The sequence below is a fragment of the Marinobacterium arenosum genome, from assembly GCF_019795155.1.
GTDB lineage: Bacteria > Pseudomonadota > Gammaproteobacteria > Pseudomonadales > Balneatricaceae > Marinobacterium_C > Marinobacterium_C arenosum.
Genome location: NZ_JAILYN010000015.1, coordinates 1 through 57533 on the forward strand (window position 1 = coordinate 1; position 57533 = coordinate 57533).

Genomic DNA, 57533 nt, shown 5'->3' on the forward strand with positions numbered 1-57533 from the left:
GCTGGGCGCCGCCATGCGCAAGCTGGTACACATCTGTTTCGGTGTGGTGAAAAACCAGCAAGAATTCCAACCACAACTGCCGTAAAAGGCCGTTGTGGCCGGAATCGAGAGATGGTATCTACGAAGTGCGGAACCCGGTAGGAGGAGCTTCAGCCGCGACCCTCGGTAGTTGTTTCGAAGTTCGCGGCCTGTCGCCCGCAGAGCGGGCTGCTACGAAGTGCAGAACCCGGTAGGAGGGGCTTCAGCCGCGACCCTCGGTAGTTGTTTCGAAGTTCGTGGCCTGTCGCCCTCGGAGCGGGCTGCTACGAAGCCCCTTGTAGGGCGCCACCTGGGGCGCCAAACCTATAAACTACTGCCTTCGCACCGGACTCTCCGGCTTGAAGAACGACTTACCGCTTAAAGCTTGTCGCTTACAGCTCCGTTGTGCCGAAACTCATTCCGGCAGCGGCTCGCGAATCCCTTTTTCCAGGCACTGCTGCTGCGCCTGCTTGCGGAACCGCGCCCGGGTGCGACTGCCCTTGGGCTTGGTCATGTAATAGAGCAGTTTGCTGGCCTCATCCATCTCCAGACCGGCCGCCTCGGCCCAGGCCTGCATCCGCTCGATACGGGTGTTGTCCTGCTGGTCCGGCAAGCCCTTCTGCACCGGCTGATCCAGCTGCTCGCCATTGCGTACCCGTCGGCAGCAGATCTCGTAGTTGTAGCTGAAGGCCTTGAACATCCGCTCTTCCGGTTCGCTACGCAATTCGAACCAGCCGGTCTCACGACCGGCCTGGTAGACGGCGGCGTGGCTCCACTGGTGGCGGGTCGGTTCCAGCGCGAAGCGACAGGCTTCCTCATAGGCCCGGTGCGGTGAAGGCAGGCCAAAGTTACCCTGCTGCTCGCGCAGGATCGCCAGAAATTCGGATACGGTCGGCATCCAGGCCAACTGCTCCTTGCAGTGGTCGATCGCCGCCACCAGCTCGGCCTCGCCGTAACCACGCAGGCTCAGCGCCCACTCCCGCTTGGCGATGCGGATCTCGGCGTCACTTTCGAAACAGCTCTTGAACTTATGGCCGTAGATCGCCATGAAGCGCGCGAAGATCATATTGACCAGCGCTTTGGTCTCCATCGAAATACTGTCGGCGCGCGGCGCTTCAGCGCCCGGATCACCAGTCGGTGTCGCGGATGTCCATGATGGCTGCGGTAACCCGTTTGCGGTTTTCGCGAGAATCTCGGCGGGGGTTTTCATTGCTTGCACCTGCTTCGTTATCCTGGTTTCGTTGACGGGCTTCACGGGTCTGCTTGCGGATCCACTCGCGCTTCACCCAGGCCAGGAACTTCTGGTCCCAGTTGCTCTCCTTACGGTCTTTATTCGACCAGTAAAGCCGGAATTCGTCCAGCAACTCCTCGGCATATTCATTTGGAATACTGTGCCGCGGCAATAGTTCGAAAAAGGTGTTCGACGGCCGCCACTCCATATGCATCTCCTGCAACAGCTGGTTGCGTTCCTCATGCATCTGGAAGTTTTGATGCAGCTCGTCGACCGAGTTGATGGTGCCGCCCCGCTGCCAGCCGATACTGCCGCCAAAGGTGGGCGCCGGGCCACGCTGCTGCATCAGGTTGGCATGGTTGATATGGCGTCGCTGCACCCGACGCACCGGCGGCGGGGTATCGCGAACCGGCAGCTGGCGGAGCGGCTCCTGCCAGTTTTCCTGCGCGATCGGCTGGCGGGATACCGGCGGCATCTCCTGCACGGCGTCCGGCCAGGGCTCCTCCGCTACCGGCAGCTCTGCCGCCGGCGTCGGCAAGCTCTTCAGCACCACCTGGCCATCCTCCTGAAAACCGACCTCGACCTGGTCAAGGGCCACCAGCTCAGCGGTTACCGTCGCCAGTTGCTCTTCATCCCAGAACGGCATCAGGCCCAGCCACTGCTGCCGGCCCAATGACACTTGCAGGCCACCGTCCTCATCCGGTTGGCCCAGCATCGCCAGCAGGGAGTGGTAACGCTGTAACAGCAAGGCGCCCTCCAGGCCGAATTCGGCAATCTGGGAGGGGTATACCAATAGCGGTTGTTCAGGGCTGGATATCGCCATAGATCTGCTCTGGTTGTTAAGACAAAAAAGCCGCAACCGGGGGCTGCGGCTCTGTTTGGTTCATGCTGTGCTCAGCCGTCCTGAGCGAACTCTTCCACCGCCCGCAATACGTCGCAGCGGCTGATCTGGCCGACCAGCCTGCCGTGATGCACCACCGGCAAGCGGCGCCGGCCGCGCTCGATAAAGATCTTCGACACCGCAATGATATCGGCGTCATGCTCCACGGTTTCCACAGTGCGCGTCATGTAGTCGCCGACGACGCCGCCCATCTCCTCTTCATGGTAGGTCAGCGCCAGGATCGCCCGCAGGCAATCCAGTTCCGACAGAATACCGGCCAGCCGGCCCTGTTCATCAACCACCGGCGCACCGGAGATACGGTGTTCCTGCAGTAACCGGATCGCCGTGAACAGCTGGGTATCCGGCGTAAAGGTGACCAGGCTTTCGGTCATGTAATCCCTGGCTTTGACTGATCGCAACATGGCTATTCTCCTTGGCATCGAACGGAGCTGCCGGTGGGTCGAAGACCGCGTCCAGATCCGTTACGTCAAAACCAAGCGTAGTCCAGCCGGGATTGAAAACGCATTGATGTCAGTTAAACACCACCGTTTTATTGCCCTGCACCAGGATCTTGTCCTCCAGGTGCCAGCGCAGGCCGCGCGACAGTACGGTCTTCTCCACGTCACGCCCCAGCCGGACCATCTCTTCCGGCAGGTCGCGATGGCTGATGCGAATCACATCCTGATCGATGATCGGCCCGGCATCCAGTTCCTGGGTCACATAGTGACAGGTGGCGCCGATCAGCTTGACGCCGCGTTCATGCGCCTGGTGATAGGGCTTGGCACCGGCGAACGACGGCAGGAAGCTGTGGTGGATATTGATCACCCGGCGCTCGTACTCGGCGCAGATATCGGCCGGCAGGATCTGCATATAGCGCGCCAGCACCACCACATCGGCCTGGTGCTCGCGGATCAGCTCGCTGACCCGGTCGAAGTGCGGTTGCTTGTCGGCCGGGTCGACCGGTACATGGTAATACGGGATCTTGTGCCACTCGACCATGCTGCGCAGGTCGTCATGGTTGGAGATCACGCAGGGGATCTCGCAATCCAGTTCGCCTTCGTGGTAGCGGTACAGCAGATCCGCCAGGCAGTGCGCTTCGCGGCTGGCCATCAGCACCACCCGTTTCGGCTTGTTGGAATCGCTGATCTGCCAGCTCATGTTGAACGACTGGGCGATCGGCGAAAACGCCTCCTCCAGCTGCTCCAGGGTAAACGGCAGCGAGCCGGCACTGATCTCCACCCGCATGAAGAACCAGCCGGTGGTCGGGTCGGAGTGCTGGTTGGCATCGGCAATCGAACCGCCGTGGCTGGAGATGAAGTTACTGACCATTGCCACGATCCCCACCCGATCCGGGCAGGACAGTACTAGACGATACCGACGGTCCATGAAAGCGCTAACTCCCCAAGCAATTTCGCAAAGGGCGACATTTTATCAGCTTATTGGGGGGGAACAATGCAAATCAGCCGATGCCGTCGAACAGCGCATCGGTATGGGCCGCGCAGATAAAGTCATTCAGGTGCAGGCCGTTGATCTTATGGGTATACCAGACCACCTTGACCTGCCCCCAACCGGTGGTCAGTTCCGGATGGTGGCCCATCCGCTCGGCCAGCGCTCCGACCTCGTTGGTAAACGCCAGCGCGCTGACAAAATCGCGAAAATGGTAGAGCCGCTCCAGCCGCGCCACGCCGCCGGCCCGGTGGATCGCCCAGTCCGGAATCTGCGCCAATAACTCCTTGGCTTGCTTGTCGTCGACCTCCGGCGCACCGGCCCGGCAGGCCTCGCAATGAGACTTGATCAGCTCTGGCATAGCTTTATCTCCGTTGTCTGTCATCAGCATAGATCAGATTCGGGTACACTTTTGGCAAACGGACAATGCCAGACACCATGACCATCCAGACCATCGAACTGCCCGGCGGCAAGCTGACCTACTATCCCGAGTTTTTGGCAACCGAACAGGCCGACCGGTTACTCGATCAACTCGCCGCCGGGGTTGCCTGGCGCCAGGACCGCATCCGACTGTTCGGCAAGGAGCACCCGATCCCCCGGCTGCAGGCGTTCCAGGGCGAGCCCGGTCTGAGCTACCGCTACTCCAACCTGTGCTTGCAGAGCAGCCCCTGGCACCCCGCCCTGCCCCCCTTGCTCGACCGGCTGGCACAGCTGTGCGGCCAGCGTTTCAATTGCGTACTGCTGAACCTGTACCGCGACGGCCAGGACAGCATGGGCTGGCACAGCGACGACGAATCGGAACTGGGCGCCAATCCGCGGATCGCCTCGCTGAGCCTGGGCGCCAGTCGGCGCTTCCTGCTGCGCCACCGCAAGCACACCGAGCTCGACAAACAGGAACTGCTGCTCGAACACGGCTCGCTGCTGCTGATGGAGGGTGCGCTGCAACATAACTGGCAGCATTCGCTACCGCGCAGCCGCCGGGTCGGCCAGTGCCGGGTTAACCTCACCTTCCGCCATATCCTGCCGTCCACGACTGAATGAGCAACAATCGCTGTTAAACGGAAAATATGTGCTTAACTTAGAGGGCCTATCAATCAGGCTATCAGGAGCCAGCCCCACAGCTCTCTGATCGGAGCCAAGCGAATATAGTCGTTATGCAACAGGGACGATTGCCAGATGCAGCCGGATAAAGTCGACGCGTTTCGCCCGCACAGCCCGGCCGAGATGGATTGCATTTTGCGCCTGCAGCGCGAGATCCTGGAACATATCGCCGCCAACAAACCCGCCGATTTCTCTCTGGAACGGATCTGCCGCTTCCTTGAGCGGGCAGTGCCGGGGGCGATCAGCTCGATCATGTTGCAGGATCCACTGCACCAGTCGCTCGAAGTGGTCTGCGCGCCCAGCGTGCCGGAATCCCAGTGGCCAACCTACGCCCGGCTGATTCCCGACAATCACTGCGCCCGTTGCGACAGCTGCGACAACCAACCAATCCCGTTTCGCTGCCCGCTCGCCCGGCACCGCAACCACGCCAGCGACGCTTCTCTGGCGACAGACCCGCCACCGTCCAACTGGGCCTTTCCGATCTTCGCCGACGGCGACAATATGATCGGCTGCGTCTCGCTGACCGGCGACACCCCGCAATCGCCGGAGCCCTTTCACACCCGGCTGCTGGACGCCGCCGCCCACCTGGCCAGCATCGCGATTCGTCGCGAACAGATCCACCAGGCGCTGCGGGCCACCACCGTACGACTACAGCAGATCACCAACGCCCTGCCCGGCGTGGTATTCCAGTACCGCCAGGACAGCGATGGCCACTGCGGTTTCAGCTATCTGAGCCGACAGTCAGAAACCCTGCTCGGCCTGGATCGTACCAAATTGATCAACAGCTTTTCCGGCTTCTGGCAGCGCCTCCATCCGGATGACCGAGAACCGTTCAACCACAGCCTGCAGCGATCGCAACAACAGCAGTGCAGCTGGCAACTGGAATTCCGGCTGTTCGATGACCAAGGGGTTGAGCACTGGATTCAGGGCCGGGCACTACCGGAAGATGCCGCCCCCGATGGCAGCCAGGTCTGGAACGGCATTTTGCTCGACCTGACCGACAGCAAGGCCAACGAGCAGCGGCTGCACCTGGCGGCAACCGCTTTTGCCACTACCAGCGAGGGGATCCTGATCACCGATCCCGACAACCGGATCAGCGACGTCAACCTGGCCTGCTGCCGGCTATTCGGCTACCAGCGCGAAGAACTGATCGGCCAGACACCGGCATTGCTGAATGCCGGCCATCACGACGCTGCTTTTTTCGAGGCGCTATGGCAACACCTCGAGCAACACGACCACTGGCAGGGTGAAATATGGAACTGCCACAAGAACGGTGAAAAACACCCCTACAACCTCCATATCCGGGTGGTACGGGATGAGCACGGCCGGGTCAGCCACCGGGTGGCGGTCTATGCCGATATCGGCCACCTGCGGGCCTCCGAGGAACAGGTCCGCTACCTGACCGATCACGATCGACTGACCCAGTTGCCCAACCGCTCGCTGTTCAATCAGAACGTCGAGCTCTGGCTAAAGAATCAGTCCACACTGGCGGTGCTGATGCTGGACCTCGATCGCTTCAAGCATATCAACGACGCCCTCGGCCATACCGCAGGCGATCGCCTGCTGACCCAGGTTGGCAACCGACTGCAGCAACAACTGAGCCCGGTCGACCTGCTAGCGCGCATCGGCGGTGACGAGTTCGCAATCCTGCTGCCGATGGCGAAATCGGCGGCGGAGGCCGAACAGGTCGCCAGTCGGATCAACCTCGCCCTGAACCAGCCGTTCGACATCAGCGGCCAGCGCTACTTCACCACCGCATCGATCGGCATCGCCATCGCCCCGCAACACGGCAGTCACATGGAGACTCTGGTCAGGAACGCCGGCACGGCCCTGCATCACGCCAAGAAGCACGGCCGCGATACCAGCCAGCTGTACCGCAGCGAACTGACCGAACGGGTCAATAACTGGTTACGGATGGAACCGGAGTTGCGCCGGGCACTGGATCAGCAGCAGTTCGAGCTCTACTACCAACCACAGGTCGAGGCCGCCAGCGGCCGCATGATAGGCGCAGAGGCCCTGCTGCGCTGGTGCCATCCGACGCTTGGCGTGGTTTCACCCAACCAGTTCCTGCCGATCGCCGAAGAGATCGGCCTGATTCCGCGTATCGGCAACTGGGTTCTCAATAGCGCCTGCGCCCAGCTGGCCCGCTGGATCGAAGAGGGTTTGTCGCAATTCCGGCTGTCGATCAACCTGGCCGGCCCTCAGATCAGCCAGCCCGGTCTGGTGGAGCGAATGGCGCAGTTACTGCAGCAGTACCAGCTGCCACCACAGATGCTGGAGCTGGAGATCCTGGAGACCTTCGTGATGGAGAATGAAGCCCAGACCCTGGCGGTATTGGACGGGCTCTCTGAACTGGGTATCGAGTTGGCACTGGATGATTTCGGTACCGGCTACTCATCGCTGGCCTATCTGAAGAAGCTGCCGATCAGCAAGGTCAAGATCGACCAGTCGCTGGTGCACGATATCCCCAACGATCGCACCAGCACCGCGATCGCCAGTGCCACCGTAAAACTGGGCAAGAGTCTGCAGCTGAAAACCTGCGCCGAGGGGGTGGAGAACGCCGCCCAGCAGCAGTTCTTCCAACAACAACGCTGCGACCAACTACAGGGCTACCTGTTCAGCCAGCCGCTGACGGCCGATCAGCTACGGCAACAGTTGGTCGAATGTGGCCGGATTGCCGGTGAAGCCAGTCCGGCCCCGCCGACTCCCCGTTTCGATTCGTTTAGAGCAGACGCCCCCAGCTGGCCAGCCAGTCGGCTGCCGCCTCGTCGGCATCCGGCGTTTCGCAGGCGTCGATAAACAGTGTTTCGCCCACCGGCCTGGCCTGCAGATCGCGTAGCAGATCCGCCATAAGCCGTCCGGCTTCGGCAAAATCCGGGTAGCCGCTGTCACCCAACGCGATCACCCCGAAGCGGGCTTCCGGTATCAGCGGGAATCGATCCTGCAACTGGGTATACAGCGGCAGCAGGTTATCGGGCAGCTCTCCCTGGCCGGTAGTCGAGGTAATGACAAGGATCACGTCCAGCTCATCGTCCACCAGCTGTTCCAGCTGCGGATTGCTCAGCACACCGACCTGGTGCCCCATCTGCTGCAGCTGCAGCGCGCCGTCTTCCGCAATCTGCTGCGCGTTACCATATACCGAGCCAACCACCACCTTGATATTCGCCATCCAGTTCTCCGCCTCAATGCCATGGATAAACCGATATGGTAGAGAAATCGCGCGTGGATAAAAACCGACGCCGATCAGGGACAAGCTACAGCCGTGCTGCCGTTGCGGGTCTACAGCAGTTACCGGCAAAGTAGCGCCGGTACGCTAAAGTGATAGGAGGCGAAATAGCAGGAGGCAGCCATGGCCAGTCAAACGTTCAAATCACTTCTCAGCAGCTGGCAGGAGCACAACAGACAGTGCGATGAACTTACCGACACTCAGGTTCGATTGAGCAAGCATGACCTGGTCAAACTGGAGGCGCTGGCCGAAACCTTTCACCTCGATACCCAGACGGTGATCGCCAGCCTGCTGCACCAGGCAATCTTCGAGATCGAAGAGAAGATGCCCTACGTACAAGGCAGCAAGGTAATCCGTATCGAGGAGGGCGAAGAGATCTTCGAGGATATCGGCCCAACTCCGCGTTATTTGGCCGCGCAAAAAGATATCAGCCGAAAACACAACGGAAACGGCGAACCAGAATAGTAATTCTGTAATACAAAATCACTAACACAAAAACATGCGCCAAGATAAATCATCCAGAATTTTATCGTGCCACTTTAATGAGCAACTAATCATTTGACTACTCAATAAAAAACACCCGCCGTAGCGGGTGTTTTTCATTATGGTGCAGCAGCCTTTTATTCAGCTGTTTAATGCATCAGATCAGTGCATATGCAGGCCGCCGTTGACCGACATATCGGCGCCGGTGATATAACCGGATTCCTCTTCCGACAGGAAGGAGACCATACGACCGATCTCCTCCGGGGTGCCGAAACGGCCGACCGGGATAGTGCTGCAGATCTGCTGCTGGATCTCTTCGGCGATCTTGGCGACCATTGCGGTCTTGATATAGCCCGGCGATACGGTGTTGACAGTCACGCCCTTGCGCGCCACTTCCTGCGCAAGCGCCTTGGTAAAGCCGTGGATACCGGCTTTGGCGGCGGAGTAGTTACACTGACCGAACTGGCCTTTCTGGGCATTGACCGAGGAGATGTTGATCACCCGGCCCCAGCCTTTCTCGATCATCGGATTGATCACCAGGCGGGTCATGTGGAACATCGAATCCAGGTTGGCGGTCAGCACCTCGTCCCACTGTTCCCAGCTCATCTTCTTGAACTGGCCGTCACGGGTGATGCCCGCGTTATTGACCAGCACGTCGACGGTGCTGCCGGTCATCTCTTCCACCGTGCGGATGCAGGCGGCGCAGGACTCGCCATCGGTCACGTCGCCATAGGCAACCAGAATGTCATAGCCGTCCTTGCGCTGCTCCTCCTGCCAGGCCTTGGCCTTTTCATGATTACCACCGGCGTTGTAGCCCGCCACAACCCGAAAACCGCCATCGGCCAGCGAACGACAGATCGCGGTACCCAGACCACCCGTACCGCCGGTAACCAGTGCTACTTTCTGACTCATGCTTCACATCCCCTTTATATTATTTATAGAGCCGCAAACCTTTGTCTGTCGGCGATAAAATCCCTTTTCTGAATTCAATCATAACGTCAAACCCAGTACGAAATAACATGACTTTCGTTGTATAGGGATACCATATAACAGTGATGTGAAAAAGAGGTTACACGAAATAAAAAACTAAGCGACTTCAACCGTTTTTAAGCGAGCGATATGACGTCGCATCCAGTAGAATGCAATGCCGGCGATCAAGATGTTGGCAATTACCAGCCCGGCGAACATCCCCGTCAGGCCGAACAGCTGGCTGCCCAGCCAACCACAGGGCACGTAGAGCAGGAACAACCGGGTAGCGCTGATCCGCATCGCCCGCAGCGGCTGATGCAGGGCGTTGAAGGCGGATGCGGTCAGGAAGGTTACCGCCTGGCAACCGAAACCAACCGGCACCAGCAACAACCAGAGCGCCAGCAATTCCTGCACCCGCGGGTCGTCGCTGAACAGCGCCGTCAGAGGCTCGCCGGCAACCAGCAGCAACAGGTACACCACCAGCTGCCAACCCAGCGCAAAGCGCACCGCCCCCAGATAGGCCCGTTGCACCCGCTCCACCTGGCCGGCACCGAAGTTCTGACTGATAAAAGGCGGCAGGGTCATCGACAACGCCAGGCAGGCCAGCAGCGAGATCGACTCCAACCGGTTGCCGACCCCGAACGCCGCCACCGCCTCGGTGCCATGTACCGCCACCAGCGCGGTCAACACCGCATTGGCCACCGGCGTCATCATGTTGGACAGTGCCGCCGGCAGGCCAATCTTCATCACCTCGCGCCAGTGCCGCCAGATCCGCGCCGGCCGCAACGGTTGCAGCACCAGCATCTGCCGGCGGTGGTACAGCACGTGCAGGATCATCAGGGTGGTCAGCGCCCAGGCGATCAGGCTGGCGATCGCCGCACCCTCGATCCCCAGCGCCGGCACCGGCCCATAACCGAAGATCAGCAGCGGATCGAGCAGCAGATTAATGCCGGACGACAGCGCCATCAATTTGGCCGGGGTCTTGGTATCGCCGCTGGCCCGCATCGCACTGTTGCCAACCATGTTGACCACCAGGAACACCGATCCCAGGAACCAGATCGACATATAGCTATCGATCAATGGCAGCAGCCGGGCGTCGGCCCCCATCAGACTGAAGACCGGCTCGATCAGCAATTTCGCCAGCAACGAGATCAGCACCACCGTCACCGCGGTCATCAACAGGTTGTCGGTCGCCAGCGCCCCCGCCTCCGCCTGCCGCCCGGCACCGATCAGCTTGGCCAGGATAGCCGAGGTGCCGATACCGAAACCGATCGCCAGGCTGACGATGGAGAACGACACCGGAAAGGTGAAACCCAGCGCTGCCAGCGGATCGATCCCCAACTGGCCGACAAAATAGACATCGGCCAGGTTGAACAGCATCAAGCTGACGATGCCGAACATCATCGGCACCGTCATACGGGTCAGGGTTGGACGGATCTCGTCCTTAAGCAGATCGGGTTTGCTGGCCATGGGGAAAGTCTGTATTGAGGTGCTGCCATGCTAACGCGTTCCCATACGACTACAAGGGATGTTTGCGGGACGCTCTGTTGCAGTGGACAAGGCGGTATCAAAAAGAAAAAAGCCCGGACAGGGTCCGGGCAAACTCTACTCAAGCTTTGGGCACCTGAACAGACGAACTCTCTGATAAGCGCATACTTGCTTGTTAACGACCGGAAGCACGCATGTTCTGTACGGTGAACTTGCTGGCCGGGCTCAGGCTGGGATCCACCAGCCCCTTGAACTGCCCGGTGGTGCAGTGCTGGGCCTGGGTATCGATCATGCTGAAGGAGTCATCGATCGATACGCCGGTGCCCTTGTTGGCCGGCAGGTGGTGGTCCGGGTGCGCCTGACCGATGGTCCAGGCTTTCCACAGATCGCCCTTGCGGTCGTAGGTATTGGTACGCGGGATGGTGAAGGTCTGCGCATCCATGTAGTGCACCCGCTTGCTGATCGGGTGGTTCGGGTCGACCGGCACCGCTTCCACTTCGTACACCTTACGCAGCTGCCAGCTGACCTGCGGGAAGCAGCCGCCCTTGCCGCCGAACGCAACCACCTGATAACCGTCCTCATCCTGGTGGGTTTCGCTGTCCAGCGCCATCTCGTTGTGGTTGTACATCGGCAGCAGCATGCTCTTGGCGCCCTTGAAGGTCCACTTCATGTCACTGATACGACCGTTATAGCCCTCGAAATCCTCGATCATGATATCGGAGCCGAGGAAGGCATCGGTCACCTGCCCTGTCGACAGGCGGCGTACACGGCGCTGGAAGCCGAGGTACAGGTAGGCGTTATCCCGCTTCAGATCGTCCTCGTAACGGTGAATCAACAGCTGAGTGTTCTTCACGTCAAACGGTTCGACCACCTGAACGTAGGTGCCACGGAACAGGTTGGACGGGTTGGGCGTGATCGCCGGTACCGGCGCCTGTTGGGTACGGTGGGTGAAGTTCAGGAAGTGGAAATTGAACTTCAGCGTGCGCTCGACCTTGCTGTTGTTCATGTTGCGGAACTTCCAATAGAACGGCGAGATGGCGGCGGAATCGCCCCAGTTGTAGCCGTACTTGAAGTTCCAGGCCAGCTTCTCGCCCGCCCGCGGATCATCCAGCGAGGGCTCCTCGACAAACGGACGACCGGCGTCAGCCCCTTCAATCTCACCCACCTTGGCGCCCAGTTTGACCTTGCCCAGACGTTCCTTGGTCGCATCGATATAGCTGGCGTGAAGGTCGAAGGAGGTGGTATCGCCCACGTTGATCTCATAGTCACCGGCCTTGACGAACTCAAGCATCGCCGGGTCCAGCACATCCTTGGCCTTCTGCCAGTTATCCTTGTTGATCACCATGCCCGGCTGGATACCCTCAACCTGCGGTTTACCGCTCTTGTAGGGATAGAAGGAGTTCTCCAGATCCTGCAGGGTGGCCGCCACGGCCGGGGTTGCCATACCAGCGGCAACAATCAGGCTTAATGCACTCATTTTCAGCATTTTTGATCACCTTTCTTATTTTCTTGTAGTTAGAAGCTGTAACGGACAGTCAGTTGAATCTCATCTTCCTGATTGGCAACGCCGATCGGACCGTTGCTAAAGCGAGCCAGCGGCTCGTAATCGTTGGGAGTGGCACCTGCACCGTTGTTGACACTCCAGTCGAAGGTTTCGTCGCCACCGGTCTTGAAGTTGGCCCCCAGGGTCAGCTTCCAGTTGTCGGTCGGCAGCCACTCCACGGACGGCGCGATGGCGGTGGCGCCGGCGCGGAAATCATGCGCGACGATAAGCTGCGGGCTCAGACGGTCGCTCATCCACCAGCCTTTAACCAGCAGGGTACCGATCCAGTTGTCCTCGAAATCCGGCATATCGGTTTCATAATCGAGGATGTGCTGACCGAACAGCTGGGCCGAGATCAGGAATGCACGCGTCTCGTTCAGTGCCGGGATCAACTGGTTCTTGTCGAAACCGATCACGTAACGCAGCATGTCGGTTTCCTTATGCCCATCGGTATCGCGCGGCAGCTCTTCGCCGTGGGTATAGGTGGTCTCCAGCCGCCAGACCGCATCCATCGCCTGCGAGTAGTAATCGATGGAGCCGCCGACCAGGTTCACCCTCGGGAACTTGATGTCGAACACGCCATCGGTCGCCGGGATCGGCAGCCCCGGCGCCAGAGGACGGAAATGCAGCGACGGCAGCTGCTGGCGGTAGTGCAGCGCGTTCAGGGAGAAGGTCAGGTCGCCGTAGACCCCTTCCCACTTGACCCCCAGTTGGGTGTTGTCCAGCGCCCAATCCGGATCTTCCACATCGTGGATGATCGGCACCGCCGAGCCATAGGGGTTGGCACCGCCCGGGAAGGCCGCGCCCGGCAGCAGGTTCAGGTTCATCGAAGAGCTGAAGAAACAGCCGGCATCCAGGATGCGATAAGCCTGGCCACAGGTACCCAGGTTGCTGGGCCGGAACTTGTCGAAGTTCCAGACCACCGCCAGGTTGGAGTCGTCGAAGGTGCCGGTCGGCCCCATACGCCACTCCGCCTGGGCGATCCACTGCGGAATACGGATATCTTCCAGTTCGTCGTAGATGCTGTGGCGCGAGTAATCGACCGGGTTGATCACGTCCAGTACGCGGAACAGGTCGGTACGGCCCCAGACCACCTGCTGCTTACCGATGCGGAATGACAGTTGGTCGCCGTTGTCCAGGTTACGGGTGGCATCGATATAGAACTCGCGCAGGAAATCCAGTTCATCGTTGAAATCCGGGAAGCGCGCATCATCCTCGTCATGATCCATGTAACCATCGAGGTTGTTGCACAGGGTTGGATCGTTATCACAGGGGAACGGCACGCCGGCAGACAGGAAGGGGCCACCGGTTGCGCTACCCTGCGGATGCCAGTTGGAGCCCAGGTAGGGCTCGGTGGCATCTTTGCCGAACTCGTCGTCATTAAGGTCGTAGACACCGTCATAGGTGGCGCGCAGCACACCGTTCAGCGTTACATCGGTCCAGGCACCGGAGGATTCCAGCGGCTTCAGAAACTCCGCCTGGGCGGTGTTGCGGAATTTTGAAATGCCCCGCCCCTCGCGGTAATAGGTGGCATTCTCGACGAAACCGGCCCACTGGGTCTCGGCGGCGCTCACCGTCGCAGCCTGTGACATGCCGATTGCCACGACCACCCCCGCGGCCAGCTTGTTAAAAGACATTGTTATTTTTTTTGTCATCGTTGGTTGTCCCCTCAGGCTTTAACTTCTCAACACACATTCGTCCACGGACGCGTCATGGTGAATGACACCATCCTCGTCCTCGTAGGCCTCACAGATGAATTTCGGCTTGAACACCAGCACCCAGCTCGGCACCAGCAGCATCGCGGCGGCACCGTTCAGCAGCACCATCACGATCAGCAGCAGGGCGGCATCGGACTGGAAGCGCAGGTCGGACAGGGCCACCCACATCACGATGCCGGCAATCAGGGTGATAGCGGTAAAGCTGATCGCCAGACCGGTGGTGCTGATGGCGCGCTTCACCGCTGCTTTGAGATCCCGCAGCAGCACCATCTCGGCGCGGATACGGTCCATCATGTAGATCGAGTAGTCGATGCCGACACCGACGCCGACGGCGATGATCGGCACCGTATTGATATTGATCCCCATCTGGCTGATACCCATGTAGGCATAGGTCAGCGTGGTGGCGAACAGCATCGCCATGAACATCATCGCGCCGGCCATCAGCGACTGGTAGAAGAACATCACCATCGCGAAGATCAGCAGGAACACCAGCGGCAAGACCCAGAGGTTGGTCTCATAGGCTGCCTCGTTCATCGACGCGGTGACACCGATGGTGCCGCCGGCCAGGCGGATGGTCAGACCCTCGACCTCGTTGCCGTGTTCGGCGATCCACTGCTTGGCGGTGTGGATAGCGCGACGGATCGTCTCGCCCTGATGGTCCTTGTAGTAGAAAACCAGGTTGGCGACACGCTCATCGGTATCGACAAACTCCTTCAGCGCGCCAGGGATCGGGCTGGACATCATGTAGGTGAACATCAGGCCGCCGACGTACATCTCATCGTTCGGGATCTGCGCCCAGCGCGGATCATCGTTGTGCAGCAGGCGGTTGACCTGCTTGACCAGGTCGGGAATCCCCTTGGCGCCGCCAACATCCGGGTCGAGCAGCATATGACGCTGCAGGTCGGCCAGCGCACGCAGCACCTCCGGCCGCTTGATACCGCCCTTGTCGACCGTTTCAGCAACGATGTACATCTCTTCGGAGCCCGGGAAGCTGTCGTTTACCGCCTTGGAGCTGATGTTGTAATCATGATCCTGGTAGAGGATCGGACTGCCCGGCTCCGATTCGCCGATCACCACCTTGGAACTGAAGTACCAGCCGCCGACCAGCAGCAGCGCACCGATCAACAGCGCGTTCTTTGCCGCCCGCTCGCCGCTGACGATATTGGCGCAGGCATAACCGACGTTACGGAAGACGTTGTGTTTGATAGCGTGCTTTTTCGGCTTCGGCAGAATCGACAGCAGCAGCGGCACCGCCAGCAGCACGGTAATGATGATGCTCAGCGCCCAGAGCGAGGCGTAGTGGGCCAGTTTGGTGTTCAGCGGAATGGAACCGATGGCGATCAGCAACAGGCCGATGGCGTCGGACACCACACCCAGACTGCCGGGCCGGAACAGGCTTTCGAAAGTGGTCTGGGCCGCCCGGTGATGGTCGGCATGGTCGTTCAGCTCCAGGTAGTAGCGCTCGACGATCTGGATACCGTGCGACATCGCGCGGGCCGAGATCAGGAACGGGATCACCAGGCCGAGCGGGTCGAGGTTATAGCCGAACAGTGAGATGATTCCGATCCCCCAGATCGACGACACGATCACCGCCGCCAGCGGAATCAATACCCCGTAGGCCTTGCGGAAATAGAAGATCAGCAGCGCCAGCATGATCAGCGCGGTGAACAGGAAGATCTCGATGATCTGATCCAGGTACTGGTAGGCCCAGCCCACCAGCATCGGCTGGCCGGTAACGTGGATCCGGATACCATCCACGCTTTCGGTGGCGCGCATCTGCTGGATCTCGTCGAAGGTCTTCTGGTAATCGAGCTGGCCCTCGTTGAGCTGCGCCTTGACCAGCGCCATCTTGAAGTCCGGGCTCACCAGCGGGCCGTACACCCGCGGATCAGCGACCACGTCGCTGCGCATCTGTTCCAGCGCGGCGGCATCCATCTCGCCACCCTGCGGGTCGTAATAGGATTCGGAGTTGACGTTGCCTTCCGGGGTCATCCACACCTTACGCGAGTTGCGATGGGTCAGGCTGGCCACCAGGTTGTGGTTGATGCCGGGCAGGCTATCCACCGCCATGGTGATACGGTGAATCTTCTCCAGCGCCTGGTTGGTGAAGATGGTGCCCTGCTCCACCTCGACCCCGACGATGATCACGTTGGCGCCACCGAAGGACTCCTTGATCTCGTTATGCAACTCGATATAGGGATGGCTCTGCGGCAACAGGTCGGCGAAGTCGGAATACATCTTCACGCCCGGTATTTGATAGGCGAAGAACAGGGTTACCGCCAGAATCAGGCTCAGGATGATTTTCGGATGCCGGAACACGGATTCATCCAGACTGTGTAAAAAGTGCGTCGCCTTGTGGGCGTCTGGGGATCTCTTATCCATAATGCGTTGGGCCTGTTTCTTGTTATTTGATGACTACGGTAAAGAGCGCGCCCCAGCCGCCGGCGACCAGCAGCTGATTGTCATTGAGCGCTTCACCGTCGCGCAGGTAGACCGGAATATTGGGCGTGGCGATACGGCGCCAGCTGTCGCCGTTCAATTCCAGCACAGTGCCGTGATCACCCAGTGCAAACAGACGATCACCGGACTTGTGGAAGCCGTAGAGGGGGGATTCGGTAGGGGTTACCTGGGCCTGCCAGCTCAGACCGCCATCCTCGGTATGCAGAATGGTGCCGCTAAGACCTGCCGCCCAGCCCTGAGCGGCATTAGTGAAATGGACACCCTGCGGATAGAAATCATCAGGCATGTACTCGGACGGCTGCCAGTTGCGGCCGCCGTCCCTGCTTTTAGCCACCAGCCCGAATTCGCCGGAAACCACCACCTGATCGCCGTCCAGGAACTGGATTGCGGTCAGCATGGCATCTTCGTTGAGGCTGTTTTGATTCCAGCTGACGCCTTTATCGGCGCTGCCCAGAATGGTGGAGAAACTGCCTACCACCCACAGACCGTTGTCCGGGGCGCAGGTCAGTGCCAGCACATCTTCTTCGGTCGGCAGTTCTACGGCTTGCCAGTGAAGTCCTTTTGCATCGCTGGTCCAAACCTGACGTTCCATGCTCAATGCCGCAAAGCTTTGATCCGGGCAGACCACCAGGTCGATCAACGCCGGCTGTCCCGGCAACACCATGCGCTGCCAGTCAGCCGCGTTTCGGTCTTTGGTCAGCACCAAACCATCGCCACCGACAGCCACCAGCGTGCTGTCATTGGCGGCCAACGCCTGGAACTGATCGGTACGGCGTATAGATTTGGCCTGCTCCTGTTCGACCCCCTCGAGATTCAGCGGTGCCTCACAGCCACTGAGCAATACCGGCAGGGCGGCTGCAGCAAGAACTCCTGATACACGTTTTACAAATGAAGACTGAGGAGAAACCGCCGCGGGGGTAGTTTCAGCCTCGATGCGCTTTCTTGTAGTTATTGACGTCATCGCTCTACTTCACCAACTGTCATGAAAATCGGTGCACATGCACCTGGCATGGCGGTTAGAGCAACGGCTGTGCCAGAGCTGAAAACCGGCGCTGAAAACAGCCTGACGAATATCTATTAGCGTTTGTTTTTAAAGGGTTTTATTTTTATCCGCGGGTGCTTGATCAAGCCGGTCGACAGCGATTCTCGATATTCGCTGGCAGTCGGCATTTGATGAAAAGATCACTAATTCATCACCTACTCAATGCAGGGTTAAGCAAATCATCAACTGGCCACGGGGTCTCGTTAAGTCGGCCTCACCAAAGAACCCGATCGGGTAAAACAGAGCCCTTTCCGCCACCTAATCCATACTTAGAAAAGCCTCGCTCCGACGGTTTCAGGAATGGTTTTATCAGGGGACAGCTATGCAGCAGGTAGACAGTGGTCTTTTGCTGGGTGAACTCGGCATCGACTATTTCAAGGGCGCCTCAACGCTGGGCGCCCTATCCGACCAGGCGATCGAAGCACTGCTGGCCAAAGGCCGGGTCTACGCGTTGAGCGAGGGCGAGACGCTGTTCGAAGCCGGCAGCCGGGGGGATGCCTTCTTCGTCCTCCTGAAAGGCTCGGTATCCTACTACCACCAGCTGGACGATCGCTGCGAACATATCCGCGACTTTCAATTTGGCGAGCAGATCGGCTTCGTCAGCATGGTGGCCCTACAGCCTAGACCGGGTAAGGCAATTGCCACCTGTGACAGCTACGCGCTGGAGGTGAGCAACGAGCTGTTTTACGCCCTGCATTGCGATATGCCGTTGGACTTCGGCCTTCTATTAATGAACCTGTCGCGCGAGATGGCGCGCAGTATCGTCACTCTCAACACGACCTTGGCGGATATGAAAAAAGAGCGCGGCAGTGACAGTGGATAATACGCTGGCTAACCCCAGGGCGGATGGGGGGTGAATTTCTTCATCAGGAAATCCACCAGCACCCTGACCTTGGCCGGCAGGTGCTTGCGGTGAGGATAGACGGCATGGATCAGCTGTTTTTCGATACCGTAGTCGGTCAGCAGCGGCACCAGCCGACCGGATTCGATATCCTTGCCGACCATGAAGCCGGACAGCCGGGCAATGCCGCCACCGATCAACGCGTATTCGTGCAGGGCATCCACATTGTCGGTCACAAAGCGCCCCTTCACCTCGATCAGCTCCACCTCCTGCTCGCTGCTGAACTGCCACTGGTTGAAGGCTTCGCTGGTCGATAACCGCAGGCAGTCATGGTCCAACAGCTGCGCCGGCGTCGCTGGCGTGCCCCTGGCCGCCAGGTAATCCGGGCTGGCACAGACCACCCGCCGGCTCTCACCCAGCTTCCTGCCGACCAGGCTGGTATCCTTCAGCGGCCCCAAGCGGATCGCCATATCCACCCCCTCGCCGATCAGGTCCACCGATTGGCCGGTCAACTGGAACTCCACCGACAGTTGTGGGTACAGCGCCTGAAACTCCGGTATCAACGGCAACAACTGGTGCTTGGCAAAGCCCGGTGTACTGTTGATGCGCAGTGTACCGGTCGGCAGCTGGCCGAAGCCGGTCAGCGAGTCTTCGGCGTCCTCGATGTCGGCCAGTATTTCCAGACAGCGGTCGAAATACACCTGCCCCCCTTCGGTCATGCTCAGGGTCCGGGTGGTGCGGTTCAGCAGCCGCACGCCCAGCCGGGCTTCCAGCCGGGATACCAACTTGCTGACCGCCGAGGGCGACAGGTCGAGCTGGCGCCCGGCAGCGGAAAAGCTGCCACGCTTCACCGACTCCACGAACACCTGCATCTCGGTCCACTTATCCAAGCTTTGCCTCTCCACCTATGAACTGAGTTCATAGATCCTGTGACTGTTTTGATATTTATCGAAAAATAGCACAGGGAGTAGGCTAACAACCAATCGCTTTGTCACGGCATTTTTGCCACTGCACGGATGCCGAACCGAATAACCCGAAGAGGTGTTGTTATGCTGGAACTTTACACCCACCCGATGTCCCCCTGTGCCCAGAAAGTCCGCATCGTACTGGCGGAGAAAGGGCTGGAATGGACCAAACATCATGTCGAGCTGTCCCAGAAGGAGAACCTTCGTCCGGAATACCTGAAGCTGAATCCGCTCGGCGTGGTGCCCACCCTGGTACACAATGGCAAGCCGGTGATCGAGTCCAGCATCATCTGCGAATACCTCGACGACGCCTATCCCGGACCGAGCCTGAAACCTCAGGACCCGTACGCTGTCGCCAAGATGCGCTTCTGGATGAAGCATGTGGACAACAAGCTGCACCCCTCCTGTGGCTCGTTGCAGTGGCCGCTGGTAATGCGTCCGGGACTGATGGAGAAAACCGAACAGGAACGTCAGGCGCTGCTGGATCAGATTCCGGAAAAACCGCGCCGCGAACGCCAGAAGCGGCTGGTCAAATTTGGTCTTGAAGCACCGGATGTGGTCGACGCGGTTCACGTCTATCGCAAGACCATCCTCGATATGGAAGAGGCGTTGAAAGAGCACGACTGGATCGTGAGTGACAGCTTCAGCCTGGCCGATGTCTGCCTGGCCCCCTACTTCCAGACCGTGCTGCAGTTCGGCTGGACCAAGATGTTTGAAGATTGCCCGCGGGTGGCCGACTGGTTCGAGCGCTGCCGGCAGCGCGACTCCTACCGCGGTTCGGTAACCGGCGACTTCCCGCCGGAGGTACAGGCCGATCTGCTGGCCAAGGGCGAGCCGGCCTGGCAGACGATCAAGGCCCACCTCGAGCAGCTCGGCTGAGCGCGGAGGTGACCCGGTGAAGCCATCAACCATGCCCCGCACCACCGACAGCCAGGGCGCTTTTGTCCGGGCGGAGTCGATGTTCCGCAACTGGATCACCCCGGACGGACGTCCCGGCCCCACCGGCCGGGGCGGCTTTCCGGCGCAAGCGGGACGCTATCACCTGATCGTCGCACTGAACTGCCCCTGGGCACACCGTACGCTGATCTTCCACCGGCTGAAGGGGCTGGAACCGTTGATCTCCGTCGGCATCGTGCACCCGCAGCGGACCGAACAGGGCTGGGCCTTCAACCCCATTCCGGGCAGTACCACCGATGAGCTGCTGGGGGCGGGGTTTATCCGCGAGTACTACCACCGCGCCCAGGCGGACTATTGTGGCCGCTATACCGTGCCGCTGCTGTGGGACAAGCAGCAGCAAACCATCGTCAGCAACGAATCGGCCGATATCATCCGCATGTTTAACGATGCATTCGACTGGCTGACCGATTCCGGCGTGGATTACTACCCTCAGCCCTTGCGGGCCGCGATCGACCAGCTCAACACCTTCGTCTACGAGCACCTTAATAACGGTGTTTACCGGGCCGGCTTCGCCAAATCCCAGTGGGCCTATGAAGCCGCCTACCAGGACGTTTTCAACGCGCTGGATGCGTTGGAAGCACGCTTGGCAAGGCAGCGTTACCTGCTCGGCGACCGGTTGACCGAGGCGGACTGGCGCCTGTTCCCGACGCTGATCCGCTTCGACGCCGTCTATCACGGGCTGTTCAAGTGCAACCGGAAGCGCCTGCAGGATTATCCCGCCCTCTGGGGCTATACCCGCGAGCTTTATCAGCAGCCGGGCATCGCCGAAACCGTGAATTTCGACCACATAAAGCAGGGCTACTGGCGCAAGAGCGAGCGCAACCCGCTCGGCATCGTCCCGCTGGGCCCGGAACTGGATCTGTCTCGGCCCCATGGCCGGGAGAGCCTCTGAGCCCCTTGTCAAATCCATGAATTCAACAGGAACCCCTATGCGCCCTTTTGACTACGACCTCTTCGTTATCGGTGCCGGCTCCGGCGGTGTGCGCGCCAGCCGCATGGCTGCGGCCATGGGCGTCCGCGTGGCCGTCGCGGAAGACCGCCATATCGGCGGCACCTGCGTCAACGTCGGCTGCGTGCCGAAAAAGCTGTTCGTCTACGCCTCGCAGTTTGCCGAGGAATTTGAACAGGCGGCGGGCTACGGCTGGCAGCTGGCGAACGCCGAATTTGACTGGGCCACCCTACGTGACAACAAGAATGCCGAGATCGAGCGACTCAACGGGATCTACCGCAACCTGCTGGCCAACTCCGGCTGTGAGCTGATCGAGGGCCACGCCACCATCAAGGGCCCGCATACCGTCAGCGTGGCGGGTCGCGACTACAGCACCGAGCGGATCCTGATCGCCACCGGTGGCTGGCCGTTCGTGCCGGACATCCCGGGGCATGAGCATGCCATCAGCTCCAACGAGGTGTTCTACCTCGAGCAGTTCCCCAAGCGCGCCATCGTCGTCGGCGGCGGCTATATCGCCGTGGAGTTCGCCGGCATCTTCGCCGGCCTGGGCGCAACAACCAAGCTGGTCTACCGCGGCGAGCTGTTCCTGCGCGGCTTCGACGCGGAGGTACGCCGCTTCGCCGCCGAAGAGATCGGCAAGAAAGGCGTTTCGCTGGCTTTCAACAGCGATATCAGTGCCATCGAAAAGCTGCCTGACGGCACACTCAAGGTGACCTTCAATGACGGCAGCAGCGAACTGACCGATTGCGTACTCTACGCCACCGGGCGTGTGCCCAAGGTGGCCGGGCTGGGCCTGGAAAACACCCGCATCCGCCAGCAGGCCAACGGCGCCATCCTCGTCGATCAGCAGTTCCAGACTGACGAACCTTCGATCTACGCCATCGGCGACGTGATCGACCGGATGCAGCTGACCCCGGTCGCCCTGGCCGAAGGGATGCAGCTGGTCAAGCGGCTCTATGGCGAAGCCGGCCCGGCGGTCGACTACCAGCTAATTCCGACCGCGGTGTTCAGCCAGCCGAATATCGCCACCGTCGGGCTGACCGAGGTGCAGGCCCGCGCCCAATACGGCGAGGTCGAGGTTTACAAATCCAACTTCCGGGCGATGAAGCAGACCCTGGCCGGCGGCCAGGAGCGGACCTTCATGAAATTGCTGGTCGACAAGGCCAGCGACCGGGTGGTCGGCGTCCATATGGTCGGCCCGGATGCCGGCGAGATCATCCAGGGGATCGCCATCGCCCTGAAAGCCGGCGCCACCAAGCAGGTGTTCGACGCCACCATCGGTATCCATCCAACGGCGGCGGAAGAGTTCGTCACCATGCGCGAACCCAGCAACTGAGCCGTCCAACCAGACAGAGCGACTAAACAGCTAACGCGAACAGGCAGAGGCACCATGAGAGAGAGTAAGCACTTTATCAACGGCGAGTACCTCGATTCACCGGACAGCCCCCCGCTGGCCAACTACAGCCCAGTCACCGGCCAGCAGATCGGCATCATCCATAACGGTGGTGAACAGGAGGTCGACCTGGCCGTCAGCGCCGCCCGCAACGCGCTGGAGGGCGAATGGGGTCAGCTGAGCGTCAACCAGCGGATCGAGTTGCTGTACAAGGTGGCCGACCGGATCAACGAGCGCTTCGACGAGTTTCTTGAAGCCGAATGCGCCGACACCGGCAAACCCTATTCACTGGCCTCCCATATCGATATTCCGCGCGGTGCGGCCAACTTCAAGGTATTTGCCGATACCGTCAAGAACGTGCCCAACGAAGCGTTCGAAATGGCGACGCCCGACGGGGGCAGCGCGCTGAACTACAGTCAGCGGGTTCCCAAGGGGGTGATCGCGGTGATCTGCCCATGGAACCTGCCGCTGTTGCTGATGACCTGGAAGGTCGCGCCGGCGCTGGCCTGCGGCAACACCGTGGTGGTCAAGCCGTCCAACGAGACCACCCTCAGCACCTGCCTGCTGGGCGAGGTGATGAACGAAGTCGGTATTCCCAAAGGGGTGTTCAACGTGGTGGTCGGCAAGGGTAGCCGCACTGGCGACGCCCTGGTGCGTCACCCGGGAGTCGACGCGATCACCTTTACCGGCTCCACGGCAACCGGCGAAGGGCTGATGGAAACCGCGGCCAAAGGGGTGCGCGATATCTCGCTGGAGCTCGGTGGCAAGAATGCCGGCGTGGTATTCGCCGATGCCGATCTGGACAAGGCGGTAGAGGGCACCCTGCGCTCCGCGTTCGCCAACTGCGGCCAGGTCTGCCTGGGCACCGAGCGCGTTTATGTGGAGCGACCGATCTTTGACGAGTTCGTGCAACGGATGACGGCCGGCGCAGAAAGTTTCACTTTCGGCAAACCGGAAGACAGCGCCACCACCATGGGCCCGCTGATCAGTAAAACCCACCGCGACAAGGTGCTGGGCTATTTCGCCAAGGCGCGCGAGGAAGGTGCCAATGTCGTTACCGGTGGCGGCGTGCCCGAACTGCCGGACGCGCTGAAAGACGGTTTCTGGGTGCAGCCGACCATCTGGACCGGCCTGCCCGAAGATGCGGTGGTGGTGCGTGAGGAGATCTTCGGCCCCTGCTGCCACATCGCCCCGTTCGACAGCGAGCAGGAGGTGGTCCGGCTGGCCAACGATACCCCCTACGGCCTGGCGGCCGCGCTCTGGACCGAGAACGCCTCGCGCGCCCACCGAGTGGCGGGCAAGCTGGATGCCGGCATCGTCTGGGTCAACAGCTGGTTCCTGCGCGACCTGCGCACCGCCTTCGGCGGCATGAAGCAGTCGGGTATCGGCCGTGAAGGCGGTGTGCATTCACTGGAGTTCTATACCGAACTGAAGAATATCTGTTTGAAGCTTTAATTAAATGATTCGCGAACACCGCATAACAAAAGGCTTCGGCCACGGAACCCAATCCCCGTCTGGAAGGCTCATCCGATATGGGCGCAGCCTGCGGTGTTCGCTTTTTTCTTTGGCAATCGAATCGCCAACAAGGAGAGAGGGCCATGAGCAACCGCGTTGACGTAAAACTGTTCTTCAATTTCCGTAGCCCCTACTGCTACCTGGCCAGCAAAACGCTTTGGCCGATCTTCGACGATTTCAACACCAACCTGATCTGGCGACCGGTGGGCGGCTGGGACCTGCGTTCGTCACCCGACCGAGCGAAAAGCAAACTGCCGCTGGCACGGCAGGATATCGCCCGCTTCGCACGCCGCCTGGGAATACCGCTGACACCGCCACCGGTCACCGCCGAGCCGACCCTGGCCGGCGCCGGCTCACTGCTGGCTGAGCAGAAAGGCCTGCTACGCCCCTATATCGTCGAGGTAATGCGCAAGGAGTGGGCCGAAGGACAGGACATCGGCAATCCAGAGGTGCTGCTCGAGGTCGGCGAACAGATCGGCCTGGACCGCAACGAACTCGCCGCCGCGCTGAACGACGGTAACAATCTTGATCAACTGGCGCAGAACGCGGCGGAAGCCGCCGAGCTGGGCGTGATCGGCGTGCCCACCTTCGTGATCGACAACCAGATTTTCTGGGGCCAGGACCGGATCGACTTTGTGCTGGAAGAGCTGCGCGAAATGCGGGCGGCCAAGCTTTAAGCGCCGCTGCGGCCAGCCGGACTCCAACCACCTGAAAACCGTTGGCATACAGGTGCCACGCGGGGAGCAACCATGTCCAGAATGAAACTGTCCAGAATAAAACTCTACGACAAACCCGAATGCCCGTTCTGCTGGAAAGTCAGGCTGGCACTGCATGAACTGGCGATCGAGGCGCAGCTGCTCGATTCCCAATCGCCCGATCACCGCCCGGTGTGGCAGGCGCTGGCACCGAGGAAGACCGTACCGGTGCTGGTCAACGACGATACCGTCATCTACGAATCCAACGTGATTCTGGAATACCTGGCCGACATCAGCGGCAGCCTGCTGCCGAAAAACCCGGCCGAGCGGATACAGCCGCGACTGATCAACGCCTACAGCGACGGCGTCATCGGCGCCGCCCTGCGCGAGGTGATCTTCGAAAAGCGGGGCAAACCAGAAGCGGAATGGGACCGCGCGCGCATCGCCGCCGGCATCACGGCATTCGAGCAGGCACTGGAGTTTCTGTCCGAACAGCTCGGCGAGCGGGAGTTTTTCGGCAATTGTTACTCGCTGCCGGAGTGCGCACTAACCGCCCGTTTTGGGCTGGCCGAAGCCTACGGGGTTCACATTCCCAGCCAGTTCGCCAACTTACGGGCCTGGTTCGAGCGGATGAAAGCCCGCCCCAGCTACCGGGCGACCGCGCCGCAGTCGCTTATCTCTTAACACCTGCCCGGTCCGGGGCCGAGGAGTTGCCGCCCTTCCATCTCCCCTGCCCCGATATATTCAACTCCTTCCCCCATGGCACAGCCGCTGAAATGACCAGGGCTGTATCTCCGCCAGGCCGGGCATCAGGTTCTAAATCAACCACTCGGCTATGCTGATAAAGACAGCAGGGATTGCGTCTTCCACTCAACAACCATACGAACAACACCCCATGCGCTGTACAAGTTGCGGGGTCGAGAATCCCGGCGATGCGAAGTTCTGTAATCAGTGCGGGACACCGCTGCCTCTGACGTGCGCGAAATGCGGCAACCCGATCCGCCCGGCGGCGAGGTATTGCGATAGCTGTGGCATGCCGGTCGGTGAGGGTCGACCTAGCACAGGCACCAGCGAAGCCTCCCAGATCGCCCCGATCCAGTACACCCCGCCCCATCTGGCAGAGCGGATTCTGGCGGAACAGGCCTCGTTGCAGGCTAAAGGCGCACTGACCGGTGAGCGCAAGATCATTACCGCGCTGTTCGCCGATATTGCCGGCTCCACCGCGCTGGTCGAAGGGCTGGATCCGGAAGATGCCCGCGGTTTGATTGACCCGGTGCTCAGCCTGATGATGGACGCGGTGCTCAGCCTGATGATGGACGCGGTGCATCACTACGAGGGCTACGTGGCCAAGTCGTTGGGCGATGGCATCCTGGCGCTGTTCGGCAGCCCGATCGCCCACGAAGACCACCCGCAGCGGGCCCTCTATGCGGCACTTCGCATGCAGCAGGCGGTAGGCGATTATTCCGACCAGGTGCTTCGCCAGCACGGCTGCAATCTACAGATTCGCGTCGGTATCCATACCGGCGAAGTAGTAGTGCGCGCCATCCATACCGAAGACCTGCATATCGACTATGACCCGGTCGGACCGCCGATCCACCTGGCGTCGAGAATGGAGGGGATTGCCGGGCCCGGTACGGTGTTGGTCAGCGAAGCAACCTGGCGGTTGGTGCAGGGCTATTTCGAGTTCAAGCCGCTGGGCAGAAAAGCGGTCAAGGGGCTTTCGGACCCCATCGCCGTCTATCAGCTGCAGGGGCTGGGCTCGCTGCGAACCCGATTGCAGATATCGGCCAGGCACGGCCTGGCACGCTTCATCGGGCGCGAGCGGGAGCTGCAGCAGCTCGACCGGGCACTGGAGCGGGCGATGCACTACCACGGTCAGGTGATCGGAGTCGTAGGAGAACCGGGCGTGGGCAAGTCGCGGCTGTTCCATGAATTCAAGCACAGGGCGCGGTCATCGAGCCTGGTACTGGAAACCTTTTCGATCTCCCACGGCAAGGCCTTCGCCTACCTGCCGCTGATCGAGCTGCTGAAGCAGTATTTTCAGTTCAGTCCTCCGGACAGCGAAACGGCCAGACGTGAAAAGATCCAAGCCCGGGCGCAGGCCCTGGACGGCGCGCTTGCCGACACCCTGCCCTATCTGTTCCACCTGCTCGGCATCGGCGAACCGGATGCCGAACTCAGCGCACTGGAACCGCAATACAAGCGGCAACGGATCTTCGAGGCGATCCGACAGTGGCTTGAGCGCGAGTGCGCCAGTCGGCCGGTGGTGTTGATCATGGAGGACCTGCAGTGGCTGGACGGCGAAAGCCAGGCGTTTCTCGACTACCTGGTGCCGAACATCGGCGGTATCCGGCTGTTATTGCTGGTCAACTACCGGCCGGAGTATCGGCACAACTGGGATCACTATCAGCACTACAGCCATCTGCGGCTGGAACCCTTCGGCCAGCGTGAAGCCGAAGCGATGCTTGATACGCTGCTGGGCCAGGATACGACGCTCAAGCCGCTTAAACCGATCATCCATCAGCAGACCGGTGGCAATCCGTTCTTTCTCGAGGAGCTGGTACAGACGCTGGTCGAGGAGGAGGCACTCAGCGGATCGCCCGGCCACTATCGCCTGCAACGGCCGCTGACCGAGCTGCCCCCCCCCACCACGGTACAGGGGGTGCTATCCGCCCGTATCGACCGGTTGGACGCCGCTGACAAGGACCTATTGCAAACGGTGGCGGTGATCGGCAAGGCATTTCCCTGGAGCCTGGTGAAGCAGGTAGTCGATCTACCCGAGGACGACTTGCATCGGCGGATGTCACGGCTGCAGGATGGCGAGTTCCTCTACCAGCGCGCGGCATTTCCCGAAATCGAATTCAACTTCAAGCATGGCCTGACCCAGGAAGTGGCCTATGGCTCGCTGCTCCGGGAACGCCGGGCCGAGCTGCATGAGCGGGCCGCCCGGGCAATCGAAGCCCTGTATCCGCAGCAACTGAACGATCACTGCAAGGAGCTGGCCCATCATTACTGCAGCAGCGGCAATCATCCCAAGGCGCTGGAATACCTGGGGCGCGCCGGCCAACAGGCGATGTACCAGTCGGCCACCGCCGAAGCGATCGACCACTTCAGCGCCGCCCTGAAGGTGCTTGACCAGCTGCCGGCCGGGCAGCAGCGGGACCGGGACGAGCTCGGTATTCAGCTCGACCTGGGGCCGGCCTGGATTGCGGTGAATGGGTATGCGGAGCCCGGCGTGGAAAAGATCTACAACCGGGCGCTGGCGTTGTGCCGGCAGGTTGGCGATAACCGCCAGCTGTTTCCGATCCTGCTGGGGCTGAGAAATTTCTATCATGTCCGTGGCGAGCTGCTCAAGGCGCGGGAACTGGCGGAGCAGTTGCTGACCTTGGCCAACACCGAACAGGACACCTCGCTAAAGCTGGAGGCGCTCCGAGCGTTGGGTTCCAGCAGCTTCAACCGCGGCGAGCTAAGATCGGCGCTGAGCCATTTTGAGCAGGCCCGGAAACTCTATGATCGAAACAAACACCAGAAACATGTTTTCCGCTATGGGCTTGATCCCGGGGTATTCACCCTGGGCTACCAGGGCTGGGTGCTCTGGATGCTCGGTTACCCCGAACAGGCGCTGCAGCGCAGCCAGCAGATGCTGCGGCTGGCTCGTGAGCTGGAGTATCCGTTCGTGCTGGCCTATGCCCTGGTGCTGATGGCTGAACTCGACCTGCACCTTCACCAGGGGCGGGACGCCGAGCAGCACGCCGCCGCGGCCATCGCCCTCGCCAATGAATATGGCTACCACTTCTGGGGGGCCTGGGCGACCGTCCTGCAGGGGGCAGGCCAGGCACAGCAGGCGCGATACAACGAGGGGATCGCGAAGATACGCCAAGGCCTCGACGCCTTCCAGGCAACCGGCGCAGAACTCTGGCAATCACACTTTCGCACGCTGCTGGCCGAAGCCTTGGCAACGGACGGCCGAATCACCGAAGGAATGGAGGCTCTGAGTGAAGCACGCCACGCCATCGCCAGCAGTGGCGAGTTAACCTATGCGGCCGAAGTTGAGCGCATCGAGGGCGAGCTGGTCTTGGCCCAGCCGGACGGGAAAGTGGCCAACCGGGAACGCAGCGCCCAAGCCTGTTTTGAAAAAGCCATCGCCACTGCCCGCCAACAGCAGGCCCGCTCGCTGGAGCTGCGGGCGGTGCTGAGCCTGTGCCGGCTCTGGCGCACGCAGGGCCATAAAAAAGAAGCGTGCGAGCTGCTGGCCAGCAGATACGATGCATTCACGGAAGGCACCGATACCGCTGACCTGCTGACCGCGCAAGAACTGCTGACAGAACTACGATAACAACTACCTAACCCGCAAATTGCACGCAAAAATTTCTGAACAGCCGGATCAATACACCAACTCAGCCCCCCAGATACGCCAAAGTTGCGGATACCATGGCGCCGATACCGGCTCGCAAGGTGTCATCATGACCTGGATCGTAGTAAGGCGAGTGCGGCATCTCCAGCTGTCCCATTTTCGCCGCCACACTTTGGCCGGGCGTTTGACGCCAGCGATCCGGCGCCACGGCACCGAGGAACCAGTAGACATAGGGAATGTCATCACCGCCGAAACCGCCGGCAGCAGCGTCGCCGAAGTACGGGAAGTCCTCGCTGCCGTTCAGGCGCGGCATGTCGAACAGTCCATCGTCACCAAAGTAGTCGGCATGTGCCCGCCTTACCCGTTCAACACTCGCAGGATCGTTGACCAGCGCAATGGTTTCGGTCAGTACCCGGAACTCTGGTGGCTTCGGAGAGCGTCCGGCCTCGCATTCTGCACGAATGATACGTCGGATCGCCTCCAGAACCCTGGCGTGCAGCTCATTGTCGAAACTGCGTACATTGATCTCGAGCTCGGCGCTCTGTGGAATGATATTGCCCTGGGTGCCGGCATGCAGTTTACCGACCGTGACCACGACCGCTTGATCCGGCGGTACTTCGCGCGACACGATGCTCTGCAAACGGGTAACCACATGCGCGGCGATCACGACCGGATCCACGGTATTGGACGGCATCGAGCCGTGGCCGCCATTTCCATGGATAGTCACACCGAGGGTGGTAGCCGCGGACATTGCCTGGCCGGCAATATGCCCCACGGTGCCGGCCAACGCCGGCATGTTATGCTGGCCGAAGATGATATCCGGACGCGCGAAGCGCCTGTATAAACCATCGTCGAGCATGGCCTGGGCGCCGCCGAAGATCTCTTCGGCGGGCTGGCAAACCACCATCAGGGTACCCTGCCAGTGCTCCGTCAATGCGGCCAGTACCGCTGCGGCCCCAACCAAACAGCTGCTATGCAGGTCGTGCCCACAGGCGTGCATCACCGGTACGCGCTCACCGGCCGGCCCCTCAGCGGTTTCGCAACTGGCGTAAGCGAGTCCGGTCTGCTCTTTGATCGGCAGCGCGTCCATATCGCCGCGCAACATCAACGTCGGGCCCTCGCCGTGGCGCAACATCGCCACCACACCTGTGCGGCCAACGCCGCGCGTGACCTCGAAGCCATACGACTCGAGCACCTCGGCCAGCTTGCGACTGGTGTTGAACTCCTGGAACGGCAACTCCGGATGCTGATGGATATCACGATAGAGTGCATGAATAGCGCTGGATACGTTGTCGACCCCGTGGTCTATCCGGTCTCTGAGCCGGGTTACTACTCTGTCATTCACGATAAGTCTCCTGATCTCTGTGTTTGCGGACCGGTTCAGATGGCGGCCTCACGGGCCGCTGGCTTTTTTGCGACAGCCATTTGGAACAGGGTGATGACCGCAATGTTACCGAGCAGCCCCCAGACCCCGGCATGCCAGCCGAACGGTGAATCGACCGCAAACTGGAACAGCAGGAACAGCCCGCTTCCCACTGCGGCGCCGGCCATGACGCTCTGGCGCTTAAGCTGTGGGAAGAACAGTGCACCCAGCGCCATCGGCATCAGCTGTACGATCAGCCCGTAGGCCCCCAACAACAGCAGTACCAGCGATGACGGGTTGAGCAGTGCGATCACGTAGGCCAGCAGCGAGACCGCGACCACGCTCCAGCGCGTCAGCTTGACGGCGGCAGCATCACTGGCCTCACGCATAACAGTGGCGCAGAAGACATCACGCACCAGCACCACGCCGGCGGTATGGGCCAGGTTGGCACCGGTCGACATGGCCGCCGCCAGCGCACCGGACAGCATCAGCCCGATAATCCAGGGCGAAAAGTCCGCCACCTCCATGACCAGCTTCAACAGCACCGTGTCAGGACGCTCAAGCGGTGTGTCAGCAAAGGCCAGTATGCCGGCGAAGCCGATAAACAGCAGTGGCACCAACAGATAGGCGTAAAGCGGATAGAGCACGCTGACACGGCGCAGCGAACGGCCGCTGTCGGCGGAGTAGAACTTCATGAACAGGTGCGGCCACATGGCGCTGCCGAAGGCACTGATCAGGATGGCGGTACTGAAGGCGCCCCATCCCATCCCGGTAGCACCGGGCATCGTCAGGTATTCAGGCATCTCTAGCTGGATTTTCGAGAACATCTCGCCAACGCCGCCATAGAGACTGTCCGGAATGGCCAGCCCCAGGAACCAGGCGATAGCGATCATCATGATCCCCTGCATCAGGTTGGTCCAGCCGATACCGCTCAGGCCGCTGCAGAAGACGTACGCAGTCACCACGAGGAACGCCAGCAGGGCGCCAAGCCAGAAAGGCACCAGTCCGTCGGTTGCGGCCTGGAACAGCAAGCCGGCACCGGCGATCTGGATGGTCAGGTAGGGTACCAGCGCCACCACGCCGATAAGACCGGCAAATACGCCCAGCGGCTTGCTGTCGTAATGATCGGCCAGCAAATCTCCCTGGGTGAGATAACCCCGCTTGCGACCGAGATCGGCCACCCGCGGGCCTACACTCCAGATCACGATCGGGACGAGCGACAGGTAGGCAAGAATGTAGAAGGCGGGCGAGCCGTGCTTATAGGCCCAGCCCGGCGCACCGAGGAAGGCGAAGGCGGAAAAGATTTCGGCACCGAGGATAAAGAACAGAATTACCACGCCAACATGGCGGCCGCCGGCAACGTATCCCTCCAGGCTTGAGGAATTCTGAGAGCGGGCACGCAGACCCAGCCAAAGAACAGCGACCAGATACACCAGTGTGATGCTGGTTACGATGATGGAATCAGACATTGCGGTCACCTCCGTGTCGAACGGTATAGGCGATCCAGGTTCCGACGAACAACAGGCCCATCCAGAGGATGTACCAGAACATCAGGAACGGCATGCCCAGCACAGTGGGCTCGATACGGTTTGCGATCAGTGCGCCCGGCCAGATCATTGCCAGGGTGCATACTGTGAAATGCAAACCGACCAGGAAGTGGTAGGTCTTGCTCATGGGTCGGCTCCATACTCGCGCTCAGCGAGCCTTGTCGTTCCCGCCAGCCAAGATAATGGCGAGAAACGGTTAGACTGCCGGCAGCGAACTGTTGTTTTTATAAGTCCGGGGAAACCGGTTCATCGCATCGCTTTCCATCCTCCCGTTAGACATCCAGGCGGGCTTATCGGCGATACAGTTTCACTATGAAACAACTTAAGCCATCATAGAAATATATAATTTATATCCTCCCGATACCTTTTTGGCATGGAGCTTAATTCAGATGGACTTTCGGCAATTGCAATATTTCGTCGCCGTGGTGGAAGAAGGCTCGGTCTCCGGCGCCAGCCGGCGGGTATTGGTCGCCCAGCCCGCCCTAACCCGCCAGATCAAGTTACTGGAAGAATCGGTGGGCACTCAGCTGTTCATTCGCCATGCACAGGGCATGCATCTGACCATGGCCGGTCAGACGCTGTACGAAGAAGCGCAGGAGCTGCTGGAGCGACGCCAGCAGATAATGGCGAGACTCGCTTCACTCGGCAGCGGCGTCATCGGAAAACTGAGCCTCGGGATCACCGTTACGCACCTCTGGGTGCCACTGGTGGCCGACCTGCTCGGCGCCTATCGCCAGCGCTATCCCCAGGTCGCATTCGAGGTATTCCCACTGCTCTCCGGCCCGCAGCTGGAACGCCTGCATCAAGGCAAACTCGATGCCGGGATTCTCTACCTTGGCGACGAGGCGCCGCCCGGACTCGCGACACGGCTCTTGCACCGCGATCATCTGATACTGGCCGTCCCGGCATCATCACCCTGGGCCGAATCCCCTCCAAACCGCCTGGCCGAACTTAATGACGAGGATTTCGTCTGGGGCTTTCGAAGCGCCTCGCCCGGCTACTACGACCGTATGCAAGCCCATTTTCACCAGCACGATTTTAAACCGCGGGTAGTCCAGTACGGGGCCGACAACATTGCCATTCTGAGTATGGTGGCAGCGGGCCTCGGCATCGCCATCGTGCCGGCTGCAGCGAGCAGCGCGCATTTCATCCCCGGTTTGAGATTCTGTCGACTGGAGGAGCTGGACGCCTGCGCAATGCCGCTTTGGTTTGCCTGGCGGACCGAAAACGACTCGCCGCCCCTCAATAACATGATCGCGCTGGTTGAGGATTTAGTTTGAGTGCTCTGTCGACACAGACGAATAGACAGGATTTCCAGAAATGGGCCGTTTGCCGTATGGCAGTATTTACCTGGCAACGCCCCTCAACCGACGCTACCAATCGCGGAAAACACCTTCAGACGCTCTTCCCGCTCAGGCAAGCGTCGAGCCATTTGACAAAATCGGCCTGCATCGCCTCACTGATGCTGTGCTCGACGGGATACAGCCGGAGTTGATGCGACACCTTCAGCTGGGTAAGCCAGCGATCTGCACGTTGAGCCCACTGGACGGGTAGCTTGCTGTCGTACTCACCGTGGCCGATAAACGCTTGCAGACTGGCCAGACGTGATGGAGGCGCCAGATGCGGCTCAAGCTCCGGCAGGATGCGTCCGCACAGCACCGCAAAGCCCAAAACAGACTCCGGGGTACTCAGTGCAACGCTGGCGCTCATAATGCCGCCCTGGCTGAATCCGGCAATCAGGGTGTTCTGTGGGGCGATGCCATAGCGGGACTGCAATTGTGCCACAAAGCGAATCAACAGTTGGCGGCTGCGCTCTGCTTCAGCGGCTACGATGCTGGGGCCGTGCTCGGTAAAAGCCACACGAAACCACGCGAACTGTTGCGGCGCCAACGGCAGAGGCGCTTGCGCCAGCACCACCATCAGTTCGGGATCGATCGAGCCAGCCAGCCCCGCCAGGCTCATTTCCGAGCCTCCCACGCCGTGCAGTAGTACCACACATCCCTTGGGCTTGGCGGGCTGCGGAGTCCGTAGACGAAAAGCGAGCTCGAAAGCTGTATCCTGGTGCAACGAACCGATCATGCTATTAAAACTGTCCATAAGGTTTCCTATTTAGTCTGTAGCCATATCAATCTCAGCAGGCACCCCCCAGGCGTAGGAATCCATAGAGAGCACTCCATAGGTGATCCCCCCCTCGATAATCTGAGCCCCCTCATCTGCCGACCGGGCGCCGAGTGCAACCAGCAATGGCAAGAGATGCTCCTCGGTCGGATGGGCCCGCTCGGCGTGAGGCGCCAGGGTACGATAATCCACCAGTCGACCGATCTCCTCTGCCAATACGGCATGGTGAACCCACTGGGCGAACTCCCGGGCATAGGGCGCTTGCGCCCCACCCTGGCGGAACTCGTAGAGATTATGGGTCAGGCTACCGGAACACAGGATCATCACCCCCTGCTTGCGCAGGGGTGCCAGCACCTGCCCCAGATGCAGAGCGCCGGCCGTATCGAGGGTATGGGGCATCGAAAGCTGAAAGACCGGCACTCTGGCTGCCGGCAGCAGGTGGCGTAACGGTACCCAGGCGCCATGATCGAGGCCGCGGAAATCGTCCAGACTTACGGAATACCCTGCCTTAGCCAGTAGTTTGGCTGCCGCTGTGGCGTATTGCGGTGCGCCGGGGGCCGGGTATTGCAATTGATAGAGCGCCTCGGGGAAGCCGCCGAAATCGTGAATCGTTTCCGGTTTCGCGCAGGCCATCACTCGGAACTCATCCGTCTGCCAATGCGGAGAGACCACGAGAACCGCATTCATGGTTGGCAATTGCCGGCCTATTGCGGCAAGTTTGCCGCCGAGCAAACCCGGTTCGAGGGCAAAGGTCGGAGCCCCGTGCGAAATAAAGAAGAGCGGTGCCATCGTCATATCGTTTCCTCAGGCGTCTCTTGGTATGCCGGATTGTCCGGCTGATATTGCTGTGCCAGCAGTGCCGCCACCAGCTCTGTATAGGGTGCGTTCAGTCCCTGCGCTCGGCAACGTCGCAACACGGCACCGGCAATGCTGTCCAGTTCCAGCGGACGCCCCTTTTGCCTGTCCACCAGCATCGAGGTTTTAATCGCATTAAAGGAGCGGATCAGCTCAAACATATCATCCACATCGGCCCTGGAAAGCGTGATTCCATCGGCGTTGGCAGCCATAGCCGTTTCCTCCATCAGGCCGTACACGATCCGGCTGAACGCCGGGTGATGGGTGAGGCTGTGAGTATCCAGTCCGGTCAGGGCCGACAGCGGGTTGACGCCATTGTTGATCACCAGCTTGCGCCACAGTTCAAAACGGATATCGCTGGCGATCTGGGTGGGAATCCCTGCCGCATTGAATCCGGCATTCAGTCGATGCAGCAGCTCTGTCCGGGCGTTGGCTGCGCGATTCGCGTGCGGCCACTCCCCCATAATAATCTGCGCCGGCCCTTGCGCCTCGATCCGGCCAGGTTGCAGGATATGGCCGCTTATGCGAACCGCCAGCCCCCCGATGACCCGTTCTTCGCCCAGCCATTCAGAGAGCAAGGGTTCGTTATCAACCCCATTTTGCAGAGAAATCACAGGTACTTTGCCGGCTGTTAACCAGGGCCGCAGCGTGTCCAGTACGGATTGGGTCGCAGTAGCTTTAAGGGTCAGCAGAATGGCGTCGAACTCATCCGGCAGGAACTGTTGCATCAGTGCGCTCAGATCCACAGCCGTTACGCGGGCATCGAAGGAAAAGGTTTCATGCTCGACCCGTAGACCCTGCGTCTGCATCGCCTGCAGGTGGCGGCCGCGGGCGGCCAGAACAACCCGGTGCTGCGCCTGGATAAGCCGCGCAGCATAATAAGCACCGATTCCGCCGGCACCCACGATCAATAGATTCACCACGACCTCACTTCAATGAACCAACTAAAGTCTGTTCAAAATTTGCCCCTTGAGCCATACAAGGCGCATCGTCCAACGGGCATGTGTCTAACTGCTATATGACTGGGGAGGCTAAAGCCTGCGAACCCGGATAAAACCGCGCGATAGCCAACAGCATAGGACGATGCCGCCAGCCGACATCGCAGCTTCGATGAAAGCCGCAACAGGAGCTGCGTTATAAAGCAGCCCCGTAGCCTGGCAACTCTTCGGCAAAGAGAGACGGCATCAAACCGCTGGCTGCGTTTTTCTAACCCCGAACACCAACGCGCAAAAACAGCAGCAGAGCAGCAACGCCACCATATTCTCCTCCAATGACGGCGAAATGAGCAGGAAAAAGCCCTCCTCCTTGGTCAACGCCGAAAAGCTCGACACACAGAACGGGCACAGGAAAAGCCGAGCCACCTGCCAGAATTGTCGACGGACACGGGCCAACGACAGCGGACCGGTCGCCAATACCAAGGCAATTCCGACGATGGCACTAAGCCCGAGGGAGTTCGCCCAGAGTTTCGCATTCCTATCGAAATGAAAAGCCACCATCGCCAAGTACCAGATGAAATAGCACCAGAGCGTCAGGCTACCTAAGGGCATAGAGCTCAAATAAGGTTTCATAATTGGTGTTTCTGTCTCTTCGCTACTTTTCTAACTCGATTTTTCTAATTCGATTTTTTGAATAACGAATCGACTGAATACATTTGTGCAACATGAAAAAAGCCCCCGAAACGGAGGCAATAACACCAAGCACTTGCGAAGAACTTGAAGGAACCAAGCAGCAACAAAGCAATGACGCAGTCGTTCAGCGACCCAGCTTTTTCGCCGAGGTTCCGCCGATGCCCCAGTTCTGTTTGGGGACTTCGTGGATCAGCACCCGGATATTCTGTTCCGGGGCATCGATTGAGCGGCTGATGGCGGCGGTCACTTCGGCCACCAGCATCTCCTTCTGCTCGTCGGTGCGTCCTTCCATGATATTGATGTGAGCGATAGGCATCAGCCTCTCCTCCTCTACTTGATCTACTTAAATAGCCAGGGACGCAGCAGCCGGGTGACCCGGGGCATCACCAGGTAGGTCATCAGCAATACCTGCAGCACCACGATAGTGAGAATCCGCTGCCAGAGCGCCATGTCGTCCAGCCAGGGCGCCAGCAGCAGATTGAGCAGCAGTACCAGGCTGAACACCACGCCGATCAGCACCAGCGCCATCTTGTGCGGCGACGGGTGCTGCAGCACCGGCAGCTCCGGCAGGTCGAACCAGAATTCCAGCCCGGTGCCGCGGCGCATCACCGGCTCGCCCTCAACCAACCCGTCCAGCTTATCCAGCCACTGCTGGCGCAACTCGGACTGCTCCCAGCTGCGGCAGTGGCTGTAGGTGTCGAACCGGTAGATCAATACGTACTCGTGATCGGTCGCCGGCCCCGGCCGCAGCACGTTGGTGCCCAGGTGGCCGGGGTAACTTGAAGCCGCCTCGACGACGCCGGAGATCCAGGCTTCGTACTGCGCCTCGAAGCCCGGCTTGACCCGCCGCGAGATGCTGACGGTCACGGTGCCCTCATCGCCGGGCTGGGTCAGCTGTTTGGCGCAGGGAGACGGCTTGGTGTTCATACCGGCGTTACCTTGTTATCAGACGAATTTGCCGCTGATGGTACCCAGGTCCTGGTAGCGAACACAGAACGAGTCGCCCTTGTTGACCTGCACTGCGGCGGTGATCGCGCCGATCATGACGAAGGAGCCGGCCGGCAACTCTTCGCCACGCTCGCCCAGCATGTTCGCTAGCATCGCCACCGACGCCGCCGGGTGGCCCAGCACCGCGGCACCGGCACCGACCTCGACCACTTCGCCGTTCACTTCCATCACCACACCCAGGTTCTTCAGATCCAGGTCGGCGACATCGGCCATGCGGCCGCCGGTGACGAAACGGGAGGAGGAGGAGTTGTCGGCGATTACGCTCTTCAGATCGAACTTGAAGTCGCGGTAACGGGAGTCGATCACCTCCACCGCCGGCATCACGAAGTCGGTGGCCCGCAGCACGTCGCCGATATGGACGCCCGGACCTTTCAGCGGCGCCTTGGTGACGAACGCCAGCTCCGCTTCGATCTTCGGATGGATCAGCTCGTCATGCTTGATCTCACCGCCTTCCGGTACCGAGAAGTAGTCCGCCAGGAAGCCGTAGCAGGGATGCTCGACGCCCATCTGGGACATCTTGGCCCAGGAGGTCAGGCCCATCTTCATGCCGACGATTTTGTTGCCGCGCGCTTCTTTGCGACGACGGATCTCCCACTGGATGTCGAACGCATCCTCATAGCTCATCTGCGGGTAATCGTCGGTGATCTTGGTGACGTCGTGCGCTTCCAGCTCGGCGTTTTCCAGGTGGATCGCCAGCTTTTCAATCTGTTCTTTAGTCAGGTTACCCATTAGCTCAGCCCTTTTTCTTTTGCCCGTTCTTTTGCCATGCTCAGCGCCAGGTCTTCGATCATGTCTTCCTGTCCGCCCACGGTACCGCGGCGGCCCAGTTCCACCAGGATGTCACGCGCCTGGATGCCGTACTTCGCTTCGGCCCGCTTGGCGAACAGCAGGAACGAGGAGTAGACACCGGCGTAGCCCAGCGTCAGGGCATCGCGGTCCACCCGGATCGGCTGATCCATCAACGGCACTACGCGGTCTTCCGCCACATCCATGATCTTGTACAGGTCGATGCCGTGGTCGGCGCCCATGCGATCCAGTACCGCCACGAACACCTCCAGCGGGGTGTTGCCGGCACCGGCGCCCAGCCCGGCTACGGAACCGTCGATACGGACCGCACCGGCATCCACTGCCGCCAGCGAGTTGGCGATCGCCATGCCCATGTTGTGGTGGCCGTGGAAACCGATGTCGGTTTTCGGGTTCAGTTCGGCGCGCAGCAGGCCGATCTTCTCGCTGACCTCATCCGGCAGCATGTAGCCGGCGGAGTCGGTGCAGTAGATGCAGTTGGCGCCGTAGGCCTCCATCAGTTTGGCCTGTTCGACAATCTTTTCCGGCGTGGCCATGTGGGCCATCATCAGGAAGCCCACGGTATCCATCTCCAGCTTGGCGGCCAGGCCGATATGCTGTTCGGAGACGTCGGCCTCGGTGCAGTGGGTGGCGACCCGGATGGTGTTGACCCCCAGGTCCTTGGCCATGCGCAGGTGATCGACGGTGCCGATGCCCGGCAGCAGCAGTGCCGATACCTTGGCGTTCTTCATCTTCGGAATCACCGCACCGAGGTATTCCTCGTCGCTGTGGGCCGGGAAACCATAGTTCACGGACGCGCCGCCCAGGCCGTCGCCGTGGGTCACTTCGATCAGCGGCATACCGGCTTCATCCAGCCCGGTGGCGACATCGACCATCTGCTCCAGCGAGATCTGGTGACGCTTGGCGTGCATGCCGTCACGCAGACTCATGTCGTGGAGTACTACTTTTTTGTCTTTCAAATTCATTGCTTTATCCTCCACTTAACCACGGGCCGGCAGGGTGATGCTGCCGTTATGGGCTTCTTCGGCGAACATCTCGGCGGTGCGCAGACCGGCAGCGGTCATGATGTCCAGGTTGCCGGAGTATTTCGGCAGGTAGTCACCCAGGCCTTCCACTTCCAGGAAGATCGACACCCGGTTGCCGTCGAATACCGGCCCGTTGACCAGCCGGTAACCCGGCACGTACTTCTGCACTTGCTTGATCATCGCGTGCACGGATTCGGTGATCGCTTGCTGGTTCGGTGCTTCCTTGGTCAGGCAGTGCACGGTGTCGCGCATGATCAGCGGCGGCTCGGCCGGGTTGATGATGATGATCGCCTTGCCCTTGTCGGCACCGCCGACTTTCTCCACGGCACCGGCGGTGGTGCGGGTGAATTCGTCGATATTCTTGCGGGTGCCGGGGCCGGCGGAACGGGAGGAGACGGTGGCGATGATCTCGCCATAGGCCACATCCTGCACCTGGGACACCGCCGCGACCATCGGGATGGTCGCCTGGCCGCCGCAGGTCACCATGTTGACGTTCATCTCCAGCTCTTTGGCGTGCTGCTTGAGGTTCACCGGCGGTACGCAGAAGGGGCCGATCGCCGCCGGGGTCAGGTCGATCATGATCACGCCCAGCTCGTTCAGCTTGCGGCTGTTCTCGGCGTGTACATAGGCGGAGGTGGCGTCGAAGGCGACACGGATATCGTCCTCGATGACGTGCGGCAGCAGACCGTCCACGCCCTCGGCGGTGGTCTTGATACCCATCTCGCGGGCGCGTTTCAGGCCGTCCGATTCCGGGTCGATCCCCACCATCCAGGCCGGCTCGATCCACTCGGAGCGGAACATCTTCATCAGCAGGTCGGTGCCGATGTTACCGGGGCCGATAATTGCGGCTTTCAGCTTTTTACTCATCTCTCGTTTTCCTCTCAATCACCGGCTGTTAGACGAAGCGGACGGACGTGGAACCGATACCGCCGATACTGACGCTCATGTGGTCACCGGCCTCGACCGGTTCCAGCGGCACCAGTGAACCGGACAGGATCACCTCGCCCGCCTTCAGCGGAATACCGAACTCACCCAGGGTATTGGCCAGCCAGGCAACGCAGTTGACCGGGCTGCCCAACGCCGCGGCGCCGGCACCGGTGGAGATCACCGAACCGTTCTTCTCCACCACCATGCCGCAGGTGGCCAGGTCGACCTTGCGCGGATCCACCGCCTTGTCGCCAAGGATGAACAGGCCGCAGGAGGCGTTGTCCGCCACGGTGTCCTGGATCTTTATCTGCCAGTTCTCGATGCGGGAATCGACCACTTCGAAGCAGGGGATCACGCAGTCGGTGGCGGCCAGCACGTCGGCGTTGGTGACGCCCGGGCCCATCAGGTCTTTTTTCAGGATGAAGGCGATCTCGCCCTCCGCCTTCGGCTGGATCAGCTGCTCGCTGATCGGCATCTCCTGACCCTGGCTGTAGGCCATCTTGTCGGTCAGGTAGCCGAAATCCGGCTGGTGCACGTTGAGCATGTTCTGCACCGCCTTGGAGGTGACGCCGATCTTCTTGCCGATAATCTTCTCGCCGGCTTCGACCCGGCGCTCAACCATCCGCAGCGAGATGTGGTAGGCGTCTTCGATGCTGATGTCATCAAAGCGCTCGGTAAACGGACGCAACGTGGTGCGATTGGTCAGAGCGTCGAAGAGCTCGTCACCGCACTGAATAATCTGTTGTTTTTCCATGATGGCCACTTATAAAAGTTATTAGTTAACAGTACGGAGTTAACAGAACAGCCACTGTCGACTGTCCACTGTTAACTCATGACTGGATCAAAGCTTGATGCAGATGTTCTTCAGCTCGGTGTAGAACTCGAGGCCATGCACGCCGCCTTCGCGGCCGATGCCGGACTGCTTGGCGCCACCGAAGGCGGTACGCAGGTCGCGCAGGAACCAACTGTTGACCCAGACGATGCCGGCTTCCATCTGCTCGGCAACGCGTACCGCGCGGGCGCTGTTCTCGGTCCAGATCGCCGCCGCCAGGCCGTAGTCGGTATCGTTGGCCAGCTCGACCACCTCGTCCTCGCTGTCGAACGGACGGATATGGCAGCAGGGGCCGAAGATCTCCTCACGAATCACGCGGGCGTCATCGGCCAAGCCAGTCCAGATGGTCGGCTCGACCCAGGCACCGTCGTTCAGCGCGGCACCCATGTCCGGCACACCGCCACCGATCTCGACAGTGGCGCCCTCTTTCACCGCCAGCCGGTAGTAGGAGAGCACCTTGTCGCGGTGTTCATGGCTGACCAGCGGGCCGAAGCTGGTTTCGGCATCTTCCGGGCGACCGAGTTTCAGCTTGGCGACCTCCTCTTTCATGCGCGCCAGGAAGGCTTCATAGATGGGGCGTTCGACATAGACGCGTTCGGTGCCGAGACAGACCTGGCCGCAGTTGACGAACGCGGAACGCATGGTGCCTTCGACCGCCTTTTCCAGATCGCAATCGGCGAAAACGATGCCGGGGTTCTTGCCGCCACACTCCAGCGAGATGTTGCGCAGCCCCACCGCGGCGGCCTTCATGATCGCCTCGCCGGTACGGGTCTCGCCGGTAAAGGTGATTGCATCGACCTGCGGATGGCTGGTCAGGAACTCGCCGGCGGAATCCGGACCGAAACCGTGCACCACGTTGAACACGCCTGCCGGTACGCCACACTCGTTCATCACCTCGCCCAGCAGGGTGGTGGTGGCCGGTGTTTCTTCCGAAGGCTTCACCACCACGGTGTTGCCGCAAGCCAGTGCCGGGCCGACCTTCCAGGTCATCAGCAGCAGCGGCAGGTTCCACGGACTGATCACCGCGACCACCCCTTTCGGCGTACGGTGACCGACATTCAGCGCCCCCTTGCCATCCGGTGTATCGAGGCGGAAGCCTTCGGTCGGATGGTTGGCCAGGGTTTCGGAGAACGCCTTGAAGTTGGCCGCGCCGCGCGGAATATCGATATGGCTGGCGATCTTGTAGGGCTTGCCGGTATCGCGGCACTCCGCCTCGAGAAACTCGTCGAAGCGTTCATTGATCCGGTCGGCGACCTTGTTCAGCAGCTCGATCCGCTGCGCCTGGCTCAGCTTGCCCCAAGGCCCCTTCAGCGCGGCCCTGGCGGCACGCACCGCAGCGTCGACCTCGTCACGGCCAGCCTCGTGCACCTGGCCGATCAGGCTGCCATCGACCGGGCAGCGGTTCTCGAAGGTTTTACCGTTGGCAGACGAAACATACTCGCCGTTGATAAAATGCTTGAACTCTTTCATAGATCACCTTGGTTATAGGCAACGTCGATGCGCTGCTCTTATGCTTTTCATGTCGGGCGACACAGCCACCTACAGGGCTTCAGCCCAATCCCGCCGATGTCAGTTGAATTCAGTATAACTTTGCAAAAACGGGATAAAACTCACAAAACTGGCGGTTAGAAATTCCATAAACGGGAATCGTAAAAGACAGGACAGGGCTCCGGTTTTCCTGTCTGTGGGTAGCGCGGGCGACGGCTCAATGGCCGATGGGTTCGCCGTTGGTCGCGGATAAATCCCCTCCTACAGGGGCGGAGCTTCGTAGCAGCCCGCTTTTTATGCCCGTGGGTGCCACGGGCGACCGAACAATGCACCAATGGGACCGCCGTTGGTCGCGGATAAATCCCCTCCTACAGGGGCGGAGCTTCGTCGCTACCCGCTTTTTATGCCCGTGGGTGCCACGGGCGACACTTCGGACGATGCCGACCCGATCGCGGTCGATACCCAAAGGGCATGCCAAGCCCGCTGCTACGGAGTGAGCTGCCCCAATAAACTGCCGCGTTATTGAGGACTGGTATTGGCCTGTCGTGCCTCTTGGCTTCGGTATTTCAGCGCCCTATTGAGGGCATAAACGGCCGATCCCAGCACCACGCCCCAGAAGGCCGCGCCTATCCCCCAGATGCTGACCCCGGACGCGGTGGCCATGAAGGTAATCAGCGATGCATCCAGGTGAGCCTTGTCCTCCAGTGCGGCACTCAGGCTGTTGCTGATCGCGCCCAGCAGCGCCAGTCCGGCGATAATGGCGATCATCTCAGTGGGAAAGCTGGTGAACAGCAGCACGATGCTGCCGGCCAGAATCCCGCCGATCAGATAGAACACCCCATTGGCTACCCCGGCGACATAGCGCTTGTCCGGGTTTTCGTGGGCATCCGCACTGGTGCAGATGGACGCAGTGATCGCCGCGATCACCGTGGTAATGCCGCCGAACAAGGCGGTCGGGATCGACACCAGCGACAGCAGGCTGATGATCGGGCGCGAAGAGAAGGCATACCCCGACGCCTTCAGAATGGTGAAACCGGGCAGGAACTGCCCGGTCAGGCTGACGATCACCAGCGGCAGCGCCAGCCCCAGCGTCGAACTCCAGCTCCATTCCGGCACGATCAGCAGCGGTGTCGCCAAACGCCACTCCAGCTGAGACAGGTTGGCGTCCAGTGCCGTCACCGACAGCAGGATGCCCAACGCCACCATCAGCACCAGGAAATAGGCCCGGCTGAAATACTTGAACAGCACGAAGCCGATAATCATCAGCGTCGTCACCAACGGTGCCGACGCCAGCGCCCGGAAGGCGCCCAGACCGAAGTCGAACAGAATGCCGGCCATCATCGCCGCGGCCACGCCACGGGGAATCAGCTGCACCACCCGGTCGAACAGACCGGTAATACCGATCAGGAAGATGATCACAGCCGCCGTGATATAGGCTGCCACGGCCTCATTGATCGACAGGTCGGGAAACAGCGTCACCAGCAGTACCGTGCCCGGCGCCGACCAGGCGGTGATCACCGGTATTCGGAACCAGACGCTGAGAACAATGCCGGTGACCGCGGCACCGATGGAGATCGCCCAGACCCAGGAGGTCATCATCTCCACCGAGATAGCGGCGTTCTGCGCCGCCTGGAAGAAGATCGCCAAAGGCCCCGAATAGGAGACCAGCACCGCCATCAGGCCGGCGACCACGGTTGAAACCGAAATATCCTTGAGCATAGTTCCGCCTCCCTTCAGCCCGGCTCGGCAATCGCCTTGTTCTCGAGAAAATAGCCTGGCCCATGGCCTAGGTCGTCGCGGATGAACTCCATTCCTGCAGGCACGATGGTTGGTTTTGTTGCCATGATGTTCTCCTCAGCATAAAACGCGAAAGCAGGGCCGGAGCCCTGCTTGGTATGTAACCCATGGTTTATCCCAGATCGCCGCCACCGACCGGCAGCACCGTTCCGGTGATATAAGACGCCTCGTCCGATGCCAGGAACAGGATCGCGTTGGCCTGTTCCTCCGGCACGCTGTAGCGCTTCATGAAGCTGGAGTCGATGGTCTGGTCCACGATCTGCTGATACCAGACCTTTTCCTGTTCGCTCATCGTGCTGGTATTGCGGGGGATGCGCCGCTCGCCGACATCGGTGCCGCCCGGCGCCACCGCATTGATCCGGATACCGTGCCTGGCATTCTCGAACGCCATGCAGACGGTCATCGCGTTCACGCCCCCTTTGGCGGCGGCATAAGGCACCCGGTTGAGTCCCCGGGTGGCGATCGAGGACACATTGACGATCACCCCGCTCTGCTGTGACTGCATCGGCTTGAGCACCGCATGGCAGCACCAGAGTGTCGGGAACAGCGAGCGGCGTACCTCGGCCTCGATCTGCGCCTCTTCGTAAGCCTCGTAAGGCTTGGCCCAGATGGTGCCACCGACATTGTTGACCAGGATATCGATGCGGCCGAAGTGGTCGATACAGGTATCGGCTACCCGGCAGCACTCGGGATATTTCTCCAGGTCCGCGGTCACCACCCGTACCTGCGAGGCGCCCGCCGCCTCAGCCTCCTGGGCGATCTCATGCACGATATCGGAGCGGTCCACCAGCAGCAGACTGGCCTGTTCGGCCGCCAGCTGCAGGGCGACGGCCCGGCCAATCCCCTGGGCAGCGCCGGTCACCACAGCGACCTTGTTTTCAAAACGCTCAGCTCTCATGGCCTGTTCCTCACTTGCTGGCGGCAAACTTTTCGTAATGGAAGCTGACCGGCTCTATGCCCCGCTCCTGCATATAGCTGTTGACCGCCTCCACCATCGGCGGCGGTCCGCACAGGTAGATATCCACGTCGCCATCATTCAGATGGCCCGCTTCGATGTGGTGCGTCACATAGCCTTTCTGGGGCCAGCTGCTCTGTTCGGAGGCCACGCAGGCGCTGAAGGTGAAGTTTTCGACCGCTGCGGCAAAGGCTTCCAGTTTGTCCAGCTCGACCAGGTCCGCATCGTGGGTAACACCGTAGATCAGGTGGACAGGATGTTCGCTGCCCTGCTGCCGGATCTTCTCCAGCATCGCCAGGAAGGGCGCCAACCCGGTGCCACCGGCCAGCATCAGCACCGGCCGCTTCACTTCACGCAGATAGAAGCTGCCAAAGGGTCCACGCAGCACGAGTTCGTCGCCGACCTGCGCCTTGCCGGCCATGAAGGTGCTCATCAGTCCTTCCGGCACCACCCGGATCAGGAAAGAAACGGATTCCTCCGCCTCGTTGACCATCGAGCTGAACGAGTAGGCGCGGGACTGATCGGTGCCCGGCACCTGAACGTTGACATACTGGCCCGGCAGAAAGTGCATGGCGCGGACCTGGTCGCCGGCGACAGTGAACGACAGCGTGGACTCGGACAGGCGGTTGATCTCGGTCAGCTTGGCGTGGACATCGGCCTGCTGGCTGCGCACGCAGACTTCGGACGAAGCCGGCACGGTCACCACACAGTCCGATTCGGGAATCATGCGGCAGGTCAGCACGAACTGCTGTTCCGCCTCTTGATCGGACAGCGCATCATCGATATAACCGTCCATCTCGTAACTGCCGGATTCGCAGTGGCACTTGCAGGTACCGCAGGCGCCGTCACGGCAATCCAGCGGGATATTGAGGCCGGAACGGTAAGCCGCATCGGCGACGGTTTCCATCGGCAGTGTGGTGATGAATCGGGTCACCCCATCTTCGAAATTCAAAGCTACTTTATACATGGCGTGCTACCTCGGCCCCTTGAGGGGTATCGGCGATACCCCGGGACACTTGTTATAGGTGTGAATCGTTCAGAGGTGGTAGATATCCACCACGTGATGGATGTAGTCGTTCTTCAACACCACCTTCTTGCGCTTGATCTTCAGCTGGCCATCCTCGCCACGGACCAGCGTCAAGAAGGCGCTACCGAAATAGGTGTCCACGGCGTTGTAGCGGACACTGTTGGTCAGCCAGTTGTAGCGCACCTCGGCATCGCTGCCGGAGGCGCCCAGCACTTCCAGGTTGCTCAGCATGTGCTGGGTACGCGGTTCCGGCAGCGAGCTGGCGCTGGAACGGTCGGTCTTGATACGGAACACACGATCTTCCAGGCCATCGCGGCGGGCGTAGTAGATCAGCGAGATCTCGGACTGCGGGTCCACGGTCAACTCGCCATCCACATCCCAGCTCGGCACCCAGTACTCGGCATCCTTGTCGTAGTGCTCCAGCCAGGTGTCGTAGTCCTTGTCATCCAACGCACGCTGCTCGGAGTGCAGAAAGTTACGGATCTCTTCGTAGGTAATGCTCATCGGTACGCCTCCTTATTTCTGATCCTTGCGCGCGGCCTCGGCCAGCACTTGCTGCCAGTAATGGTGCTGGACGATATACAGTCCCTCGTCCTCGGTCTTTTCACCGCTCATCAGCGGGTGGAGATCCAGCTTCCGGGCATCCTCGTCCTGGCCGTCGATCCAGTGCTCGGCACCGCGGCACATATCGTTCCAGGGCAGCTTGAGCCCCTTGAAGCCCTCCTGGCAGGCGCGGAACTCTTCCAGGTCATCAGGCGTCGCCATGCCGGACGCGTTGAAGAAGTCTTCGTACTGACGGATGCGATGAGCACGCGCCTCGGCGCTCTCCCCTTTGGGCGCGATGCAGTAGATGGTCACCTCGGTCTTGTCGACGGAGATCGGGCGGAAGTGACGGATCTGGGAGCTGAACTGGTCCATTAGGAACAGGTTCGGGTACAGGCAGAGGTTGCGCAGATTGCCGATCATCCAGTCGGCACGGTCTTCGCCGAACTTCGCGACCAGCTCGTCGCGGCGCTCATACAGCGGACGGTCCTGCGGGTTCGGCCAGTTCATCCACAGCAAGATATGGCCATGCTCGAAGGCGTAGAAACCGCCCTTCTGCTTGTTCCAGGTGGAGGCATCCATCGCCTTGACGTCGTCGATCGACATGCCGGCCTTGCGGCGCGAGGTGGTCGCCACGTAGTTCCAGTGGGTCGCGGAGACGTGGTAACCGTCGGCACCGTTTTCCGCCTGCAGTTTCCAGTTGCCATCGTAGATATAGGTGGAGGAGCCGCGCACCACCTCCAGCCCTTCCGGCGACTGGTCGACGATCATGTCGATGATCTTGGCGGCCTCGCCCAGGTGCTCGGTCAGCGGCTTGACGTCGTCGTTCAGCGAGCCGAACAGGAAGCCGCGGTAGTTCTCCATGCGCACCTTTTTCAGGTTGTGGGAGCCGTTGCAGTTGAACGATTCCGGGTAGCCGGCGCCGTCCGGGTCCTTGACCTTGACCAGCTTGCCGGAGTTGTTGAAGCTCCAGCCGTGGAACGGACAGGTGAAAACCGCCTTGTTGTCCTTCTTCTTGCGGCACAGCACCGCACCGCGGTGGCTGCAGGCATTGATGAAGCAGTTCAGCTCATCATCCTTGTTACGGGTGATGACCACCGGCTGGCGGCCGATGAACGTGGTGAAGTAATCGTTCTTGTTGGCGACCTGGCTCTCGTGGGCCAGGTAGATCCAGTTGCCCTCGAAGATGTGTTTCATCTCCAGTTCGAACAGCTCCGGGTCGGTGAACATGTCGCGACGGCCGCGATAAAGACCGTTCTCTTTATCGACCTCCATCATACCGCCCACTTTGGCTATCAGATTATCTTGCATGTCAGGCCCTCCTTATTGTTTGGTCCCAGATTAGAGAGCCCGCCAAAAGGCCACTATCCAGCCCTTGCCATTCTTTATCCCATATCTGCAGCGGATACAGTTGCAGCACGGGGCTAGGAAAATCGCATCCGGGCACCTTCGGCATACCGCACATCCCTGTGCATGCGCCGCTCCTGTGCATCCATGCACCCGCGGCATACCGCACATCCCTGCGCATAAAAAACGCCGTCAGATGACGGCGTAGGAAGGTTCGACTGCAGAAACAGGACAGTCGATTGCAGCACGACAACAACAATTCAGGTCAGCGTGGTCAGGAAACGCTCGTTGAGCTGGCGGTCATGATAGAAGATCGCTTTGCCCAGCTGCTCGGCGTCCCAGGTGACCGGTTCGTGATCGGGGTAGTGGTAGTCCCCGCCACAGAACACCTCGTTGCGGTTGCCGGACGGGTCGAAGAAGTAGATCGTCTGACCATGGGTCAGACCATGACGGGTCGGGCCGATATCGATGGAGGTATCGGTCATCGAGATCAGGTCACCGGCCCGCAGCACATCGTCCCAGGTCTCCAGGAAGAAGGAGGCGTGATGAAATTTTCCGGGCTCGGGATGATCGATAAAGGCAACGTCATGTGCCTTCATGCTGGCGGTCAGGAACTGCGCCACTCGCTTGCCGTCAGGGGCAACCACCTGTTCGGCCAGCTCGAAGCCCAGCACGTCACGGAACAGCGCCAGCGTCCGGTCCAGTTCGGTGCCGTACAGCAGACAGTGGTCGAAGCGCGTGGCTTTCATCCCCTTGAGGTCACGGGGCCAGGCTTCCGGGTTGCGGTTAGCCACGCCCCACTTGCCGGTCTGCTGCTTGCTGGCAAACAACTCGAAATGGTGGCCACTGGGTGCCAGAAAGCGAAGACGGCGCCCGCAATCCTTCAATTCACCGGCCGGAATTTCCTCAACGCCGCAACCGAACGTCTGCAGATCCTGATGCAACTGCTCGAGGATCTCTTCACTCAGGCACTTGAAGGCCATGAAATCCATGCCCGGCCGGTCCGCTTCACGTAACACCACCGAGAACTTGTCCACCTCGGTCCAGGCCTTCAGGTACACCCGCCCCTGGCTGTCCCGGTCCATCTCGACCAGGCCCAGCAGATCGACGTAATGCCGTAGCGCTTCATCCATATCCAGTACCCGGATCTGCACATGACCGGGACGCATCACACCCTTTCTCATAGCCACCTCTCTTATTGTTCGCTTTTGGCGGCGACGCTTCCGCCGCCGATGACTCGACTATTGCAGGTGCGTGTGCGGCATTAAATCCGATGGCTGCAAGCTTTATCCAATCCATGCAAACCAACCGCCGTTGCAGTTTTTGGACACAGCTGTGCACCTGGCGGCTATTGCCCACCCGGCCGCCTTCTTTCTAATCAACAGACCATAAAAATAACGACGCACAATGAGGTTTATCATGTTCAAGCCCAACAGAATGCTTACTGCCGTCGCGGCCGGTCTGGCCACCCTGTCCCTGAGCACAACGGTTGCGGCCAGCGACGAGCCGATCAAGGTCGGCATGATGCTGCCTTTCAGCGGTGTTTACGGCGCGCTGGGCGATGCCACCCGCAACGGCCTGAAGATGGCGCTGCAGGAGAAAGCCCCGCAACTACACGGCCGCAAGATCGAATTCATCGAGATCGATACCGAAGCCCGCCCCGAGCGCGCCCCTGAAATCTCCTCTTCGCTGCTCAATAACAGCAAAGCCGACTTCATCATCGGCCCGGTGCATTCGGGCGTCGCCATGGGCATGCTGAAAGTGCTGCGTGGCAAGGAGACGGTGATGATCGTGCCCAATGCCGGTGCCGGCCCGGTGACCGGTCCGCTGTGCGCACCGAACGTGTTCCGCACCTCGTTTTCCTCCTGGCAGCCGTCCTATCCGATGGGCGAGGTGGCATTGGACAACGGCTACCGGAAAGTGGTGACCATGAGCTGGAACTACGGCATGGGCAAGGAGAGCCTGGACGCCTTCGAAGAGTCCTTCACCGCCGGTGGCGGTGAGATCGTCAAGAAGATCCTGGTGCCCTTCCCGAAAACCGAATTCCAGGCCTACCTGTCCGAGATCGCCTCGATCAATCCCGATGCGGTGTTCGTGTTCTTCGCCGGCGGCGGCGCCGTTAAGTTCGTCAAGGATTACGATGCGCTGGGTCTGAAGGGCAAGATTCCGCTGCTGGGGGCCGGCTTCCTGACCGAGGGCACACTCGAGGCCCAGGGCAGCTCGGCCGAGGGCATCATGACCACGCTGCACTATGCCGATACCCTGGAGACAGCCGAGAACCTCGACTTCCGCAAGTCCTACCAGGCGCAGTTCGGCAAACCCTCCGATATCTATGCGGTACAGGGCTATGACACCGGCCTGATGATCGCCTCCGCCGTCAACCGGATGGGTGGCGATGTCTCCGATCACGCATCACTGATCAAGACCCTGGAGAACACCACCGTGGAGAGCCCGCGCGGTGCGTTCACCTTCTCCGCCGCCCACAACCCGGTGCAGAACATCTACCTGCGCACCGTGGAGGGCGGCGTCAACAAGGTGCTGTACGTGGCGTCCCCGGCGCTGAGCGACCCGGCCCGCGGCTGCAAGCTCTGATCCACAGCCGGGCGGCCCCGGCTGCCCGGCCTGTTCCAACCAACTGATCTGCGGGTTCTGTCATGACCACGTCCCTGTTTTTAGTGCAGCTGATCAACGGACTGCAGTATGGTCTACTGCTGTTCCTGATCGCGTCCGGCCTGACGCTGGTATTCGGCGTCATGGGCATCCTCAACCTGGCACACGGCTCGATGTACATGGTCGGCGCCTACCTGGCCTGGTATTTCGTCGAACATACCGGCAGCTTCGGCCTCAGCGCCATCCTCTCCGCCGCCATCGCGCTGCTGATCGGCATTCTGGTGGAGCGCACCCTTATCCGCCAGCTGTACCGGCGCAACCACCTGGACCAGGTGCTGCTGACTATCGGCATGATCTTCGTGTTCAACGCCCTGCAAAGCCTGTTGTGGGGCAACGATCCGCTGGGGGTCGCCGTGCCTGAGCCACTGTCCGGCGCGGTGCCGCTGACCGAGGTGCTGGAATACCCGGTCTACCGCATCTTCGTCGCATTGCTGTGCGTCGCCATCGCCGCGCTGATGTATTTCATGATCAACAAGACCCGTCTCGGCATGTTGATCCGCGCCGGTGAATCCAACCGCGAGATGGTCGAGTGCCTCGGCATCGATATCCGCAAGCTCTATACCATCGTCTTCGCCATCGGCGTGATGCTGGCCGCGGTGGCCGGCGTGGCCGCCGCGCCTATGTCCTCGATCGTACCCGGCATGGGTGAGCACATTCTGATCACCTGCTTCGTGGTGGTGGTGATCGGCGGCATGGGCTCGATCAAGGGGGCGCTGGTGGCCGCGCTGCTGGTCGGGCTGGTCGATACCTTCGCCTCGGTGCTGCTGCCCCAGCTGTCGAGCATGATGATCTACATCCTGATGGCGTTCATCCTGCTGCTCAAACCTCAGGGACTGTTCTCGTCCTGATCCGGAGTCCGTGCCATGCTTTTCAATAAACGTACCGAACGCTACTTCATCTGGCTGTTCTTTCCACTGGCCCTGCTGCTGCCGCTATTCCTGGAACAGAACACCTTCTACGTCAGCAAACTGACCAGCGTGATGATCTTCGCCCTGTTCGTGATGTCGCTGGATTACCTGGTAGGCCGTTGCGGCCTGATCACCCTGGGCCATGCGATGTTCTACGGCCTGGGCGGCTACCTGTTCTGGATGATCGCACCGGAATACGAGGCGGTGAACTTCTGGGTCTACACCTTCTACATCTGCATGATCGCGGCAGCCGTCGCGCTGGTGATCGGCTTCCTGGTGCTGCGCACCAGCGGCATCTACATGATCATGATCACCCTGGCTTTCGCCCAGATGACCTTCTACTTCTTCTCCGACTCGATCGAGTTCGGCGGCAACGACGGCCTGTTCATCTACGTCAAGCCGGAAACCAGCATCTTCGGGCTCAGCTTCTTCGACCTCGATAACCCGACCCACTTCTACTACCTCTGCCTGCTGTCGCTGTTCAATACGCTGGTGTTCTTCCGGCTGCTGATCCGCTCCCGCTTCGGCCGAGTGGTGGACGCCATCCACGAGAACCCGGGCCGGACCACGGCGCTGGGCTACAACATCTTCCTGTTCCGCCTGATGAGCTACGTGATCGCCTCGGCGCTGGGCGCCTACGCCGGCTACCTGTTCACCCTGCAGTACGGCTTCGTCAACCCGTCGATGCTGGCCTGGACCACCTCCGGCTCGGCACTGGTGATGTCGATACTGGGCGGCATGGGTTCCATCTACGGCGCCGTGCTCGGCACCTTCGTCTACGAAGGGTTGCACTACAGCCTCGAACACCTGACCGAACACTGGCTGCTGTTCATGGGCGCCCTGATCATCGCCATGGTGATGCTGTTCAAGAACGGCATCGCCGGATACATGGAGAAACTGCTGGAGAAACGCGTATGAATACCCAAGTCTCGCTGGATATCCAGGTGATGCTGGAAACCCAGGGCCTGTGCAAATACTGGGGCGGGCTCAAGGCATTGGACGGTGTCTCACTGCAGTTCTACGACAAACAACTGCACGGCATCGTCGGCCCCAACGGAGCCGGCAAAAGTACCCTACTGAACCTGCTCTGCGGTCATTACAAACCAACCCACGGCCGCATCATGCACAAGGGCGAAGCGATCGAGGCGATCAAGCCCCACGCCTTTGCCCGCCGCGGCATCGGCCGCAGCTTTCAAAAAACCAATATCTACCCGGGCGCCAGCTGCCTGGAGAACTGCTGCGTGGCGGTGCAGCGGCGTATGGGCGGCAACTTCAACCTGCTGCGCTCGCGTTACAGCCAGAAGGTGCTGGACGAGATCGCCAGCGATGCGCTGGACAAGGTGGGCCTGGGCGCCCGCCGCGACCAGATCGCCGCGCAGATCAGCTATGGCGAGCAGCGCCAGTTGGAGATCGCCATGGTACTGGCCACCGCCCCGCAAGTGCTGCTGCTGGACGAACCCATGGCCGGCATGGGCCACGAGGAATCCCAGCTGATCATCGAGCTGCTGAACAGGCTCAAGCGGGAGTACTGCATCGTGCTGGTGGAACACGACATGGATGCGGTGTTCGAGCTGTCGGACCAACTGACCGTGATGGTGGATGGCCAGCACCTGACCACCGGCACCGTCTCTCAGGTGCGCGATAATCCGCGCGTAAAAGAGGCCTATCTGGGACAGGGCGACGAGGTATTCTGACGATGACCAAACTGCTACAAGTGAAGGGGCTGCATACCTATTACGGTGAAAGCCACATCCTGCACGGTGTGAATTTCGACATTCAGCCCGGCCAGGCGGTCAGCCTGATGGGCCGCAACGGCATGGGCAAGACCACTACGCTGAAATCCATTCTCGGTCTGGTACCGCCACGCAGCGGCGATGTGATCTTCCAGGGCGAGGAGCTCAGTGAGCTGCCCACCTGGCAGCGCATGCGCAAGGATATCGCCTATGTACCCGAAGGACGCGGCATGTTCCACAACCTGACGGTGAAGGAGCATCTGGAGATGGCCGCCCGCGCCAACCGGAACGGCGAACGGAACTGGACCTACCAGCGGGTGCTGGAGACCTTCCCCCGCCTGCAGCAGCGGCTGAGCAACCTGGGCACCCAACTGTCCGGTGGCGAACAACAGATGCTGGCGATCGGCCGGGCGCTGGTCACCAACCCTGAGCTGCTGATTCTGGACGAGGCCACCGAAGGCCTGGCGCCGCTGATCCGCAAGGAGATCTGGCAGGTGATCCGCACCATCAAGGAGAGCGGCATCTCGACTCTGATCGTCGACAAGAACATCCAGGTGCTGAAGGAGCTGTGCGACCAGCATATCGTGCTGGTCAAGGGCCAGGTGGTGTTCAGCGCCGGCTCCGAACAGCTGATGCACAACCTGACAGAGGTCGAGTCCTATCTGGGTGTCTGAGCCCGGACTGCCGGGCTCGCCCGGTCGCGGACATCGACGCGCCAGTTGGGGGTTCTGCCAGCATATTGGTAGAATCCCCGATTCCGATGTTGGTTAAATGGATACCCTCAGATGCCCGCCGAGACAGACAAGATCACCGATGGTCAGCGCCAGGGAATCGGCTCCCTGGAGATCGGCCTGCGCATTCTGGATACCCTGGCCGAGTCGCCCAAGGCGCTGACCCTGAAGAACCTGTCCGAGCAGCTGGAACTGTCGTCCAGTCGGCTGCACAAGTACATGGTCAGCCTGATGCGTATGGGCTATATCGCCCAGGACAACGGCTACGGCTATACCCTCGGCAAGTCCAGCCTGACCCTCGGCGTCGCCGCCCTGAGCCGCATCGATCCCATCCAATCCGCTTTCGACGCCGCCGACCAGCTGAACCGCGACAGCGACAAGACCCTGTCGGTCACCGTCTGGAACGGTCATGCCCCGCTGGTGATCAAATGGCTGGACGCCAGCCTGCCGGTGGCGGTCAATGTCCGGCTGGGCATGGAGCTGTCGCCGTTCTATTCGGTTTCCGGCCGCATCTTCCTGGCCCACCTGCCCGAGGCGCGGCTCAACCAGATACTGGATGCGTTCTATAGCAACCCGCCAGCGCTGCCCCGCCACCAGGGCCAGACGCTTGACCGCAACGCCTTCGAGGCTCACCTGCGACAGGTGCGCGAGGAGAACCTCTGTTGCTTCTACGGCGATTTCCTTCCAGATATCAATGTGGTGGGCAGTGCGATCCTCGATATCAACGGCAACATTTCGTCGGTGATCAGCCTGATGGGCCTCAGCGGGGATATCGATGTGCGGCCGGGCAGCCGCTACAGCGAGATGGTGAAAAGCTGCGCCCGCCGCGTCACAGAAGCGATCTGCGGCCGCAGTCAGCGCCCGGAGCCCGGCTGAGCGGGCTTCGGCCGTCGAATCTCAGCGGCGCTGACGCAGGGTTTCGGAGGGCAGTTCGCCGAACATCTTGCGGTAGTCCGACGAGAAGCGCCCCAGGTGGGAAAAACCGTAGTCCAACGCGACTTCGGTTACGTTGCGGATAGCCGCATTGTTCTGCAACTCCTCCCTCAGGCTCCGGAGCTTGGACTGTTTGATGAACAGCTTGGGGGTGACATTGAAGTATTTGGCAAACAGGTTGTAGACCGTCCGCACACTGACGTTGGCCACCTGGGCCAGCTCCTCGACAGCAAGGTCGTCTCGGATGTGGGCTTCGATGTAGGCCATCAACTGTGAAAAACTGCGGTCATTGATCTGCATGTCAGGACCGGAGCCGGCATTGCTGTCGAACTGCTGCAACAGCTTGCGGATCAGGATATCGCGATAGGGTAGCTGCAGATGGCTCAGGTCCAGCTCGGTTTCGTTCGCCTCCAGCAGCAACGCATCGAGCAGGCGCATGAAGCCCAGCGACTGCTCGAGCTCAATCACTTTTCGCTCGAACCGAACTCCCGACGCGGGCACCCGGCCGGACTGCGCCAGGCACACCTCCTTGACCAGCTCTTCGGGCACCTTGACGATCACCTTCTCGCAATCGGCGGAATAGGCCAGATCCATCTGCTCGCCCGGATTCATCATCAGGGCCTGGCCACGGGTCAACTTGAGGTTCTCGTCGCGGAACAACCAGCGACACTCCCCCTGGGTCACTACCTGGAAATGATAGATACCCTGAAGCTCGGGGCAGCAGACCCGGACGTTATCACCATAACTGATGGAGGAGAGCCCGACCCCGGCAAAATCGCGATAGCGCAGCCGGGAGGCCGGTCGCCGGTCGCAATTCGAATCATTGAGCTCCAGCTTATGGTGGCCCACATGCTGGTTAACGTATCTGGACACTTCAAGCGGATGTGCCTGATCAAAGATCATGGCATTGCTGAGCACATTGGAGAACATCTGCCTCACTCTGCTTTTGTAATTATTATTAATCGGTTCATTATAGGTAAACCAAGAGTGGATGCAACGCTTACTTTTTGATCAGTTCTCCCCGACGCTTCAGGCGACCTTGTCCATCACGAACTCGATAAAGGCCCGGGTCTTCACCGGCAGGCTCTGCCGGTGCGGATACAGCATGTGCATGGTGCGGCCCTGCATCGACCACTCCGGCAGCAGCTGGATCAGTTCGCCACGCGCCAGCTCCTCCGTCACCACGTAGCGCGGCATGCAGCAGGCACCCAGGCCACGCTTGACCGCATCCACGGCGAAGCGGATCTCATCGGTACGCAGATGGGCGTGAGGCGTGAAGGTGACACCATGGCCATCGCCATCCTGGAAGCGCCAGAAGGCCGACCGCTTGAGCACCACCAGCGGCAACTCGGCCAGCTGTTCCGGCTGCGTCGGTTCCGGATAACGGTCGAGCAGTTCCGGCGTTGCCACCACCACCATCTCGGTCTCCATCAGCGGACGCGATACCCAGTCGTTGAGGGTGACCTTACCCAGCCGAAAGGCGATATCGATACTGTTCTTGACCAGGTCGACATTCTGGTTGCTAAGGAACATCTCCACCGTGATCCGGGGGTTGATCTCCATGAACTCGAACACCCAGTCCTTGACGTAGTGGTGGCCCAGCGTCAGCGGCGCGGTGATCTTAATATCGCCGGACAGCGACGACAGCTCGCTATTCACATCCTCGGAGCGCATCTCCAGCTCGGACATCACCGGCTCCAGGCTGTGATAAAAACGCTGCCCGGACTCGGTCAGGCCGAACTTCTTCGAGCTGCGGTGTACCAGCTTGTAGCCCAGCTGCTGTTCGAACGCCTGCAGGCGACGGGACAGGGTCGAGGTCGGGATATCCAGATAACGGGCAGCCGCCACCAGACTGCCCTTTTCGACCACTTTGATGAAGTAGTACAGATCCTGATAGTTCATAGTCTTATTCCCAAAAATGAAATCACAGCTTCCCGCGCATCCGCTAGATAAATATCCCTACCGACCTATATTGGTCAACAGCCAATGCGGATAATTTCGCAGCCATTAAGGGATCGTC

At 60.4% G+C, this 57533-nt stretch carries 53 protein-coding genes; 18 read left to right on the top strand and 35 right to left on the bottom strand.

Annotated features, from left to right (window positions below; genetic code table 11):
- Window positions 1-433: 433 nt before the first annotated feature.
- The 5 genes from K6T12_RS08645 to K6T12_RS08665 form a co-directional block, all read right to left on the bottom strand.
- A complete protein-coding gene (locus tag K6T12_RS08645) occupies window positions 434-1108 on the bottom strand; it encodes a replication protein P (RefSeq protein WP_255611638.1) in 675 nt (224 codons plus the stop codon).
- 37 nt (window positions 1109-1145) lie between these two features.
- A complete protein-coding gene (locus tag K6T12_RS08650) occupies window positions 1146-2072 on the bottom strand; it encodes a DnaT-like ssDNA-binding domain-containing protein (protein WP_222221473.1) in 927 nt (308 codons plus the stop codon).
- A gap of 71 nt (window positions 2073-2143) precedes the next feature.
- Window positions 2144-2551 (bottom strand): CBS domain-containing protein, encoded by a 408-nt coding sequence (locus K6T12_RS08655; protein ID WP_222221476.1) that lies wholly within the window; start codon window positions 2549-2551, stop codon window positions 2144-2146.
- Window positions 2552-2660: 109 nt separating this feature from the next.
- Entirely contained in the window at window positions 2661-3515 is an 855-nt protein-coding gene (purU, locus tag K6T12_RS08660) for a formyltetrahydrofolate deformylase (protein WP_222221478.1), read from the bottom strand.
- 73 nt (window positions 3516-3588) lie between these two features.
- Window positions 3589-3936, bottom strand: coding sequence for a 4a-hydroxytetrahydrobiopterin dehydratase (locus K6T12_RS08665; protein ID WP_222221480.1), 348 nt, complete (start codon window positions 3934-3936; stop codon window positions 3589-3591).
- Window positions 3937-4001: 65 nt separating this feature from the next.
- On the opposite strand from K6T12_RS08665, the gene K6T12_RS08670 reads away from it, so the two are divergent.
- Together K6T12_RS08670 and K6T12_RS08675 are read left to right on the top strand one after the other, a co-directional pair.
- A complete protein-coding gene (locus tag K6T12_RS08670) occupies window positions 4002-4616 on the top strand; it encodes an alpha-ketoglutarate-dependent dioxygenase AlkB family protein (RefSeq protein ID WP_255611639.1) in 615 nt (204 codons plus the stop codon).
- A gap of 135 nt (window positions 4617-4751) precedes the next feature.
- On the top strand, window positions 4752-7475 hold the full coding sequence (locus tag K6T12_RS08675; protein ID WP_222221482.1) for a putative bifunctional diguanylate cyclase/phosphodiesterase: 2724 nt from the start codon (window positions 4752-4754) through the stop codon (window positions 7473-7475).
- Here K6T12_RS08675 and K6T12_RS08680 read toward each other — a convergent pair.
- Window positions 7399-7845 (bottom strand): flavodoxin, encoded by a 447-nt coding sequence (locus tag K6T12_RS08680; protein WP_222221484.1) that lies wholly within the window; start codon window positions 7843-7845, stop codon window positions 7399-7401. The genes K6T12_RS08675 and K6T12_RS08680 overlap by 77 nt on opposite strands.
- Before the next feature lie 180 nt (window positions 7846-8025).
- Between K6T12_RS08680 and K6T12_RS08685 the strand changes: the two genes are divergently transcribed.
- Complete coding sequence (locus K6T12_RS08685) at window positions 8026-8367, top strand: hypothetical protein (RefSeq protein ID WP_222221486.1); 342 nt, start codon at window positions 8026-8028, stop codon at window positions 8365-8367.
- Between the two features lie 180 nt (window positions 8368-8547).
- Here the strand turns inward: K6T12_RS08685 and phbB are convergent, their stop codons facing one another.
- The 6 genes from phbB to K6T12_RS08715 form a co-directional block, all read right to left on the bottom strand.
- Window positions 8548-9297 (bottom strand): acetoacetyl-CoA reductase, encoded by a 750-nt coding sequence (phbB, locus tag K6T12_RS08690; RefSeq protein ID WP_222221488.1) that lies wholly within the window; start codon window positions 9295-9297, stop codon window positions 8548-8550.
- Window positions 9298-9471: 174 nt separating this feature from the next.
- Window positions 9472-10824 carry an MATE family efflux transporter gene (locus tag K6T12_RS08695; RefSeq protein WP_255611640.1) on the bottom strand — a complete coding sequence of 451 codons (1353 nt, stop codon included), beginning with the start codon at window positions 10822-10824 and terminating at the stop codon, window positions 9472-9474.
- A 193-nt stretch (window positions 10825-11017) separates the two neighbouring features.
- Window positions 11018-12328 carry a DUF1329 domain-containing protein gene (locus tag K6T12_RS08700; RefSeq protein WP_222221490.1) on the bottom strand — a complete coding sequence of 437 codons (1311 nt, stop codon included), beginning with the start codon at window positions 12326-12328 and terminating at the stop codon, window positions 11018-11020.
- Between the two features lie 29 nt (window positions 12329-12357).
- Window positions 12358-14022 carry a DUF1302 domain-containing protein gene (locus K6T12_RS08705; RefSeq protein ID WP_255611641.1) on the bottom strand — a complete coding sequence of 555 codons (1665 nt, stop codon included), beginning with the start codon at window positions 14020-14022 and terminating at the stop codon, window positions 12358-12360.
- A gap of 39 nt (window positions 14023-14061) precedes the next feature.
- A complete protein-coding gene (locus tag K6T12_RS08710) occupies window positions 14062-16485 on the bottom strand; it encodes an efflux RND transporter permease subunit (protein ID WP_222221494.1) in 2424 nt (807 codons plus the stop codon).
- A gap of 22 nt (window positions 16486-16507) precedes the next feature.
- Window positions 16508-17404 (bottom strand): WD40/YVTN/BNR-like repeat-containing protein, encoded by an 897-nt coding sequence (locus K6T12_RS08715; protein WP_255611642.1) that lies wholly within the window; start codon window positions 17402-17404, stop codon window positions 16508-16510.
- 523 nt (window positions 17405-17927) lie between these two features.
- Here K6T12_RS08715 and K6T12_RS08720 point away from each other — a divergent pair.
- Entirely contained in the window at window positions 17928-18428 is a 501-nt protein-coding gene (locus K6T12_RS08720; RefSeq protein ID WP_222221498.1) for a Crp/Fnr family transcriptional regulator, read from the top strand.
- An 8-nt stretch (window positions 18429-18436) separates the two neighbouring features.
- Here the strand turns inward: K6T12_RS08720 and K6T12_RS08725 are convergent, their stop codons facing one another.
- Window positions 18437-19336, bottom strand: a complete 900-nt coding sequence (locus K6T12_RS08725; RefSeq protein ID WP_222221500.1) for a LysR family transcriptional regulator — start codon at window positions 19334-19336, stop codon at window positions 18437-18439.
- A 159-nt stretch (window positions 19337-19495) separates the two neighbouring features.
- On the opposite strand from K6T12_RS08725, the gene K6T12_RS08730 reads away from it, so the two are divergent.
- From K6T12_RS08730 to K6T12_RS08760, 7 genes are all read left to right on the top strand, one after another.
- Entirely contained in the window at window positions 19496-20290 is a 795-nt protein-coding gene (locus K6T12_RS08730; protein ID WP_222221502.1) for a glutathione S-transferase family protein, read from the top strand.
- Between the two features lie 16 nt (window positions 20291-20306).
- Window positions 20307-21260: a glutathione S-transferase family protein gene (locus K6T12_RS08735; RefSeq protein WP_315853584.1), complete on the top strand. Its 954-nt coding sequence runs from the start codon at window positions 20307-20309 to the stop codon at window positions 21258-21260.
- Between the two features lie 37 nt (window positions 21261-21297).
- Window positions 21298-22653, top strand: a complete 1356-nt coding sequence (gorA, locus tag K6T12_RS08740; RefSeq protein ID WP_222221504.1) for a glutathione-disulfide reductase — start codon at window positions 21298-21300, stop codon at window positions 22651-22653.
- A 54-nt stretch (window positions 22654-22707) separates the two neighbouring features.
- Window positions 22708-24165 (top strand): 2-hydroxymuconic semialdehyde dehydrogenase, encoded by a 1458-nt coding sequence (locus K6T12_RS08745; protein WP_222221506.1) that lies wholly within the window; start codon window positions 22708-22710, stop codon window positions 24163-24165.
- Between the two features lie 143 nt (window positions 24166-24308).
- Entirely contained in the window at window positions 24309-24902 is a 594-nt protein-coding gene (locus tag K6T12_RS08750) for a 2-hydroxychromene-2-carboxylate isomerase (RefSeq protein WP_222221508.1), read from the top strand.
- Window positions 24903-24974: 72 nt separating this feature from the next.
- Window positions 24975-25604, top strand: coding sequence for a glutathione S-transferase family protein (locus K6T12_RS08755; protein WP_222221510.1), 630 nt, complete (start codon window positions 24975-24977; stop codon window positions 25602-25604).
- Window positions 25605-25815: 211 nt separating this feature from the next.
- On the top strand, window positions 25816-29256 hold the full coding sequence (locus K6T12_RS08760) for an adenylate/guanylate cyclase domain-containing protein (protein ID WP_222221512.1): 3441 nt from the start codon (window positions 25816-25818) through the stop codon (window positions 29254-29256).
- Between the two features lie 61 nt (window positions 29257-29317).
- Here the strand turns inward: K6T12_RS08760 and K6T12_RS08765 are convergent, their stop codons facing one another.
- Genes K6T12_RS08765 through K6T12_RS08775 form a run of 3 tightly spaced genes read right to left on the bottom strand, consistent with a single transcriptional unit; the run spans window position 29318 to window position 32311 of the window.
- Window positions 29318-30619, bottom strand: a complete 1302-nt coding sequence (locus tag K6T12_RS08765; RefSeq protein WP_315853585.1) for an amidohydrolase — start codon at window positions 30617-30619, stop codon at window positions 29318-29320.
- 35 nt (window positions 30620-30654) lie between these two features.
- The gene (locus K6T12_RS08770; RefSeq protein ID WP_222221514.1) at window positions 30655-32106 is read right to left on the bottom strand and encodes a sodium:solute symporter family protein; all 1452 of its coding nucleotides are present in this window, start codon (window positions 32104-32106) and stop codon (window positions 30655-30657) included.
- Window positions 32099-32311, bottom strand: coding sequence for a DUF3311 domain-containing protein (locus K6T12_RS08775; protein ID WP_222221516.1), 213 nt, complete (start codon window positions 32309-32311; stop codon window positions 32099-32101). The genes K6T12_RS08770 and K6T12_RS08775 overlap by 8 nt, the downstream gene beginning before the upstream one ends.
- 262 nt (window positions 32312-32573) lie before the next feature.
- Here K6T12_RS08775 and K6T12_RS08780 point away from each other — a divergent pair, with 262 nt between their 5' ends.
- Window positions 32574-33464 (top strand): LysR family transcriptional regulator, encoded by an 891-nt coding sequence (locus K6T12_RS08780; protein WP_222221518.1) that lies wholly within the window; start codon window positions 32574-32576, stop codon window positions 33462-33464.
- Window positions 33465-33579: 115 nt separating this feature from the next.
- Here K6T12_RS08780 and K6T12_RS08785 read toward each other — a convergent pair whose 3' ends face one another.
- From K6T12_RS08785 to K6T12_RS08865, 17 genes are all read right to left on the bottom strand, one after another.
- Window positions 33580-34281, bottom strand: a complete 702-nt coding sequence (locus tag K6T12_RS08785; RefSeq protein WP_222221520.1) for an alpha/beta hydrolase — start codon at window positions 34279-34281, stop codon at window positions 33580-33582.
- Window positions 34282-34293: 12 nt separating this feature from the next.
- Window positions 34294-35097 carry a dioxygenase family protein gene (locus K6T12_RS08790; protein WP_222221522.1) on the bottom strand — a complete coding sequence of 268 codons (804 nt, stop codon included), beginning with the start codon at window positions 35095-35097 and terminating at the stop codon, window positions 34294-34296.
- Window positions 35094-36077 (bottom strand): ketopantoate reductase family protein, encoded by a 984-nt coding sequence (locus K6T12_RS08795; protein ID WP_222221524.1) that lies wholly within the window; start codon window positions 36075-36077, stop codon window positions 35094-35096. Before K6T12_RS08795 ends, K6T12_RS08790 begins: the two co-directional genes overlap by 4 nt.
- A 264-nt stretch (window positions 36078-36341) precedes the next feature.
- Window positions 36342-36725: a hypothetical protein gene (locus K6T12_RS08800; protein ID WP_222221526.1), complete on the bottom strand. Its 384-nt coding sequence runs from the start codon at window positions 36723-36725 to the stop codon at window positions 36342-36344.
- 184 nt (window positions 36726-36909) lie between these two features.
- Entirely contained in the window at window positions 36910-37101 is a 192-nt protein-coding gene (locus K6T12_RS08805; RefSeq protein WP_222221528.1) for a 2-hydroxymuconate tautomerase, read from the bottom strand.
- 23 nt (window positions 37102-37124) lie between these two features.
- Entirely contained in the window at window positions 37125-37712 is a 588-nt protein-coding gene (locus K6T12_RS08810; RefSeq protein WP_222221530.1) for an antibiotic biosynthesis monooxygenase, read from the bottom strand.
- Window positions 37713-37730: 18 nt separating this feature from the next.
- Window positions 37731-38522, bottom strand: coding sequence for a 2-oxo-3-hexenedioate decarboxylase (gene dmpH / locus K6T12_RS08815; RefSeq protein ID WP_222221532.1), 792 nt, complete (start codon window positions 38520-38522; stop codon window positions 37731-37733).
- A complete protein-coding gene (gene dmpG / locus K6T12_RS08820) occupies window positions 38522-39562 on the bottom strand; it encodes a 4-hydroxy-2-oxovalerate aldolase (RefSeq protein WP_222221535.1) in 1041 nt (346 codons plus the stop codon). The genes dmpH and dmpG overlap by 1 nt, the downstream gene beginning before the upstream one ends.
- A 15-nt stretch (window positions 39563-39577) precedes the next feature.
- Window positions 39578-40489: an acetaldehyde dehydrogenase (acetylating) gene (locus K6T12_RS08825; protein WP_222221537.1), complete on the bottom strand. Its 912-nt coding sequence runs from the start codon at window positions 40487-40489 to the stop codon at window positions 39578-39580.
- Window positions 40490-40517: 28 nt separating this feature from the next.
- On the bottom strand, window positions 40518-41303 hold the full coding sequence (dmpE, locus tag K6T12_RS08830) for a 2-oxopent-4-enoate hydratase (RefSeq protein ID WP_222221539.1): 786 nt from the start codon (window positions 41301-41303) through the stop codon (window positions 40518-40520).
- A gap of 87 nt (window positions 41304-41390) precedes the next feature.
- Window positions 41391-42851 carry a 2-hydroxymuconic semialdehyde dehydrogenase gene (locus K6T12_RS08835; RefSeq protein ID WP_222221541.1) on the bottom strand — a complete coding sequence of 487 codons (1461 nt, stop codon included), beginning with the start codon at window positions 42849-42851 and terminating at the stop codon, window positions 41391-41393.
- Window positions 42852-43388: 537 nt separating this feature from the next.
- The gene (locus K6T12_RS08840; protein ID WP_222221543.1) at window positions 43389-44588 is read right to left on the bottom strand and encodes a benzoate/H(+) symporter BenE family transporter; all 1200 of its coding nucleotides are present in this window, start codon (window positions 44586-44588) and stop codon (window positions 43389-43391) included.
- A 190-nt stretch (window positions 44589-44778) separates the two neighbouring features.
- Window positions 44779-45564, bottom strand: a complete 786-nt coding sequence (locus tag K6T12_RS08845; RefSeq protein WP_222221545.1) for a 1,6-dihydroxycyclohexa-2,4-diene-1-carboxylate dehydrogenase — start codon at window positions 45562-45564, stop codon at window positions 44779-44781.
- A gap of 10 nt (window positions 45565-45574) precedes the next feature.
- Window positions 45575-46588, bottom strand: coding sequence for a benzoate 1,2-dioxygenase electron transfer component BenC (benC, locus tag K6T12_RS08850; RefSeq protein ID WP_222221547.1), 1014 nt, complete (start codon window positions 46586-46588; stop codon window positions 45575-45577).
- 69 nt (window positions 46589-46657) lie between these two features.
- Complete coding sequence (locus K6T12_RS08855) at window positions 46658-47152, bottom strand: aromatic-ring-hydroxylating dioxygenase subunit beta (RefSeq protein ID WP_222221549.1); 495 nt, start codon at window positions 47150-47152, stop codon at window positions 46658-46660.
- Between the two features lie 12 nt (window positions 47153-47164).
- Entirely contained in the window at window positions 47165-48502 is a 1338-nt protein-coding gene (gene benA, locus K6T12_RS08860; RefSeq protein WP_222221551.1) for a benzoate 1,2-dioxygenase large subunit, read from the bottom strand.
- A gap of 296 nt (window positions 48503-48798) precedes the next feature.
- Complete coding sequence (locus K6T12_RS08865) at window positions 48799-49722, bottom strand: catechol 2,3-dioxygenase (RefSeq protein ID WP_222221553.1); 924 nt, start codon at window positions 49720-49722, stop codon at window positions 48799-48801.
- Window positions 49723-49957: 235 nt separating this feature from the next.
- Between K6T12_RS08865 and K6T12_RS08870 the strand changes: the two genes are divergently transcribed.
- The 6 genes from K6T12_RS08870 to K6T12_RS08895 all read left to right on the top strand — a co-directional run bounded on the left by K6T12_RS08870 (window position 49958) and on the right by K6T12_RS08895 (window position 55456).
- Entirely contained in the window at window positions 49958-51130 is a 1173-nt protein-coding gene (locus K6T12_RS08870; protein ID WP_222221555.1) for an ABC transporter substrate-binding protein, read from the top strand.
- A gap of 62 nt (window positions 51131-51192) precedes the next feature.
- A complete protein-coding gene (locus K6T12_RS08875) occupies window positions 51193-52056 on the top strand; it encodes a branched-chain amino acid ABC transporter permease (RefSeq protein ID WP_222221557.1) in 864 nt (287 codons plus the stop codon).
- Window positions 52057-52071: 15 nt separating this feature from the next.
- A complete protein-coding gene (locus K6T12_RS08880; protein ID WP_222221559.1) occupies window positions 52072-53034 on the top strand; it encodes a branched-chain amino acid ABC transporter permease in 963 nt (320 codons plus the stop codon).
- The gene (locus tag K6T12_RS08885; RefSeq protein WP_222221561.1) at window positions 53031-53810 is read left to right on the top strand and encodes an ABC transporter ATP-binding protein; all 780 of its coding nucleotides are present in this window, start codon (window positions 53031-53033) and stop codon (window positions 53808-53810) included. The genes K6T12_RS08880 and K6T12_RS08885 overlap by 4 nt, the downstream gene beginning before the upstream one ends.
- A 2-nt stretch (window positions 53811-53812) precedes the next feature.
- Window positions 53813-54523 carry an ABC transporter ATP-binding protein gene (locus tag K6T12_RS08890; protein ID WP_222221563.1) on the top strand — a complete coding sequence of 237 codons (711 nt, stop codon included), beginning with the start codon at window positions 53813-53815 and terminating at the stop codon, window positions 54521-54523.
- 111 nt (window positions 54524-54634) lie between these two features.
- Window positions 54635-55456: an IclR family transcriptional regulator gene (locus K6T12_RS08895; RefSeq protein ID WP_222221564.1), complete on the top strand. Its 822-nt coding sequence runs from the start codon at window positions 54635-54637 to the stop codon at window positions 55454-55456.
- 21 nt (window positions 55457-55477) lie between these two features.
- On the opposite strand, the gene K6T12_RS08900 is transcribed toward K6T12_RS08895, so the two are convergent.
- Together K6T12_RS08900 and K6T12_RS08905 are read right to left on the bottom strand one after the other, a co-directional pair.
- A complete protein-coding gene (locus tag K6T12_RS08900; RefSeq protein WP_222221566.1) occupies window positions 55478-56443 on the bottom strand; it encodes an AraC family transcriptional regulator in 966 nt (321 codons plus the stop codon).
- Window positions 56444-56542: 99 nt separating this feature from the next.
- Window positions 56543-57415 (bottom strand): LysR family transcriptional regulator, encoded by an 873-nt coding sequence (locus tag K6T12_RS08905; protein WP_222221568.1) that lies wholly within the window; start codon window positions 57413-57415, stop codon window positions 56543-56545.
- Window positions 57416-57533: the final 118 nt, after the last annotated feature.

Bases quoted from the DNA above. Each gene is read 5' to 3' on its own strand.
- K6T12_RS08855 (WP_222221549.1), bottom strand. From the start codon at position 47,152: ATGAGCATTACCTACGAAGAGATCCGTAACTTTCTGCACTCCGAGCAG.
- K6T12_RS08685 (WP_222221486.1), top strand. From the start codon at position 8,026: ATGGCCAGTCAAACGTTCAAATCACTTCTCAGCAGCTGGCAGGAGCAC.
- K6T12_RS08780 (WP_222221518.1), top strand. From the start codon at position 32,574: ATGGACTTTCGGCAATTGCAATATTTCGTCGCCGTGGTGGAAGAAGGC.
- phbB (WP_222221488.1), bottom strand. From the start codon at position 9,297: ATGAGTCAGAAAGTAGCACTGGTTACCGGCGGTACGGGTGGTCTGGGT.
- K6T12_RS08700 (WP_222221490.1), bottom strand. From the start codon at position 12,328: ATGCTGAAAATGAGTGCATTAAGCCTGATTGTTGCCGCTGGTATGGCA.
- K6T12_RS08650 (WP_222221473.1), bottom strand. From the start codon at position 2,072: ATGGCGATATCCAGCCCTGAACAACCGCTATTGGTATACCCCTCCCAG.
- K6T12_RS08670 (WP_255611639.1), top strand. From the start codon at position 4,002: ATGCCAGACACCATGACCATCCAGACCATCGAACTGCCCGGCGGCAAG.
- K6T12_RS08645 (WP_255611638.1), bottom strand. From the start codon at position 1,108: ATGGAGACCAAAGCGCTGGTCAATATGATCTTCGCGCGCTTCATGGCG.
- K6T12_RS08845 (WP_222221545.1), bottom strand. From the start codon at position 45,564: ATGAGAGCTGAGCGTTTTGAAAACAAGGTCGCTGTGGTGACCGGCGCT.
- K6T12_RS08810 (WP_222221530.1), bottom strand. From the start codon at position 37,712: ATGAACACCAAGCCGTCTCCCTGCGCCAAACAGCTGACCCAGCCCGGC.
- K6T12_RS08750 (WP_222221508.1), top strand. From the start codon at position 24,309: ATGAGCAACCGCGTTGACGTAAAACTGTTCTTCAATTTCCGTAGCCCC.
- K6T12_RS08905 (WP_222221568.1), bottom strand. From the start codon at position 57,415: ATGAACTATCAGGATCTGTACTACTTCATCAAAGTGGTCGAAAAGGGC.
- K6T12_RS08775 (WP_222221516.1), bottom strand. From the start codon at position 32,311: ATGAGCAAGACCTACCACTTCCTGGTCGGTTTGCATTTCACAGTATGC.
- K6T12_RS08865 (WP_222221553.1), bottom strand. From the start codon at position 49,722: ATGAGAAAGGGTGTGATGCGTCCCGGTCATGTGCAGATCCGGGTACTG.
- K6T12_RS08870 (WP_222221555.1), top strand. From the start codon at position 49,958: ATGTTCAAGCCCAACAGAATGCTTACTGCCGTCGCGGCCGGTCTGGCC.
- K6T12_RS08665 (WP_222221480.1), bottom strand. From the start codon at position 3,936: ATGCCAGAGCTGATCAAGTCTCATTGCGAGGCCTGCCGGGCCGGTGCG.
- purU (WP_222221478.1), bottom strand. From the start codon at position 3,515: ATGGACCGTCGGTATCGTCTAGTACTGTCCTGCCCGGATCGGGTGGGG.
- K6T12_RS08840 (WP_222221543.1), bottom strand. From the start codon at position 44,588: ATGCTCAAGGATATTTCGGTTTCAACCGTGGTCGCCGGCCTGATGGCG.
- K6T12_RS08745 (WP_222221506.1), top strand. From the start codon at position 22,708: ATGAGAGAGAGTAAGCACTTTATCAACGGCGAGTACCTCGATTCACCG.
- dmpE (WP_222221539.1), bottom strand. From the start codon at position 41,303: ATGGAAAAACAACAGATTATTCAGTGCGGTGACGAGCTCTTCGACGCT.
- K6T12_RS08785 (WP_222221520.1), bottom strand. From the start codon at position 34,281: ATGGACAGTTTTAATAGCATGATCGGTTCGTTGCACCAGGATACAGCT.
- K6T12_RS08875 (WP_222221557.1), top strand. From the start codon at position 51,193: ATGACCACGTCCCTGTTTTTAGTGCAGCTGATCAACGGACTGCAGTAT.
- K6T12_RS08695 (WP_255611640.1), bottom strand. From the start codon at position 10,824: ATGGCCAGCAAACCCGATCTGCTTAAGGACGAGATCCGTCCAACCCTG.
- benA (WP_222221551.1), bottom strand. From the start codon at position 48,502: ATGCAAGATAATCTGATAGCCAAAGTGGGCGGTATGATGGAGGTCGAT.
- K6T12_RS08800 (WP_222221526.1), bottom strand. From the start codon at position 36,725: ATGAAACCTTATTTGAGCTCTATGCCCTTAGGTAGCCTGACGCTCTGG.
- K6T12_RS08655 (WP_222221476.1), bottom strand. From the start codon at position 2,551: ATGTTGCGATCAGTCAAAGCCAGGGATTACATGACCGAAAGCCTGGTC.
- K6T12_RS08710 (WP_222221494.1), bottom strand. From the start codon at position 16,485: ATGGATAAGAGATCCCCAGACGCCCACAAGGCGACGCACTTTTTACAC.
- K6T12_RS08805 (WP_222221528.1), bottom strand. From the start codon at position 37,101: ATGCCTATCGCTCACATCAATATCATGGAAGGACGCACCGACGAGCAG.
- dmpH (WP_222221532.1), bottom strand. From the start codon at position 38,522: ATGGGTAACCTGACTAAAGAACAGATTGAAAAGCTGGCGATCCACCTG.
- K6T12_RS08770 (WP_222221514.1), bottom strand. From the start codon at position 32,106: ATGTCTGATTCCATCATCGTAACCAGCATCACACTGGTGTATCTGGTC.
- benC (WP_222221547.1), bottom strand. From the start codon at position 46,588: ATGTATAAAGTAGCTTTGAATTTCGAAGATGGGGTGACCCGATTCATC.
- K6T12_RS08760 (WP_222221512.1), top strand. From the start codon at position 25,816: ATGCGCTGTACAAGTTGCGGGGTCGAGAATCCCGGCGATGCGAAGTTC.
- K6T12_RS08680 (WP_222221484.1), bottom strand. From the start codon at position 7,845: ATGGCGAATATCAAGGTGGTGGTTGGCTCGGTATATGGTAACGCGCAG.
- K6T12_RS08730 (WP_222221502.1), top strand. From the start codon at position 19,496: ATGCTGGAACTTTACACCCACCCGATGTCCCCCTGTGCCCAGAAAGTC.
- dmpG (WP_222221535.1), bottom strand. From the start codon at position 39,562: ATGAATTTGAAAGACAAAAAAGTAGTACTCCACGACATGAGTCTGCGT.
- K6T12_RS08755 (WP_222221510.1), top strand. From the start codon at position 24,975: ATGTCCAGAATGAAACTGTCCAGAATAAAACTCTACGACAAACCCGAA.
- K6T12_RS08705 (WP_255611641.1), bottom strand. From the start codon at position 14,022: ATGTCTTTTAACAAGCTGGCCGCGGGGGTGGTCGTGGCAATCGGCATG.
- K6T12_RS08720 (WP_222221498.1), top strand. From the start codon at position 17,928: ATGCAGCAGGTAGACAGTGGTCTTTTGCTGGGTGAACTCGGCATCGAC.
- K6T12_RS08880 (WP_222221559.1), top strand. From the start codon at position 52,072: ATGCTTTTCAATAAACGTACCGAACGCTACTTCATCTGGCTGTTCTTT.
- K6T12_RS08895 (WP_222221564.1), top strand. From the start codon at position 54,635: ATGCCCGCCGAGACAGACAAGATCACCGATGGTCAGCGCCAGGGAATC.
- K6T12_RS08825 (WP_222221537.1), bottom strand. From the start codon at position 40,489: ATGAGTAAAAAGCTGAAAGCCGCAATTATCGGCCCCGGTAACATCGGC.
- K6T12_RS08900 (WP_222221566.1), bottom strand. From the start codon at position 56,443: ATGTTCTCCAATGTGCTCAGCAATGCCATGATCTTTGATCAGGCACAT.
- K6T12_RS08675 (WP_222221482.1), top strand. From the start codon at position 4,752: ATGCAGCCGGATAAAGTCGACGCGTTTCGCCCGCACAGCCCGGCCGAG.
- K6T12_RS08890 (WP_222221563.1), top strand. From the start codon at position 53,813: ATGACCAAACTGCTACAAGTGAAGGGGCTGCATACCTATTACGGTGAA.
- K6T12_RS08885 (WP_222221561.1), top strand. From the start codon at position 53,031: ATGAATACCCAAGTCTCGCTGGATATCCAGGTGATGCTGGAAACCCAG.
- gorA (WP_222221504.1), top strand. From the start codon at position 21,298: ATGCGCCCTTTTGACTACGACCTCTTCGTTATCGGTGCCGGCTCCGGC.
- K6T12_RS08835 (WP_222221541.1), bottom strand. From the start codon at position 42,851: ATGAAAGAGTTCAAGCATTTTATCAACGGCGAGTATGTTTCGTCTGCC.
- K6T12_RS08790 (WP_222221522.1), bottom strand. From the start codon at position 35,097: ATGACGATGGCACCGCTCTTCTTTATTTCGCACGGGGCTCCGACCTTT.